Genomic DNA, 56,573 nt, shown 5'->3' on the forward strand with positions numbered 1-56,573 from the left:
TAAATGGCGGTCATGCACAAAGCTCAGGATTCCGATTTTGCCGAACGTGTCCGCGCCAGCTTCGATCGCCAGCAGGCGATGGCGCTGATTGGCGCCCGCATGGCGGTGGTCGAGCCCGGGTACACCGAGATCCATTTGCCGCATAAAGCCGAAATCACGCAGCAGCATGGCTACATCCATGGCGGAGTGGTGGGCATGATCGCCGACTCGGCGGCCGGTTACGCCGCCAGTACGCTGACCGCGCCGGAGACGGGCGTGCTGACCGTCGAGTACAAGCTCAACCTGCTCGCGCCGGCCGAGGGCGATCTGCTGATTGCCGAGGGGTCGGTACTCCGCTACGGGCGGACGCTGATCGTCACCCGCGCCGAAGTGTTTGCCGTTCAGCATGGCCGCAAGAGCATGTGTGCCTTGATGCAGCAGACGATCATGACCGTGCACGGCAAGAAAGAGCATCCGCGCTAGTACCTGCCCCAGCCCACCCAAGGAGCGAGAGACATGGAATATCCGAGCCTCAACTTTGCCCACGGCGAAACGATCGACATGCTGCGGGAAAGCATTCGCGGCTTTGCTGCTGCCGAAATCGCACCGCGTGCCGAGGCCATCGATCGCGACAACCTGTTTCCCGCCGATCTGTGGCGCAAGTTCGGCGACATGGGGTTGCTCGGGATGACCGCCGACGAGGAGTACGGCGGAACCGGGCTCGGCTACCTGGCGCAACATCATCGCCATGGAAGAGGTTTCGCGGGCGTCGGCGAGCGTCGGACTCTCGTATGGCGCGCACTCCAACCTTTGCGTCAACCAGATCGGGCGCAACGGCAACGCAGCGCAGAAGGCCAGGTATTTGCCGAAGCTGATTTCCGGCGAGCACGTCGGCGCGCTGGCGATGTCCGAAGCGAATGCCGGTTCCGATGTGGTGAGCATGAAGCTGCGCGCCGAAGCCAGGGTGTGACCACCTTGTGCTCAACGGCGGCAAGATGTGGATCACCAACGGCGGTGACGCCGACACCCTGGTGGTTTACGCGAAGACCGACATCAACGCCGGGGCGAAGGGAATCACCGCGCTGATCGTCGAGAAGGGAATGAAGGGCTTCTCCTGCGGCTCGAAGCTCGACAAGCTCGGCATGCGCGGCTCGAACACCTACCCGCTGTTCTTCGACGACTGCGAAGTGCCGCTGGACAACGTCCTTGGCCAGGTCAACGGCGGCGTGCGCGTGCTCATGAGCGGCCTCGATTACGAGCGCGCGGTGCTCGCCGGCGGGCCGCTGGGGATCATGGCCGCGGCGATGGACCTGGTGCTGCCCTACCTGCACGACCGCCAGCAGTTCGGGCAGGCGATCGGCGAGTTCCAGTTGATGCAGGGCAAGGTCGCCGACATGTACACCACCTTCAACGTCTGCCGGGCCTACGTCTATGCCGTGGGCCAGGCTTGCGATCGCGGCGAAACGACGCGCAAGGACGCCGCAGGCGCGATTCTCTACGCCGCCGAAAAGGCAACCTGGATGGCCGGCGAGACCATCCAGACGCTCGGCGGCAACGGCTACATCAACGAGTATCCGGCCGGCAGGCTGTGGCGCGACGCGAAGCTTTACGAAATCGGCGCCGGTACTTCGGAAATCCGCCGTATGCTGATTGGTCGCGAACTGTTCGCCGACACGCTCTGAGGCGCCATGCGCCCTACACTGAGCGTTACGCCGCTGCGCGGGAACATGCCTGCCGCCACGGCGTAGCGCGTTTCCAGCAGCTATTCTGCAGCCCTTGTCCGCAGCTTTCGGGAAGATCATGACCACCATCCTGCGCAACCTTACCGCCGACGACAGCGCTGCTGTCGAACACGTTCGCCAGTTCTTCCGCAACTATGCCGCCTGGCTGGGCGTCGATCTGTCATTCCAGGGTTTCGAGGAGGAAATGGCGTCGCTGCCGGGCGCCTATGCGGCCCCATCGGGTCGCTTGTTCTACGCCGAGCGCGACGGCCAGCCGGCGGGCTGCGTCGGCATCCGGCCGCTGTCCGCGGGTCTCTGCGAAATGAAGCGCCTGTACGTCGAGCCGGGCAGCGCGGTGGTGGCGTCGGTCTCGAGCTGGCGCTGGCGGCGATCAAGGCGGCCAAGGATATCGGTTACAAGCGGCTGCTGCTCGACACCCTGCCGTCGATGCGCGTCGCCGTCCGCCTGTATCGTGAATTGGGTTTTCACGAAGCGCCCGCGTACTACCAGACGCCGATCGAGGGGACCATGTTTCTCGCCCCTCGATCTGCAGAACTGGACCGAGGAGGAAGTGGCCAACGAAAACCTCTTTCACCTCTTCGACTTCAACCGCGCCTGGTCGAATCGCATGCAGGAAAGCGACGCCGAGTATTTCATGCGCCTGTCGCGGCTGCAGACGCCAGAGTATCTGTTGGATCGGCTGTTCCGATTCGCGGGTGCCGGCGAACGAGATCGTCGGCCTGCTGCCGGGCGAGATTCTTCGTGCATCGCAACGTCGCCAACGTCGTCGTGCATACCGATCTCAACTGCCTGTCGGTGATACAGTTCGCGGTCGATGCGCTCAAGGTGCGGCACGTAATGGTCGTCGGCCATTACGGTTGCGGGGGGGTGAAGGCGGCGCTCAATCGTGACCAGCGTCGGCCTGGTCGACATCTGGCTGCGGCACGTGCGAGACGTGCACGACAAGCATCTGGCGCGCGTCGACAGCTGCCGCCCGAGCAGCGACATGACCCGCCTGTGCGAGCTCAACGTCCTCGAACAGGTGGCCAACGTCTGCCAGACCTTCGTCGTCCAGGATGCCTGGCAGCGTGGCCAGCCGCTGGACCGTGCACGGCTGGATCTACGGCCTCAAGGACCGGTCTGATGCGCGACCTCGGTGTTTACCGTGCACCGCCAGGAAGACCTGCTGCCCACCTATCTGACGGCACTCGAAGCCTTGCAGGGCTGACGTGACGGCTCACTTGTCACTTACCCGGAGCGGATTTCTGCGTCGCCGGCGAACCTATTTCAAGCTGATTTCCACGGCGGCGCTGTGGGGGCGGACGTGGGTCGGCCGCGCGCATCGCGGTCAGCGAAGCGGCGCCGCTGGCCGTGGCCAGCTGGCGCTTCCTGCTCGCGGCGCTGGTTCTCGGCGCCTTGCTGGTCGTTCGCGAAGGCTGGCCGCGGTGGTCGCCTCGGCGAGTGGCTGACGCTCACCCGCGCTCGGCGCCACCGGTATCTTCCTTTACAACGTCTGCTTTCTCTACGGCATGACGATGATTCAGGCCGGCCGTGGTGCGCTGGGTCGTGGCGCTGACGCCGGCGCTGATCGCCGCCAGCGACTGGCTGCTGTTCGGCGCGCCGATGTCGCCGACAAGGCGCTCGGCATCGGCCTGGCTGCCTTCGGCTGCCTGCTGGTGGTCACCAATGGCCATCCCTCTCTGCTGCTCGCCGGCGAGGTGGGGCTCGGCGAATGGCTGACATCGGCTGCGCCGTGATGTGGACGATCTACACCTTCCTCGGGCGGCGCGGTACCCGCTCGCTCTCGCCGCTGGCGATGACTTTCGGCGCCAGTGTCACCGGCTGGTTGATGCTGACCGGCGCGGCCCTGCTGCAGGGTTCGCTCTTTTCGCTGTCAGAAACGACCTGGCGTGGCTGGAGCGCAATCGTTTTCCTCGGACTTTTCGGCACCGCCCTGGCTTTCACCTGGTACGCCGAGGCCGTACAGCGCATCGGCGCCACGCGTTCGGCGGCGTTCATCAATCTGGTGCCGGTCAGCGCCGTCATCCTTGGTGCCGTGCTGCTCGGAGAGCGGCTCGGGCTGGCCGTTGCTGAGGCGGCGGCGCCCTGGTGATTGCCGGCGTCTACATTACCAATCGCGCCGGCGTGAAACTTGCGTCCGGTGCGAACCTCAAGGAGAAAGCTGCATGATTCTGACTCAGGAACAGGAAATGATTCGTGACTCGCTGCGTGAATTCGCGCGCGAGCGTCTGGCCCCCTTCGCCGGCGAATGGGACCGCAATCACACAGTTTCCGGCTGAGGCCTTTACGCGAACTCGGCGAACTTGGCGCGCTCGGGAATGGTGGTTCCCGAGGAGTGGGGCGGTGCCGGCATGGACCTACATGTCGCTGGTGCTGGTGATCGAGGAAATCGCTTGCCGGTGATGGCGCCACCTCGACCATCGTCAGCGTCTCAGAACTCGCTGGCCTGCGGGATCACCATGAAGTACGGCTTCCGACGAGCAGAAGGAAACCTGGGCTCAAACCGCTGGCCAGCGGCGAGAAAACTCGGCTGCTCTGCCTGACCGAACCGCACACCGGGTCCGACGCCGCAGCGATCACTACCCGTGCCGACCGCGACGGGCGACCATTTCGTCCTCAATGGCGTCAAGCAGTTCATCACCACCGGCAAAATACGGGCCAGGGTGGCGATCGTCTTCGCGGTGACCGACAAGGCTGCGGGCAAGAAAGGCATCTCGTGTTTCCTGGTGCCCACCGACACCCCCGGCTATATCGTTGCGCGCATCGAGGAAAAGATGGGACAGCGTGCTTCGGATACTGCCCAAGATCCTGTTCGAAGACTGCCGTGTTCCGGCGTCCTGCCTGCTCGGCCAGGAAGGCGACGGCTACCGTATTGCCCTGTCGAACCTCGAAGCCGGCCGCATCGGCATCGCCGCGCAGTCGGTCGGCATGGCGCGCGCCGCCTTCGAATGCGCGGTGCAGTACGCCAAGGACCGCGAAACCTTCGGCAAGCCGATCATCGAACACCAGGCGGTCAGCTTCCGCCTTGCCGACATGGCCACCCAGATCGACGCCGCGCGGCTGATGGTCTGGCGCGCCGCAACTTTCAAGGATGCCGGCAAGCCCTGCCTCAAGGAGGCGTCGATGGCCAAGATGTTCGCCTCCGAAATGGCCGAGAAGGTCTGTTCGGACGCCATCCAGATTCTCGGCGGTTATGGCTACGTCAGCGATTTCCCGGTCGAGCGGATCTACCGCGACGTCCGCGTCTGCCAGATTTACGAGGGCGCCAACGACATCCAGCGGCTGGTCATCGGCCGCGCCGTTGCCGACGCCTGACATGAGCCGCCACGCGCTGCGGCCGGAGGCGGACCCCGCCTGGCTCAAGGTCCGCTCGCCATACCGCTTGCGGGCGGTTTCCTTTGCATCTGGATAGGTACCCATGCCGACCACGACAAACTGCTTGGCTGATATCGGTCCGTAGCGAAGTCGCTTCCCCCGGGCTTTGCGCCTGAATCGTCAACACATCCACTCATCGGGAAGACCAAGCCATGCCGGAACCCATCGATTTCTACTTCGACTTCTCGTCGCCGTATGGCTACCTGGCCTCCGAGAAGATCGACGAACTCGCCAGGAGCCACGGGCGCCAGGTCAGATGGCGGCCGATTCTGCTCGGCGTGGTGTTCAAGCACACCGGCGCCGCGCCCTTGACGCTGGTGCCGCTCAAGGGCGAGTACTCGGTGCACGACTTCTCGCGCTCGGCGCGCTTCCTCTCTGTGCATTACCGCCATCCGGCGAAGTTTCCGCTCGCTACCCAGCACGCGGCGCGCGCCTATTACTGGCTGGACGATCAGGACTGTGCAACGGCGCGGGCCTTCGCGCACTCGCTTTTCCGCGCGTTCTACGCCGAGGGGCGCGACATCTCCGACCTGGACGTGGTCCTCGAACTGGCGGCGCGGCACGGAGCCGATCGCGACTCCCTGTCTGTCGCGCTGAACGGCCCCGAACTCAAGCAGCGGCTGAAAGACGAAGGCGACGCGGCGCTCGCCAGGGGTGTTTTTGGTTCGCCGTACATGATCGTCGACGGCGAGCCGTTTTTTCGGTGTTGACCGGCTGCCACAGCTCGATCGCTGGCTGACCTCTGGAGGTTTCTGATGCCCGTACTGCAAACCCAGCTCAACGCGCGGAGTGCCGAATTCAAGGCCAACGGCGAGGCCATGCGTGCGGTCGTTGCCGATCTGCGTGCCACCGTCGCGCGCATCGCCCTCGGGGGGCCTGAAAGCGCGCGCCAGAAACATCTGGCGCGCGGCAAGCTGCTGCCACGCGAGCGCGTCAACGCCCTGATCGACCCCGGCTCGCCCTTTGTCGAACTATCGCAGCTGGCCGCCTACGGCATGTATGGCGGCAGCGCGGAGAATCCCTTCGAGGTGCCGGCGGCGTCGCTGATCACCGGTATCGGGCGGGTGAACGGCATCGAGTGCATGATCGTTGCCAACGACGCGACGGTGAAAGGGGGTACCTACTACCCGCTGACCGTCAAGAAACACCTGCGCGCGCAGGAGATCGCCGGCGAGAACCGCTTGCCATGCATCTACCTGGTCGACTCGGGCGGCGCTTTCCTGCCCATGCAGGAGGACGTCTTTCCGGACAAGGAGCATTTCGGCCGCATCTTCTACAACCAGGCCAATCTTTCGGCGGCGGGTATCCCGCAGATCGCAGCGGTGATGGGCTCATGCACCGCGGGCGGGGCCTATGTGCCGGCAATGTCCGACGAATCGATCATCGTCAAGGATCAGGGAACGATCTTTCTCGGCGGGCCGCCGCTGGTCAAGGCGGCGACCGGAGAAGTGGTGAGCGCCGAGGATCTGGGTGGCGCCGACGTGCATACGCGCGTCTCGGGTGTCGCCGACCACTACGCCGAAAACGACGCGCACGCGCTGGCGATTGCTCGCCGCATCGTCGGCAATCTCAACTGGCGCAAGCGCCCGCCGCTTGCTCTGAGCGAGCCGCGTGCGCCGCTGTACGCGGCCGACGAGTTGTACGGAGTGATCCCGAGCGATAGCAAGAAGCCTTTCGACGTGCGCGAGATCATCGCGCGCATCGTCGATGGCTCGGACTTCGACGAGTTCAAGGCGCGTTACGGAACGACCATCGTCTGCGGCTTTGCGCGCGTCTGGGGCTATCCGGTCGGAATTGTCGCCAACAATGGCATCTTGTTTTCGGAATCGTCGCTGAAAGCCGCCCATTTCGTCGAACTCTGCGCGCAGCGCGGCATTCCGCTGCTTTTCCTGCAGAACATCACCGGCTTCATGGTCGGTCGCAAGTACGAGAACGGCGGCATTGCTCGCGACGGTGCGAAGATGGTCACCGCCGTCGCCTGTGCCAAGGTGCCGAAATTCACGGTGGTCATCGGCGGTTCTTTCGGTGCCGGCAATTACGGCATGTGCGGTCGTGCCTACTCGCCGCGTTTCATGTGGATGTGGCCGAATGCGCGCATTTCGGTGATGGGTGGCGAGCAGGCGGCGGCTGTTCTGGCAACGGTCAGGCGCGACGGCATCGAAGCCGCCGGCAAGTCGTGGAGCGCTGCGGACGAAGAAGCATTCAAGGCGCCGATCCGCGCCCAGTACGAGGTCCAGGGTCATCCCTATTACGCCAGCGCCCGCCTCTGGGACGATGGCGTGATCGACCCCGCCGACACCCGGCGGGTTCTCGGACTCGGCCTCTCGGCAGCGATGAACGCCGCAGCCGAAGCGACGAAGTTCGGCATTTTTCGGATGTGAGCGAGGTTTTGATGAGCGACTACCAAGCAATAGTGACCGAGGTCGACGCCGGTGTCGGCATCCTGACGCTGAACAAGGCACAGCGCCACAACGCTTTCGACGCGCAACTGATCGCCGAGATCACTGCCGGTTTGCGAGAACTCGACGCCGACGCCGATGTCCGCGTCGTCGTCCTCTCGTCTACCGGCAAGAGCTTCTGCGCCGGCGCCGACCTGAACTGGATGCGCGCCGCTGCCGGCTACTCGGAGGAGGAAAACCTGCGCGACGCGAATCGCCTGGCCGAGCTCCTGTCGACGCTCAACGAACTCTCGAAGCCGACGATTGCACGCGTCCAGGGACCTGCCTACGGCGGTGGCGTCGGCCTGATCGCCGCTTGCGATATCGCCGTGGGTACCTACGACGCCATCTTCTCGCTCAGCGAAGTGAAACTGGGGATCATTCCGGCGCTGATCAGTCCCTACGTCCTGGCGGCCATCGGCGAGCGCTACAGTCGGCGCTACATGCTGACCGCCGAGCGCTTCTCGGCTGCAGAAGCTTACCGGATCGGCTTGCTGCACGAGATCGTTCCTGGCGAGGAACAACTCGACGAGGCGATTGGCGAAATCGTCGACAGCCTGCTGGCCAACGGCCCGAGCGCGCAGGCCGAGTGCAAGGCGCTGCTCCGCGTCGTCGTCGGGCAGCCGATCGACGAGCAGACGATCGCCGAAACGGCACAACGCATTACCCGCGTGCGCAGCAGTCCGGAAGGCCAGGAAGGTCTGGCCGCTTTCCTCGAAAAGCGGCGGCCGAACTGGCTGCTGGAGTGATGCGCGGAGTGGCCAGCCGGAGAACGACGCACCGCCATCAAAATGCATTGCCCTGCGGCTTGCCGCTGTTGAACCATTGACTCGACATTCACGGCGCACTGGCGGCGTGGAGGCGAAAGGTGCTCCGATGTTTACAAAGATTCTGATAGCCAATCGCGGCGAGATCGCCTGCCGTGTGATCAAGACCGCGCGGCGCATGGGCGTGCGTACGGTGGCCGTCTATTCGGAGGCCGACGCCAACGCCCGCCACGTGCGCCTGGCTGACGAGGCGGTGTGCATCGGTCCCGCTGCCGTCCGCGAGTCGTACCTGGTCGGCGAGCGAATTCTTGCTGCCGCCCGCCGAACCGGTGCGCAGGCGATCCATCCCGGCTACGGCTTTCTGTCCGAGAACGACGTCTTTGCCGACGCCTGCGCTGCCGCGGGGATCGTCTTCATTGGGCCGCCAGCAGCAGCGATCCGCGCCATGGGTTCGAAGTCGGCGGCCAAGGCGATCATGAGCGCTGCCGGCGTCCCGGTGACGCCCGGCTACCACGGCGACGACCAGGAGGCGGAGCTGCTGCGGGTAAAAGCCGACGCGATCGGCTATCCGGTGCTGATCAAGGCAGCGGCCGGGGGCGGCGGCAAGGGAATGCGCCTGGTCGAGCGTGGCGAGGATTTTGCCGCCGCGCTGGCGTCGTGCCAGCGCGAGGCGCTCTCGTCGTTCGGCGACGACAAGGTGCTGATCGAGAAGTATCTTAGCCGTTCGCGGCATATCGAATTCCAGATCTTCGCCGATACGCGCGGCAATTGCGTTCATCTTTTCGAACGTGACTGCTCGGTGCAGCGCCGTCATCAGAAAGTTCTCGAGGAAGCACCGGCTCCGGGAATGACGAGCGCACGGCGCACGGCGATGGGCAAGGCGGCCGTCGACGCCGCGCGCGCGGTCGGTTATGTCGGCGCGGGCACGGTGGAGTTCATCGCCAGCGACACTTTCGTGGCTGATGGAAGCTTCTATTTCATGGAAATGAACACCCGCCTGCAGGTCGAGCACCCGGTCACCGAAATGATTTCCGGGCAGGATCTCGTCGAGTGGCAGCTGCGCGTGGCCAGCGGCGAAGCCCTGCCGCTACGCCAGGAGCAACTGGAAATCCGTGGGCACGCGCTCGAGGCGCGGATCTATGCCGAGAACCCCGAGCAGGATTTCCTGCCGTCGACCGGGCGGCTGGTACATCTCTCGCCGCCGGCCGAAAGCCTCAACGTGCGCGTTGACACGGGCATCGAACAGGGCGACGAAATCACGCCGTTCTACGACCCGATGATCGCCAAACTCGTCGTTTGGGACGTGGACCGTGACGCGGCCTTGGCGCGCATGTGGCAGGCGCTGGCCGACTACCGCATCGTCGGCGTCAGCACCAACGTCGCCTTCCTGTCACGCTTGGTGGTCTGTCCGGCTTTTGCCGACGCCGATCTCGATACCGGCCTCATCGAGCGCAGCCGCGAGTTCCTCTTTCCGGCCCACAGCGAACCGCCGCGCAATGTCTTTTTCGTCGCCGCGGTCGCCGGTTTGCTGCGCGAGCAGGCGGCGGCGCTCAGCAGGGCCAGCCATTCGGGCGACCCCTGGTCGCCGTGGAGTTCGCACGACGGCTGGCGCCTGAACATTCAGTCGCGACGCACGCTCACCTATCGCAGTGGCGAAGCAGTGTTCGAAGTGGCGGTTGACTACGAGGTCGATGGCTGGCGCCTGACGCTGGCTGGCGAGTCGGTGCTTGCCCGCGGTCGGGTTCTCGAGAGCGGACGTTTTGCCGGCCAGCTTGCCGTCGAACTCGACGATCGTCGCCTGGTGGCCAGCGTCGTCGCTGTCAATGAGAAGCAGGAGCAGAAGCGGTATGTCTTCCTGCATGGCAGCAACTACCTGATCCTGCGCGACGATCCGCTGCACCTGGTCGAGGCTGGCGGTACGCACGGCGGGGGCCTGACGGCGCCGATGCCGGGCAAAGTTGTCGCCTTGCTGGCAGCGGTCGGCCAGCAGGTGGAAAAAGGTGCGCCGCTGCTGATTCTCGAAGCGATGAAGATGGAACATACGATCACCGCGCCGAAGAATGGCATCGTCAAGGCCTTCTGCTACGCTGCCGGCGATCAGGTTGCCGATGGTGCCGAACTGGTCGACTTTGCCGCGGAGAAATGAAATGGCGTTGCCGAAACAGGTCAAACTGGTCGAAGTCGGTCCCCGCGATGGCTTGCAGAACGAGGCGCAGATTGTTCCGGCGGCGATCAAGATCGAATTGATCGAACGTCTCGCCGATGCCGGGCTGTCGACCATCGAGGCGACCTCGTTCGTGTCGCCGAAGTGGGTGCCGCAAATGGCCGACAGCGCCGAAGTCCTGCGCGCGGTGTTGTCCAGTCCGCGTCGCCGGCCGCAGGTAGCGTACCCGGTACTGACGCCCAATCTCAAGGGCTTCGACGCGGCCATCGAGGCTGGCGCGCAGGAGGTGGCGATTTTTGGCGCCGCTTCGGAAGCGTTCTCGGAGAAGAACATCAACTGCAGTATCGCCGAAAGCCTGAAGCGCTTCGCCGCCGTCGTCGACGCCGCCAGCGCCCTCGAGATCCGCGTGCGGGGCTATGTTTCCTGTGTCGTCGCCTGCCCTTACGAAGGCCCGGTTGATCCGCGACGTGCCGCCTGGGTCGCCCGGCAGCTTTTCGAGATGGGTTGCTACGAGGTCTCGCTCGGCGACACCATCGGCGCCGGAACGCCGGCGTCGATCACCAAGATGCTCGAAGCCTGTGCGACGGTGGTGCCGATCAAGCGCCTGGCGGGTCATTATCACGATACCTACGGGATGGCGATTGCCAATATCTACGCTTCGCTGCAGATGGGCATGGCGGTTTTCGACAGCTCGATCGCCGGTCTCGGTGGCTGCCCCTATGCCACCGGGGCGAGTGGCAACGTAGCGACGGAAGACGTCGTTTATCTGCTCCAGGGGCTGGCCGTCGAAAGCGGTGTCGACATGGGCAAGTTGCTCGCTGCCGGCCAGTTCATAGCCAGTCACCTGGGCCGCGAACCGGCGTCAAAGGCCGCGCGCGCGCTGCGTGCGCGCCAGCGCACGGGCTAAAGGCAGGGGCAAGGCTTTTGATGTGGAGGAAATGGCCGTGAGTCAAGTGCAGGCGCAAAGCGTCGCGTCGCCGTGCATCAACGTCTGCAAGATGGACGACGACGGCGGCTTCTGTCTCGGCTGCTTCCGGACGATCGAAGAGATTGCCGTCTGGAGCCGCGCCCCGGACGAGCAGCGCCTGAGAATCCTGGTCGCTGTAGAGCGTCGCCGCGTTGAGCACGACCCCGCCGGCTGTGCGTCGGGAGGGGAGTTTCGTGGCGACTGTGAGCGCTGACCGGCGGCGAGACAAGCGAGGAGTGGGCAAATGAAACACGGACCGGTTCGCTGCGAATTCATTGCTCATGGCCAGCGCCCATGAGCGAGACTGAAGACGACTATCTCTGTGTCGGGGTCTGCATGTTCGACCCGGATTCGGGTTACTGCCTTGGCTGCGGGCGCCCGCCCGAGCCGGTGTCAGACGCCGCGCAGGGGATCGTCGTCGAAGAGGTGCAGCCGCTGCGGGTCGTCGATGAGGGACTGAACGGCGATTCCCCCGACAAGTCCTGATGTTGCCCGACAACCTCCTGGTTCTTGAACGCGGCTGGCTGTCGTCGAACAACATCGTTTTCCTCGAAGGCGAGCGGGCGGCACTGATCGATAGCGGTTACGTCACGCAGGCCGGCCAGACGCTTGCCTTGCTCGAACACGCGCTGGCTGGTCGTCGCCTGACGCGCTTGCTGAACACCCATTCGCATTCTGACCATATCGGAGGCAACGCCGCGCTGGTCGAGGCTTTTGGCTGCCAGGTCGTCGTTCCGCACGGAATCGACGCGACGATCGCCGAGTGGGACGAAGAGGCGCTGCTGCTTTCACCGCTTGGTCAGTCCGCCGCCCGCTTTCGCCACGATGCGACGCTTGCCGCTGGCGATGAAATCGAGCTCGGCGGTCTCAACTGGCGGGCGATCGCGGTTCCCGGTCACGACATGGACGCCCTCGCCTATCACAACCCCGAACGGCGTATCCTGATCTCCGGTGATGCGCTGTGGCGCAATGGCTTCGGGGTCATTTTTTCGGAACTTCTTGGCCATCCGGAAGGTGCTGGTGGCCTCAAGGCGGCGCGTGAAACGCTCGATGTGCTTGCTCGCCTGCCGGTCGAAGTGGTGATCCCCGGTCATGGCGCGCCTTTCGTCGACGTCGAAGATGCTTTCGAGCGGGCGTATCGGCGGCTGGCTGCGTTCGAACACGACATCGATCTGCTCGTCTGGCACGCGCTCAAGGTGATTCTTGCTTTTGCCTTGCTGGAAAGACGGCAGCTGCCGCGCGCCGATCTGCCCGTTTTTCTTGCGCGCCTGAGTTTTTGCCAGAGCGTCAACGCGCGCTACCTGAACCTCAGCAACGAGGTGCTGGCGCACCGCCTGGCTCGCGACCTGATCCGCGTGGGCACGCTACGCGACGAGCAGGGAGTGCTGGTCGCCATGTAGCTGCGCTATCGCGCTGCTGCACCCGCTCAGTCCTGGGGACAGAGTCTTCCCAGGCAAGCGGCATCGAGGTGGCGCAGGTCCGGGTCGTCCTGCCAGCCGTGACGGTCGACGCTGGAGAATGCGTATTCCTCACTTTCTTCGCTGCTTTGTTCCAGGAAAGCCTCGAGCGTGCGTTTCAGGTGACTCGGTGTCGGCAGCATGATGCCGTAGAAGAGGACCAGGTTGCGACGCTTGATGAGTAGCGTTGGGAAGTTTTCCACGTCGATGTCGCCCAGGTTGTCGGCGTGTTCCTCGATATCCAGCCAGTGAAATCCGGCCTCCGGGAACTGGCGGGCGAGCGCCGCGAAGCCTTCCCGGTACTCGCGGCAAACGCCGCACCATTCGGCGCACAGGCAAACGATCACGAACTCGGCAAGCGTGGGGTTTCGTTGCCCATGCTTTTCCGGGTGATCGGTGCGAGGCGCGCTCTCCATGACGCCGGCGTTCGCTGAACGCGGGCTCAAGCGCTGCCCTGGCTGTTGGCCAGGCGCTGGATGTGGGCGATCAGCTGCTCCTCGGGGTAGGGTTTGCCGAGCAGTACGTCTACGCCCGCGGCGTCGGCTTCACCACGCAACTGCTCACTGTCCGAAGTGACCATGATGATCGGCAGGCGCGCGGTGGCGGCATTGGCACGCAGCTGTCGTGTCAGCTGCAAGCCGCTCATGCCGGGCATATCAACGTCGGTAATCAGTACGTCCGGCAAGGCGGCCTTGATTTGCTGGGCCGCGTCCAGTCCGTCTTCAGCCATGACGACCTGGTAGCGCTGGGTGCCGAGCAGGCGGCCGGTCTTGACGCGCACTACCTTGGAATCGTCAGCGATCATCACCACCGTTTCTTCTGGCGTCCTGGCTTTTGCTGGCGCCACCGGCGGGGCGCTGGCCGCGGCCAGCCGCTGCGCTTCCTCGGCTGCCTGGCGCTCGGTTTCGCGAGCAATGGCTTCGGCAACGGCCAGGCACTCTTCTTCTTCCGCACGCAGGGCTTCCTCAACGGCCTTGCGGTCCGCTTCGACTTGCGCAGCTTCCTCGGCGGCGGCGCGCTTGGCTTCCTCGGCGGCCTTGCGCTCGGCGGCGGCACGCTCGGCTTCCTCGGCGGCCTTGCGCTCGGCGGCGGCGCGCTTGGCTTCCTCGGCGGCCTTGCGCTCGGCGGCGGCGCGCTCGGCTTCCTCGGCGGCCATGCGCTCGGCGGCGGCACGCTCGGCTTCCTCGGCGGCCTTGCGCTCGGCGGCGGCACGCTCGGCTTCCTCGGCGGCCTTGCGCTCGGCGGCGGCACGCTCGGCTTCCTCGGCGGCCTGGCGTTGGGCTGCGGCGTGCGCGGCTTCCTCGGCGGCCTGGCGTTGGGCTGCGGCGTGCGCGGCTTCCTCGGCGGCCTTGCGCTCGGCGGCGGCGCGGGCAGCCTCTTCAGTGGCTTCCCGCTCTTCTTGATCGTCTGCTGAACGACGAGTCCTGAAGGCGCGCAACGCGAAAAACGACACGATCACTATCGCGGCGACCAACAGCAAGCTCTCATTGATGGACATTGAACTGATCCTTCGCCTTCTTGGCATTCACCCTCGTCGGAATGTGCCGACGCACACCCAGTCACGATTCAATTGATCAGCCGATGGCGTTGTGCCCTCGCTGGCGACCATGATAAAACGAATAATTGACTGATTGGGTGATCGCTTGGCCGCGCGCTTGCGGCCAGGGTGCTCGGCGAATGGCGTTGATCGCCGCCCTGGCCCACCTGGCCGCCTTGGCCACGAAGCGATTGCCGGGCGGCGAGTGGCGGGCGGCGAGTGGCGGCGAAAGCGCCAGGGGCTTTATCTCCGCATGGCGGTGGAGCCGGGAAACTGAGAGAATGCCGGGTTCGGGAACGATGCGGCTTGACCAGTCAAGGCGTGGCTTGTCGCCAGTGGGCGCGGGCTCAATTGCGCGCATGCCCGCCGCGGAGGATGTAGAGAATGTCACCACAGAGCACTTCGACCGATGTTTCACCGATCGAAGAAGTCATTGTCGAAATGCGTGCCGGACGGATGGTCGTCCTGGTTGACGAAGAAGACCGTGAGAACGAGGGCGATCTGATTCTCGCCGCCGAACATGTGACTCCGGAGGCGATCAACTTCATGGCCCGCTTTGGGCGCGGGTTGATCTGCCTGACGCTGACCGAGGCGCGTTGTCGGCAACTGGGCCTGACGCAGATGGCGCGTGACAACAAGAGCCCCTACAGCACGGCCTTCACGGTTTCGATCGAAGCCGCCGAAGGGGTGACCACGGGCATCTCGGCGCAGGACCGCGCGCTGACCATCAAGGCGGCGGTGGCACGCAACGCGGGGCCTGCCGACATCGTCCAGCCCGGACATGTCTTTCCGATCATGGCGCGCGCGGGGGGGGTCCTGGTGCGCGCTGGCCATACCGAAGCCGGCTGTGATCTGGCGCTGCTCGCCGGGCTTGAGCCGGCGGCGGTGATTTGCGAAATCCTCAACGAGGATGGCAGCATGGCCCGTCTGCACGACCTGGTTGACTTCGCTCGCCAGCATGGCCTCAAGATTGGCACCATCGCCGATCTCATTCACTACCGCAGCCAGCACGAGACGCTGGTCGAGCGTACGCTGTCGAAGCCGGTGCAGTCCGCGCACGGCGAGTTCATGCTGCACGCGTACACGGATTGCACCTCGAACGAGGTGCACCTGGTGCTCACCAAGGGCGAGATCTGCCCCGACCAGGAAACGGTGGTGCGCGTGCACGAGCCGCTCTCGGTGGTCGATTTCCTCGATCCGGGCGGGGATCGGCATACTTTTTCACTCGACGTGGCACAGGCGGCGCTGGCGCGGGCAAGGGCGGGTGTAATCGTCTTGCTGCATCGGCCGGAGAGCGGTCAGGACATTCTCGCCATGCTCCGTGAGCCTGTGGCCAGCAAACGTCCGGCCGCCCGTTGGGACCCGCGCATCTACGGTATCGGGGCGCAGATTCTGCGCGATCTCGGGGTGGGAAAAATGAAACTACTTGCCAGTCCACGGCGCATGCCGAGCATGACCGGCTTCGATCTCGAAGTGACCGGCCACATCGCAAACCTGACCGACCTTGAGAGGCTCTGATGAGCACCCAGACAACGCGTAACAAGACCGTTCCCGTGCGTCGCGACGAGAATATCCACGAATACGATGCTTCACTTGATGGCGACGGGCTGGCGATCGGCATCGTCATGAGTCGCTTCAGCCAGGACATCGGGGAAGGCCTGCTCAGCGCCAGCCTCAGCGAGCTGCAGCGCCTCGGCGTCGACGAAGCCCGCATTACGCTAGCGACCGTCCCGGGTGCTCTGGAGATACCTCTAGCGCTGCAGACGATGGCCCAAAGCGGGCATTTCGACGCGCTGATCGCGCTCGGCGCGGTCATTCGCGGCGAAACCTATCACTTCGAGATCGTCGCCAACGACTCGTGCCGGGGCGTGATGGAGGTGCAGCTCGATAGCGGCGTGCCCATCGCCAATGGAATCCTGACCTGCGAAGACGACGATCAGGCGCTCGCCCGCATGCAGCAGAAGGGTGCCGACTGCGCGCAGGTGGCGGTCGAGATGGCCAATCTGCTGGCAGTACTCGGGGAGCGCTCGTGATGGCCGGGCCGTCGCCGAACAAGACGAACGGCAAGGCCACTGCCGCTCGATCGCCGCGTCGCCGGGCCCGCGAATTCGCGCTGCAGGGGCTCTACCAGTGGCAGCTGAGCGGCAACGACGAAGCGGCAATCGAGGCGCACCTGGGCGACGTCGAAGGCTTCGACAAGGCCGACAGCGAGTTTTTCGTCAAGCTGTTGCGCGGGGTGCTCGTTCAGCGCCTGGCGCTGCAGGAGCAGCTACAGGCGTATCTCGACCGTCCCTTCGCTGAGTTGTCGCCGATCGAAGCCAGCGTCCTGCTGGCCGGCGCTTTCGAGTTGAGCAACTATCCGCAGACCCCGTACCGGGTGATCATCAACGAGTCGATCGAGTTGGCCAAGGCCTACGGTGGCACCGACGGCCACAAATACGTCAACGGCGTCCTCGACAAGCTGGCTGCCCGCTTGCGTCCGGCCGAGGTCGAAGCCAAGCGCGCGGCTCGCGCCAAGGCACGCTGAGCAGCGTCGCCGAGCAAGTCCGGCAAGTCGTGCAGGTGCAAGGAAATGGAGATGCCCAGCGAGTTTGAACTGATCCGGACGTACTTTTCCAGGCCGACGCCGCAAGCGGTCCTCGGCCCCGGTGATGATTGCGCGCTGCTGGCGCCGTCCGCGGGCTGCGAACTGGCGATAACCACCGACATGCTGGTCGAAGGAAGCCATTTCCTGCCCGGCACGGATCCCAGGCAGCTCGGCTGGAAAGCGCTGGCGGTCAACCTCTCCGACCTCGCTGCGATGGGCGCCAAGCCACGCTGGGCCTTGCTTGCCGGAAGCCTGCCCGAGGCGCGCGCCGAGTGGCTGGTGGCGTTTTCGGAAGGCGTCTTTGCCTGCGCCAGTCGCTATGGCGTCGACCTGGTCGGCGGCGATACGACGCGCGGTCCGCTCAACCTGTGTTTCACGGTGCTTGGTGAACTTCCCGCCGGCGAGGCGCTGCGTCGCGATCGGGCTTTGCCGGGTGACGATCTCTGGGTTTCCGGCTGGCCTGGCCTGGCGGCGATGGGGCTGGCCTGTCTGCAGGGGCGCGTACAGCTCAAGGAAGCGCTCGCCAAACGCTGTCTGGCCGCACTGCAGCAGCCCATGCCACGCGTCGAACTGGGACTCGAGTTGCGCTTGCGTCGTCTGGCGCACGCGGCCATCGACGTTTCGGATGGCTTGCTCGCCGACCTCGGCCACATCCTGGATCGATCGGCGGTCGCCGCCGAAGTCGGCGCGGCGCAGCTTCCGTCAAGGCCGGCTGGAGTCGACCCGGCGTTCGCGCGCCAGTGTCAGCTGGCTGGTGGCGACGACTATGAACTGGTGTTCTCGGCCCTGCCGGAAAGGCGACTCGAGATTGCCGCACTCGCCGCCGAGCTCGATCTGCCGCTCTGGCGCTTTGGCCGGATAGTCGCCGCGGCGAACACTCGCCTGACGCTGCTCGACGAAGACGGGCAGGCAATGGCCATCGACGGCAAAGGATTCGACCACTTTGGCTAGCCCCGCTCCTCCTTCCGTGCAATTTCTCATGGCGCATCCCGCGCACCTGGTCGCCTGTGGCTTTGGCAGTGGCTTGTCGCCGCGGGCGCCGGGGACTGTCGGCACACTCTTCGGCTGGCTGTCGTTCCCGCTGTTGCGTCCGTACATGAGCGACTTCGAGCTGCTCGGTTTCATTGTCGTCTGCTTCGTTGGCGGCGCGGTGGCGGTGCACAAGACGGGGATCGACCTGGGGGTCGTCGATCACGGCAGCATTGTCTGGGACGAGATCGTTCCCTTCTGGCTGGTGTTGCTGTTCTGTCCGGGCCACTGGTTGTGGCAGACCACGGCTTTCTGCCTGTTCCGCTTTTTCGACATCAGCAAACCGCAGCCGGCGCGCTACTTCGACGAACAGGTGAAGAATGGCTTCGGGGTAATGACTGACGACCTGATCGCTGCCGGCTATACCGTGCTGGTGCTGGCGATCCTGCGTTTCGTGCTGGCATGAGGGCTTGCGATCAGCCTTCGCTGGAAGCGCTTGCCGCAGCAGTCGGCGAGTTGTTGCTGGCCAACGGGGAGTGCCTGGCGACCGCCGAATCCTGCACCGGTGGCTGGGTGGGACAGTGCGCGACGGCGATTGCCGGCAGCTCGCGCTGGTTCGAGCGCGGTTTCGTCACCTATTCGAACGAGGCCAAGATCGAAATGCTCGGTGTCGGCGCCGAACTACTTGTCGCACAGGGGGCGGTGAGCGAGGCGACTGCAGCGGCCATGGCCCTGGGGGCCCTGCGCTGCAGTCGCGCCGATTGGGCGCTGGCGATCACTGGCGTCGCTGGTCCGGGTGGCGGCTCTCCGAGCCGGCCAGTGGGGACAGTCTGCTTTGCCTGGGCAGGACCGCAAGGGCGACTCGATACGGAAAGGCGTTGTTTTGCCGGAGAGCGGGCAGCGGTACGCGCACAATCGGTGGCGCATGCTCTCCACGGTGTGTTGCAGCGGGCCGCGCGGCAACTGGGCTGACGGCGGTCGAGAGCGTTTCGCGAGAGGAGCCCTAGCGCGTTGGTAAAACAACGAATTTGGGCAGATATTCGCGGCAGGAACGGGCGCCTTGGAATAGAATGAGTAACCAGAATCTGCCCTGTCTTCCTTCCCGAACATGCGCGCGATAATCACGATTCCTGCGGCTTTATGGGGTATTTCTTCGCTGCTGTCGATTATCGTCTTGGCAGTGGGGGACCGCGGCGCTCTCCGTTCTGGCCAGGCGACCGCCCCGGCAGCACTTGCGTCGCCGACGGCGCCTCTGGCCAACGCGGCTTTCGTCGGCAACGGTTACGCGGCCATCCCAGATCGACATCCCGTCTCGCGCGGCGAGAATCCGCGCCTCCGGAAAGTGTCGCTTGAACTCGGCCCGGCAGATCGCCTGCTCATCTTCGCCGACGCGGACGGTGATTACCGCTCAGCAGGGGCCGAACAACCTCCCTTGCGTTTGAGTTCGCGCCTGTCGACTTCCTTGCTCGGCAAGACGAGCGACGGTCAGCGTTCAATGTTGCGTACGGAATACCGGCTTCTGTCGGCGCTTTACGCGCAGGCCGAGCAGCAGTTGGCCGTTGCCGAGCAACTGAGTCATCTGGAGGCTGTGCTTGCCGATCTGCAGAAGGGAACCGGGACGCCTTCTCCATTACCGTCGCCAACCCTTGCGCCGCTGGCTGCGCCAGCAGCAGCTCCCTGGCCGCTGACACCGCACCTAGGCGCAGCAGCAGGGTTGGAAAAGGGCGGTTGGTGGCTCGAACTGGCGGTCCTACTCGGTTTGGTTGGCGGCTTGAGCTGGCTGTTTGGCCGTCGCGCGGGCTGGCGCGCCGAGCCGCTGCTGATCCCCGCTGTCGCCGACCTGCCGCTCGACACCAGCGACGATTCCGGCTGGGAACTCCAGGCGAGCAGCAGTCCGGATGCTCCACTCGGCGAGAGCGACAGCGGCGTGCTTGCCTATGTCGTTCCGGTTGCCGACAGCGTGTCGGGTAGGCCCGCCCAGCCGTGCCCGCAGGGTGATGACGCGGAGCTTGCTGCGGCCCTCGAACTTGCCGAGATCATGGCTTCCTTCGGACGGACGCGAGGTGCCGAGCAGGCACTGGAGGAGTTCGTCAGTGCCCATCCGCGCGTGGCGCTGACCCCTTGGCTGAAACTTATCGAACTCTATCGCGAGAATGGGCAGCGTCAGGCTTTCGATGCGCTGGGCCTGCGACTGCGACGCCATTTCAACGTTGCTGCGCCAGAATGGGAGTTGGTCGGCGAAACTCTTGGACCCGTGGCTACCGTTGGTGCTGAGCAATCAGCCTCCATTGACCAACTCCTGCCGCGCTTGCCAACATTAGGGCGGGAGGTACGCATTACAACGGAGATTTCGCGGACCTGGGGCTCGCCAGAATGCCTGACTTACCTGAACAGGCTGCTGCGCGACAACCGCGATGGCGAGCGAAAGGGCTTTGCTTCGGGTGCGGTGCGCGAGCTCTTGTTGCTGATAGAACTGCTGGAAAATCGCCTCGTTCGCGCCGTCTGAACAGGCGGATACCCGACCACTCGCTTCGCCTTGTCGTCCGCAAGGGCTGACCATTCGCCAGTCACTGTATATAATGACAGTCCGTGTTGCTGCGGAGCTTGGCATCTTCGCTGCCTTCGAACATGGGATAATTCCGCTCACTCAAGCAAGGGGACTGGCAATGGACGACAACAAGGCAAAGGCGCTGGCTGCAGCGCTGGCCCAGATCGAAAAGCAGTTTGGCAAGGGCTCGATCATGAAAATGGGCGAGGGCAGCGTGGTGACCGATGTCCCGGTCGTCTCCACCGGCTCGCTCGGGCTCGACATCGCTCTCGGAATCGGCGGCCTTCCGCGTGGCCGGGTGGTCGAGGTCTATGGTCCTGAATCCTCGGGCAAGACGACCTTGACGCTGCAGGTCATCGCTGAGATGCAGAAACTCGGTGGTACAGCCGCTTTCATCGACGCCGAGCACGCGCTCGACCCGGGTTATGCGCAGAAGCTTGGTGTAAACCTTGACGAACTGCTGATCTCTCAGCCCGATACCGGCGAACAGGCGCTGGAAATTGCCGACATGCTGGTGCGTTCCGCCAGTGTCGATGTGGTCGTCATAGACTCGGTGGCCGCGCTGGTGCCCAAGGCCGAGATCGAAGGCGAGATGGGCGATTCCCTGCCCGGCCTGCAAGCACGTCTGATGAGTCAGGCACTGCGCAAGCTGACCGCCAACATCAACCGTACCAATACCCTGGTGATCTTCATCAACCAGATTCGCATGAAAATCGGCGTCATGTTCGGCAGTCCGGAGACGACCACCGGTGGCAATGCACTCAAATTCTACGCGTCGGTACGTCTCGACATTCGCCGTATCGGCAGCATCAAGAAGGGCGACGAGGTCATCGGTAACGAGACGCGCGTCAAGGTTGTCAAGAACAAGGTCGCGCCACCCTTCCGGGAAGCCATCTTCGATATCCTCTATGGCGAGGGAATCTCGCGTGAAGGCGAGATCATCGAACTTGGGGTGCTGCACAAGCTGGTCGAGAAATCAGGCTCCTGGTATGCCTACAACGGCGAGAAAATAGGCCAGGGCAAGGACAATGCGCGCGAGTATCTGAAGAGCAAGCCGCAGATCGCCGAGGAGATAGAAGGAAAGATTCGCGCTGCCGTGAACGTCCCCTCTCCGCCGGTGAGGACGGCCGCCGCGGCCGCCTAGTGCCCCGCGGTGGGTGACGTTTTGCGTGAGCGGGCTCTGCGCATGCTCGGGCGGCGCGATTACGCGCGCCTTGAGCTTGCCCAGAAGCTGGCGCCGCATGCGCCATCAACGGAGCACTTGCAGGCCTTGCTCGACGACCTGACTGCAAGCGGCCTGCTGTCCGACGAACGTTATGCGCTGGCGCGGGTAAACGCCCGCGCTGGGCGCGTAGGTGATGCGCAGCTGGTTCACGAATTGCGCTCGAAAGGCGTTGCCGCCGAGCTGGTGAGCGCTGCGCTGGCGACGGGTGAAGACGAACTGGCCCGGGCGTGTCGCGTCTGGCAGCGGAGGTTTGCTCGTCAGCCAGGGGCGGTCGCCGACGATGCCGTGGCGCGCAGCCGCCAGATGCGCTTTCTGGCTGGCCGAGGATTTTCCGCTGAAACAATCCGACGCGTACTGCGCGGCGACTTTGAAAACGATTGAGAAATGTCCGATACGCAGAGCACACTTTCCACCCAAAGCCTAAAGAAGCGCTACAAGTCGCGTACCGTGGTGCATGATGTTTCGTTCGAAGTGGTCAGCGGGGAAGTCGTTGGTCTGCTCGGCCCGAATGGCGCCGGTAAAACGACCTGTTTCTACATGGTCGTCGGCCTAGTTGCCTGTGATGGCGGTGACGTTAGTCTCGATGGGCAGAAGCTCACGCACTTGCCGATGCACAAGCGTGCCCGACTGGGCCTCTCCTACCTGCCACAGGAAGCATCGGTTTTTCGCAAGCTCACCGTCAGTGAAAACATCATGGCGGTCCTCGAGCTACAGAAGCTGTCGGCCGCCGAAGTCGAGGCGCGTACCGCGGAGTTGCTCGAAGAGCTGCATATCAGCCACCTTCGTCTGAGCCCGGCAACTTCACTTTCGGGTGGCGAGCGTCGGCGCGTCGAGATCGCGCGCGCCTTGGCCACCGCGCCACGTTTCATTCTCCTTGATGAGCCCTTTGCCGGCGTCGACCCGATCGCCGTGCTTGATATCCAGAAGATCATCCGTTTCCTCAAGGGGCGCGGCATCGGTGTGCTGATCACCGACCACAACGTGCGGGAAACCCTTGGTATCTGTGATCACGCCTACATCATCAACGAAGGGAGCGTCCTGGCTGCTGGTCGGTCTGAGGAAATCATTTATAATGAAAACGTCCGGAAGGTGTATCTGGGTGAGAACTTCCGCCTCTGAGCGCGCCGGTTTTTCAGCCACAATTCGAGAACCATATGGGCAGTTTCCCCACGACAATGCGGCGACTTCCCCGGTTCTGTAAATGAAACCGTCCCTCCAGCTCAAGCTTACTCAGCATCTCGCACTGACCCCACAGCTCCAGCAATCGATCCGGCTGCTGCAACTGTCGACGATCGAACTCGAACAAGAGCTCGAAAAGTACTTGCTGGAGAACCCGCTGCTTGAGCGCGAAGACGAGTACGCTCGCTCGGACGCGCCAACAAGCGGCAGCGGAAACGAGGAAGAGGCTGCCGACCCGGTAGCGACGGACGAGCACTCCGAACTCTCCGAGCACAGCGAACAGTCGTTTTCCGACGACGAAATCTGGCCCGGTGACGACAACGGGCAGCACGGTTCATCGGCTTCCTTCGACGACGAGGACAGCGACTATCAGGACGTCCAGGCGGCGACCGTCTCCCTCCGCGAACACCTGCTGTGGCAGCTCGGACTGATGACCCTTCCCGACCGTGACCGCGTGTTGGTGCGCTGTTTGATCGATGCGCTTGACGATGACGGCTATCTGACCCAGTCGCTGGCGGAGCTTGCGGAAACCATGCCGGCGGAGTTGGAGATCGAGCCTGAAGAATTGCAAATCGCGCTCAATCACCTGCAGCATTTCGACCCCACCGGCGTTGGTGCGCGCAGCGCGCAGGAATGCCTCGGGCTGCAGCTCGAAGCCTTGCCTGCCGGCCAGACGCGTACGCTGGCGCTCGATATCGTTGGTCACTGTCTGGAGCTGCTGGCCAGCCATGACTTTGTCAAGCTCAAGAAGCAGACAGGCTGCGATGACGACGCGCTACGCGCAGCACACCTGTTGATCTGCAGCCTGAATCCGCGGCCAGGCGCACAGTACGCTTCGGAGGACACACGCTACATCTCGCCCGACGTGGTGGTACGTAAAGTGCGGGGGCAGTGGTCGGTAAGCGTCAACGCCGACGCCTTTCCACGTCTGCGGATCAACAGTCTCTACGCTCAGATTCTCTCCCGACAGCGGGGCTCCGGGCTGGCTGGTCAGCTCCAGGAAGCGCGCTGGTTGATCCGCAATGTGCAACAACGGTTTGACACCATCCTGCGTGTGGCGCAGGCTATCGTCGAACGGCAGCGCCAGTTTCTTGATCACGGTGAAGTCGCGATGCGGCCGCTGGTCTTGCGCGAAATCGCCGATGTGCTGGGGTTGCACGAGTCCACCATCTCACGGGTAACCACGCAGAAGTACATGGCAACGCCGCGCGGGATTTTTGAACTGAAGTATTTTTTTGGCAGTCACGTCGGCACGGAGGCTGGCGGGGCGTGTTCAGCAACGGCCATTCGTGCGTTGATCAAGCAGATGATCAGCACCGAAGAACCGAAGAAGCCTCTTTCGGATAGCCAGATATCCGAAGTCCTTGGCCAGCAGGGCATTGTCGTTGCGCGGCGTACGATAGCAAAATACCGCGAGGCGCTCAGTATTCCGCCGGTCAACCTACGCAAGTCCATTTAGAAGAAGGAGCCACATCATGAACCTGCAAGTCAGTGGACACCACCTCGAGATCACCCCGGCGCTGCGCGACTACGTCACTGGCAAACTCGAGCGAATCACCCGTCATTTCGATAACGTGATAGACGTGAACGTGATTCTGTCGGTGGAAAAACTGAAGCAGAAAGCAGAAGTGACCGTTCACCTGGCTGGCAAGGACGTCTATGTCGAGACGGTCGACGAGGACCTCTATGCCGCAGTGGATGGCTTGGTCGACAAGCTTGAGCGCCAGGTCCAGAAGTACAAGCAGAAGTTGCAGGATCATCACCGCGGGAGCAAGATCATCGACCACATCGTCGTCGAGTGAAAGATGTATAGTCTGCGCACGGCAGCGTCGGCAGCAATCGCCGGCCAGCCCGTGCGCTTCCACGTTTGAACCAATCCACGTCAGCCTTTTTCGGGTTTTTGTCGCATGAGCCAGATTACCCAGTTACTTCCCCTCGAAAATATCATTCTTGATCTCGACGCCAGCAGTAAGAAACGCGTCTTTGAACACGTGGGGCTTCTTTTTGAAAACTACCTCGGCATCGCGCGCAGCACGGTGTTCGACAGTTTGTTCGCTCGCGAGAAGCTCGGCTCGACTGGGCTTGGGCAGGGTGTGGCCATCCCGCATGGTCGGATAAAAGGTCTGAAGGATGCCACCGGCGCTTTCCTGCGGCTGGCTGCACCGGTGCCGTTCGATTCTCCGGATGGCAAGCCGGTTTCACTGTTGTTTGTCCTGCTGGTTCCCGAAGTGGCGACCGAGCAGCACCTGCAAATCCTCTCTGAGCTGGCACAGCACTTCTCCGACCGCACGTGCCGCGAAGCTCTTTCCAGCGCCATCGACTCGAAAACCGTTCACCAGATCTTTGCCGACGGAACATGAACGCCGTGCGTCAGTTCAGCGTGATCCAGCTCTATGAGGATCACCGGGAGAAACTGAAGCTGTCCTGGGTTGTGGCAGTAGGCGTCGATCGCCAGATCGAGCTCAAAGAGCAGAGTAATTATGGCGCCGATGTCGTCGGCCATCTCAACCTGATTCACCCTGAGCGTTTACAGGTTATCGGCCGAGCTGAGCATGCCTGGGCGCAACGAGTTACCGTTGAACGCCTGCGTCAGCAGGTGCGGGAGTTGATGGCGGCCAAGCCGCCGGCGCTGATCATCGCCGACAATCTTGATATCCTGCCGGCGATTCGTGACGGTTGCGAGTCGACGCAAACACCCCTGTTCGTCAGCTCGAAGCCGTGTTCCGCGGTGATCGACTTGCTGCGCATCTATCTCTCACGCCGCCTGGCAGGTTCGACATCGATGCATGGCGTGCTGATGGACGTTTTCGGGATGGGCGTCCTGATTACCGGAGATTCTGGTGTCGGTAAGAGCGAACTGGCGTTGGAGCTGATTTCGCGCGGCCATGGACTGGTCGCTGACGACGTCGTCGAGCTGGCATGCATCGCCCCAACGACGATCGAAGGTCGCTGCCCCAGTATGTTACGCGACTATCTGGAAGTGCGCGGCCTTGGCTTGCTCAACATCCGTACCATTTTCGGCGAGACGGCGTCGCGCCGGAAAATGAAACTCAAGCTGATCGCCCATCTGCAAAGGCCGCTGACCGGGACCGACGGTCCGCGCTTGCCGCTCGACGCCCAGGCGCAGGATATCCTTGGTCTGCCCATTCGAAAGGTCGTCATCCCGGTTGCTGCCGGCCGGAACATTGCGGTCCTGCTTGAGGCGGCGGTTCGCAACAGCATTCTGCAGCTACGAGGGATCGATAGCATGGGAGACTTCATCGACCGTCAACAGCAGGCCTTGCTTGACGAAGACCTGTAGCAGTGGCCTAATTACGGGGTTTCCTCAACCAAGGAGAACCCCCGATGAAAGCCTGGATCGCTATTGCCGCTCTCGTTTTCACCACCGGCGGTGCCTTTGCTGCCGAAGGGAAGAAAGAACCCTCGGAAGCCCAGAAGGCCCAGCAGGAAAAGATGAAGTCCTGCAACGCGGAGGCCAAAGAAAAGGCCTTGGCTGGCGACGGCCGCAAGCAGTTCATGAGCAATTGTCTAAAGAAGGCTCCGGCGGCGGCAAGTCCTGCAGCCGCTCCAGCCGCCGCCGTACCGGCGAAGGCTAGCCAGCAGGACAAGATGAAGGACTGCAACGCCACGGCTGGCAGCAAGGCGCTCAAAGGTGACGAGCGGAAGGCCTTCATGAGCGAGTGCCTCAAGGGCTAGGCCGGAATCCTTCAAGCATCGCTCACCGGCGGCGGCTCTCGGGCCGGCGCCGGCGTTGCCTTGCGCCTTGTCGCTGCGGGCCCGTGTTTAGGAGTGTTGCCTCGCGCTAATGCCGATGGCTCTTCGCCGCCTTGGGCCGGATCGGAAAGAAGGTTTTCCGGCATGGGCCTGTGAATTCGCCCCTTCTGGACGCTGACGACGTAGACTTGGCGTTGGGGGTAGCGACCTTTTCTCAGCTGCCGATCAGCTTCCTGCCACGTCGCATGGAGACTGCCGAGAAAGGCATTGCACGCTGCCCAACGCCCCGCCTGCGTACGCAACACGACAACCGGGCGGCCGCCGTCAAGCACTGCCAGCAGGCAGGTCGGGTCGCTGTCGGCCCAGGACGCAGCGACCAGGTTCATTGCCTCGGGTCGCGGGACACACGCGGCGACCAACGCGTCAAGTGGAGAATCATGCTCCGAACGAACAATCGCCGGGAAGTAAAGGTGAGCAGCTTGTCTGGCGAGCGTGTTCATTACTGTCAGCTTCTCACACTCTTGGCCGCACTTGTAAAATCTGGCTCGTTTGACGAGCGCATTTCTTCCGAGCCCCATCTGCATGCAAGCTAGCGAGTTCGACGTTCTTATTGTAGGTGGCGGCCTGGCCGGTCTTTCACTGGCTTGTGCGCTGCGCGACACACGGCTCAGGATCGGCCTTGTAGAGCAGCGCCCGCCGCTGCGGCCGGCAGCCTGGGATGCCCGCGTCTATGCGGTGTCGCCGGCCAACGCCGTTTTCCTGCGTGAGATTGGCGTCTGGAAGCATCTGGCGGGCGAGCGGATTGCTCCCATCCATGCCATGAAGATTTTTGGCGATGATGGCGCCGAGCTTGAGTTTTCAGCGTATGAGACTGGCCTCCCGGAACTGGGCTGGATTCTGGAGTCGTCGCTGATGGCCTGCGAACTCTGGGAAAACGCCAAGCGGCAGGGCAATCTCACCCTCTGCTGCCCCGCCGTCCCGCATTCATTGACGATGGGTCCGGCGGCCGCCGCGCTGACCCTTGCCAACGGCGACACGCTTTCGGCAAAGCTGCTGGTTGGCGCCGATGGGCGCGACTCCTGGATACGTGAAGCGCTTGCCCTGCCGGCGATCAACACCCCTTATGGGGAGATGGGCCTGGTGGCCAATTTCGAATGTGCACGCCCGCACGGCGGCATTGCGCGGCAGTGGTTTCGTGCGGACGGGGTCCTTGCCTGGTTGCCGCTGGCGGGAGATCGCATCTCAATCGTCTGGTCGACGCCCGATGAGCATGCGAAAACGCTGCTGGATATGCCCGCAGAGGCTTTGGCAGCCCGTGTCGCCGCTGCCGGCCACCACCAGTTGGGTGCCTTGCAGTTGCTCACCCCACCGGCGGCGTTCCCACTTCGCCTGATGCAGGTGCCGCGAATCGTCGCCCCCAGGCTGGCGCTGGTTGGCGATGCCGCGCACGGCATCCATCCGCTTTCCGGCCACGGCATCAACCTCGGCTACCAGGATGCCAAAGTGCTCGCCGCCCTGCTCGCCAGCACGCCCGACTGGCAGGACATTGGCAACGAGCGCCTGCTGCTTCGCTATCAACGCGAACGGCGCGAGGAAACCCTGCTCATGCAGACCACGACCCACGCCTTGCACAAGCTTTTCCGTGACGACTTGCCGGGGCTGAAGCCCTTGCGCAACCTGGGAATGAACCTGACGAATGTTTTGCCAGTCCTAAAGAACGCTCTTGTGCGCTACGCAATCGGCACCCTTTGAAACGCCAGTATCCCAACCCCGGAGAAACCAGATGTATATGAAACTCGTGTCATTTGCCGTCGCTGCCGCACTCAGCCTGCCCACCCTGGCAGACGAGGCAAGCGTCAAGAAGGCGCTCGAAGGCAAGCTTGGCGCGCCGGTGACCAGCGTCACCAAGACCCCCTATCTCGGGCTCTATGAAGTCTACGCGGACGGCCAGATTGTCTACACCGACGAGAAGGTTTCGGCCTTGCTTGTCGGCTCGTTGATCGACGGCAAGACGATGAAGAATGTGACTACCGAGCGGATGCAGAAACTCACCGCGATCAAGTTCTCGGATCTTCCCCTGTCCCAGGCGATCAAACAGGTGCGTGGCGACGGAAAACGTGTCTTCGCGAGCTTTGAGGATCCGAACTGTGGCTACTGCAAGAAATTGGCAAGAGAAATCGCCAAGCTGGAAAACGTGACCATCTATACTTTCCTCTACCCGATCCTTTCGCCGGATTCGCTGGAAAAATCCAATCAGATCTGGTGCTCTGCTGACAAGGTTAAGGCCTGGAACGACTGGATGATCGATGGCAAGGCACCGGGTGGAAAGGGCGATTGCGATACCACGGCGGTGAAGAAAAGCGTCGAAACGGGCCGTAAGCTAGCCATCAATGGCACGCCGACCGTCTTCTTTGCTGATGGTGAGCGTATCCCCGGCGCGATCCCGCTGGCCAGAATCGAGCAGAAGCTTGCCGAGGTCGCCAGCTCCGCAAAGTAGCCAGCCGCCGAGACCGCCATGGCCCGTGTGTCGGCGAGGTGCGGAGGCGGGTGGCGCTGGCATTGGCGAAACCCGCACTCAGCGTTCGGTCAAGGTCAGCAGGATGTCGGCGTACCAGGCACAGTTGAGCCCAAGTGCCTCGTCCTGGTTCGGGTCGCGGAAGCCGACGTCGAGGCGAGCGGAGTGGACGCCGAGCAGCATCCACGGGAGGTCGCCAGATACGAACTCCCGTGCCGTGCCGCGCATGACCACCGGTGCACCACTGGTCCCGCGGTGCGTGCGTGCGTCGGTGAGGAAGTACCCTTCCCCCTGAAAACGCAGCCCGAAGGAAGAAGCGACGATCGCCTGGCGGACCACCGGCATGTGATGCAGGCTGTCCTGGAAACCCAGCGGGAAGCCGACGACCAGCAATGAGCTGCCTACTTCGACCTGATCGAAGCGCCCCGGCAGGTGCTGCGGCGTGAAGGCACGGTATAGCAGCTTCTCCGGCAGCGCACGGCGCTCAATTTCGACAACAGCGACGTCGATCTCTCCCGCCGTATCCTGGCCCTGTCGCCAGACTCGCTCGCCGTGCGCGTACAGGGGGATCGAGAATGTGGTCGCTGCGGCGATATTCTCCGGGCTGGTATGCAGGTCGATATCGATGCGATCCGGGAAGTGCTGGCTCGGTTCATCGAACAGCACATGCCGACTGGTGACCAGGAACAGCCGCTCCTCACGTATGAAGAAGAAACCGCTGGCGTTGGTCAGCGGCCGCTGCTGATGGAATGTGGCGACTCGCGTGGCGGTAAGGAGGATCGATTCGATCATCGGCGACTTGCCGGCTGGGCGCGCGAACGGGACGCTATCGGTTCGAGCGGCAAGGCTCTATTGACGACCACGCTGGCCATCGTCGCGACGCCGCTCGTACCCGTGATCACCGCGATAGCTTTCGCGGTAGGCGTTCCGCTGGCCGCCATAGCGAGGGTAGTGCTCGATCCGCTGCACGTGCTGCGGCAGGTAATCGCGCTGGTACCAGTCATTCTGCACTAAGTAGACTTGCTCTCCGCAGGCGTTGTAACTGCGACAGTGCTTGTGCCATTGCCTGGCGTGGTGCGCGGGCACGTGTAGATAGAGCGGCTGGCCGGCCAAGCGTCTTCGCTCGACGATGATCGGTTGCCGATAGACCACTTGTGGTTGCGGGACGGCGCCGACATCGACGCGGCCGTAGAAGCCTGGCTGGCCGATGCTTACCGACACCCCAAGGTTGGAAGAGAAAGCAGGGGCGGCGGTGGCCGCGAGAAGTGCTGCGCAAGCGAAGCGTGTCAGTTTCATTCGAGACCTTTGATTATCGTTACCCTCAAGCAACGCACGGGGCCTCGAAACGCTGACCGTCGCCGGCGGTTCACGCCAAGAAGGCGCTCCCCGTCGGCAGACGGGCAGGCCGCAAACGCACGAAGGGGGCCGAAGCCCCCTTCATCGCTCGCGCCGAGTGTCCTAGCTGTTGCCGTTATCGAGGAAGCTGCGCAACTTGTCGGAACGTGACGGGTGGCGGAGTTTGCGCAGTGCCTTGGCCTCGATCTGACGAATCCTCTCGCGGGTGACGTCGAACTGCTTGCCGACTTCCTCCAGGGTGTGGTCGGTATTCATTTCGATACCGAAGCGCATACGCAGCACCTTCGCTTCACGGGGCGTCAGCGTGTCCAGCACATCCTTGGTGATGAAGCGCAGGCTGGAGTAGAGGGCTGCCTCGGTCGGTGCGAGCGTTGCCTGATCCTCAATGAAATCGCCCAGATGCGAGTCGTCGTCGTCGCCGATAGGCGTCTCCATCGAGATCGGTTCCTTGCTGATCTTGAGGATCTTGCGAATTTTCTCTTCCGGCATCTCCATCTTCTTGGCCAGCGTCGCCGGATCGGCTTCAAGACCGGTCTCCTGGAGAATCTGCCGGGAGATGCGGTTCATCTTGTTGATCGTCTCGATCATGTGCACCGGGATGCGGATGGTTCGCGCCTGATCAGCGATCGAGCGGGTGATTGCCTGGCGAATCCACCAGGTGGCGTAGGTCGAAAACTTGTAGCCGCGACGGTATTCGAACTTGTCAACAGCCTTCATCAGGCCGATGTTGCCCTCCTGGATCAGATCGAGGAACTGCAGGCCACGGTTCGTGTATTTCTTGGCGATCGAGATCACTAGGCGGAGATTGGCTTCAGTCATCTCGCGCTTGGCGCGACGAGCCTTCGCTTCTCCGGTCGACATCTGCTTGTTGATGTCTTTGAGCTCTTTCAGCGGGATGCCGATGCGATCCTGCAGGGCGAGCAGCTTGCGCTGTTCTTCGGTGATGTTCGGTGCATTGCGGGTGAGGATCGCGGCGTAGGTCTTTCCCGCTGCCGCGATTTCGATGTCCACCCAGTCGAGGTTGAGCTCATTGCCCGGGAAGACCTTGATGAAATGCGGGCGTGGCATGCGTACGGTGTCCACGCAGATTCTCTGGATCTTCCGTTCACAGGTTCGCGCTTCCTCAACCATCGCGCGCACGGTGTCGCAGAGGCGCTCGATGGTTTTCGAGGTGAAGCGAATGCCCATCATCTCGTCCGAGATCTGTTCCTGGAGCTTCAGATAGGCCTTGTCCTGCGAGCCCTTCCTGGACAGCAGGGCCTGCGCCTTGCTGTCGTGCTCACGAATCAGCTCAAGGCGCGCCAGCCCTTCCGTTCTGAGCTTGAGCAACGAGGCCGCGGCCGCCGCACCCTCGGCGGCCTCGCTGTTGTCGTCCTCATCGTCGTCTTCGTCGTCTTCACTGTCGTCGTCATCGCTCTCGTCGTCATCGTCGGCGGGACCGTCGGGAGCGCTTTCGCCCTCGGGGTAAATCAGCCCGTCGATCAACTCCTCGATGCGCATTTCCTCACGCGTGATCCTGTCTGCGCAAGAGAGGATTTCGGCAATCGTTGTCGGGCAGGCCGAGATCGCCTGGACCATGTGTTTAAGGCCGTCTTCGATGCGCTTGGCGATCTCGATCTCGCCTTCGCGGGTGAGAAGTTCCACAGAACCCATCTCGCGCATGTACATGCGCACCGGGTCGGTCGTCCTGCCGAACTCGGAGTCGACGGTCGACAGCGCCTGTTCCGCCTGTTCTTCGACGTCAGCATCGTCCGCGCCGGCAGCCGGCGCAGAGTCCGACATCAGCAGAGTTTCAGCGTCGGGGGCCTCGTCGTAGACCTGGATCCCCATATCGTTGAAGGTGCTGATGATGCTTTCAATCTGCTCAGCATCCACGACATCATCGGGCAGATGGTCGTTGATTTCGGCGTAGGTCAGAAAACCCCTCTCCTTGCCGAGTTTGATCAGCGTCTTCAGCCGCGTCTTGCGCGTTTCGTCGTCTATCGGAGCCGGTTGGTTGCCAACCTGTGCCAATAGATCCGCCGCTGCCTTCGCTTTTGCCGCCTTCGTAGTTGCCGCCTTTTCCCTTGCCATGACCAATTCCCGGATAGCGTTATACTGGAAAAACTCTAAATTCTATCATACCTTAGACAGCCTCGCTGCCTCTGCTGCGCGCGCTGAGCGCTTGCAGGTACTGCTGCTTTTCCTCGTTCGACAGCCCTGCGACGCCAAGCTTCTGGATCTTGTCCTGCAGTCGCGCGAAGGCCCGTTTGTGCTCACCTTCCAGCAGCTGGGCGACCGCACCGTCAAATTCGCTGTCGATCTCGTCTTCGGCAAAAGGCTCCTGCATTAGTTCAGCCGCCGCTTCGTGCAGCACCGTTTCGTCCTCGCTGCCGCGCAGCTTTTCGAGCAGGGCCGGATAGGCGAGTGGCTGCGTGCCGACGGCGGTAATCGTTGCGCAGAGCAGGTGAATGGCGTGCGCTTCCGGCGAGCGCTCGGGGAGCAGTTCGAGTGGCAAGCGCGCAGCCAGAGCCGGCTTCTGGAGCAGGAGGCGCAGCAAGGGTCGCAACAGTGAGGGCGCCTGGCGTGGCGCGCGGGTCGGTGCTGGCCTGGCGAGTGCTCGCAGGGAACACAGGCGTTCTATCTCGGCTTGCGAGAAGCCGCTGATCTGAGCGAGGCGTTTGACGAGTTGCAGCCTCAATAGGGGTGACAGCATCCGGCCAAGCAGTGGCTTGGCGTCGGCGACCAGTCGGGCTCGCCCTTCGGCGCTGCTCAGGTCGCAGTGCCTGCTCAGCTCGCGCAACAGGAAGTCGGAAAGCGGTGTGGCCTCGACGATCATTCGCTGAAACGCTTGCTCACCGCGCTCGCGTACCAGGCTGTCGGGATCGTCGCCTTCCGGCAGAAGGACGAAGCCGATACTTTTTTGCTCGCTGAGCACTTCCAGGCTGTTCTCCAGCGCGCGCCACGCCGCTTTGCGGCCGGCCGCATCGCCGTCAAAGCAAAACACCACGCGGTCAGCCTGGCGCAGCAGCTTCTGCACGTGGATGACCGTAGTCGCTGTGCCCAGCGTGGCGACGGTGTTGCCAATCCCGTGCTGGGCGAGGGCAATGACATCCATGTAGCCTTCGACGACAATCACCGTGTCGCTCTCGCGTATGGCCGTGCGTGCCTGCGGCAGGCCGAACAGCTCACGGCCTTTCTCGAACAGCGGAGTCTCGGGAGAGTTCAGGTATTTTGGCTCGCCGGCGCCAAGAACGCGGCCGCCAAAGGCGATCACCTCGCCCTTCTGGTTGGCAATCGGAAACATGATCCGGTCGCGAAAACGGTCGTAGAGGCGGCCCTCGTCGTTTTTTATTACCAGCCCCGCGAGTTGCAACTCGGCGCTGTCGTAATCATCGAAGGCGGTGGCCAGGCTCTTTCCCCCCGCAGGCGCATAGCCAATGCCGAAGCGGCGGGCGAGTTCGCCGCTAACGCCGCGTTCCTTGAGGTAACGGACTGCGTTCTCGGAGCGCTTGAGCTGCCCGTAGTAAAACTTTGCCGCTTGCGCCATGCGCTCGGCGAGCGCCTGCGGGCGTGGACCGCTCTGCCCTGCGTGCGCCTTATCGTCAGGAATCTGCAATCCACAGCTGCTGGCGAGTTCCTTGATCGTTTCGACGAAGCCGGCGCCGGTGTAGGCCATGAGAAATCCGATGGCATTGCCATGTGCGCCACAGCCGAAACAATGGTAGAACTGCTTGCTCGGACTGACCGTGAACGATGGGGATTTCTCGCCGTGGAACGGGCAGCACGCCGCGAAGTTGGCGCCTGTTTTCTTGAGCGGCACGTAGTTGTCGATCAGGTCGACGAGGTCGACACGGTGCAGCAGATCCTGAATGAACGAGTCCGGGATCATCCGGGGTTCACAGCGGCTGGCCGTTGGCAGTCGTGGCGCAGGCGCTCAGGTGCCAGCCAGGCGCGTTTTCACGAGCCGCGAAACCTCGCCCATGTCGGCGCGCCCGCTCAGCCTGGGCCGCAGCTCGGCCATCACCTTGCCCATGTCGGCAGGGCTGCCGGCGCCGGTGCTTGCAATGGCCTCGGAAATGGCGGCGACAAGCGCCTCCGTCGGCAAACCGGCGGGGAGGTAGGCGCTGAGGAGTTCGGACTCGAATTGCTCCGCGTCGGCGAGGTCGTTTCGGCCGGCAGCGGCATACTGGGAAATCGAATCCCGGCGTTGCTTGAGCATCTTGCCGATGACTGTGACGACCGCTGCATCGTCAAGCACAACGCGCTCGTCGACCTCCTTCTGCTTGATTGCTGCCAGCAGCAGACGCAGGGTGCCGAGTGTCTTCGCGTTGCGGGCACGCATGGCTGCCTTGACGTCTTCATTGATGCGCGCTTTGAGCGTCATCGCCGGGAACCTCCGGGTTTACGTTTTTGGTGCATGACGGCAGCTTCTCAGCCCGCGGATACTGGCGTTTCGGAAGCGCCAAAAGCCGCCCATCTATAGACGGGCGGCCGTGCTGGCAACGCTTACGATCTCTAGAACAGCTTGGGAGGCAGGGTCTGGCTGCGCATGCGCTTGTGATGGCGCTTGACCGCGGCGGCCAGCTTGCGCTTGCGCTCGGCGGTGGGCTTCTCGTAGAACTCGCGAGCCCTGAGTTCGGTCAGCAGGCCGGTTTTCTCTACGGTGCGCTTGAAGCGCCGGATGGCAACTTCGAACGGTTCATTTTCTTTTACGCGAATGGCAGGCATAGACTCATCCAAGGTTCAGGTGGGCATGGTACAGCTTAGCCGCACATTATAAACACGGTTGCCATGCGCCGCCAAGAGTCAATTTCGCAATCAGGGAGTGGGTGCTACGCTCGTCGGCTGATCAGAGAGAGGTGTTGCAGCATTACGCGTTCTCGTTTGAGTCGCTTTCTTTCGCCGCTGGCTCTTTTCCCTCTGCTCTGGAGGCGACAGTTGGTCGACGGCAGATACGCACCTCGTGGATGCGTCGCCGCGATGCCCGCTCGATCTTGACCTCAAGGCCTTCGAGGGCGATGCACTCGCCGGCTGCCGGAATGCGTTCGAGATGAGTGATGATCCACAGATTTGCCGAGTCGTAGGGCTTGCCGCTGAGCTCCTGTCCGAAGTAGCCCTCGAGGACGCGCAGTTCGGTCGTGCCATCGACGACCAGCTCGTTCCCGCCTGGCTTCATGAGCAGCGCCTGGTCTCCTCTTGGCGCCTCCTGGTCGTCATAGATGTCGCCGACCAGCTCTTCGAGAACGTCTTCCAGCGTAAAGATACCGAGCAGGGCGCCGAACTCGTTGACCACCACCATCAGTCGCTCCTTGTCCGCCTTGAGCACGTCCAGAAGGCTGTCGATCGGCTGGTTGGGCGGGACGAACAGGGGGTCGCTGCCTATGTCCTTGAGGGGTTTGTCCAGGTTGCCTTGCGCGACTTCACGGAGCACCGTTTGCAGGGTGATCACGTGGTTGATTTCTTCCGGATTTCCGGAGTGCAGCGGAATCCGGTAGTGCGAGCTGGCGATGATCTCGTCCAGCGCGCTGCGGATGCTGCGATTGCCGTCGAGGGAGAAGATCTGGTGGCGGTGCACCATGATGTCGCTGGCGCGCAGCGTACTGAAATCGAAAATTCGCCGAATCATCAGGTGTTCACCGGCCTCGATCGATCCTTCCTCGGTGCCGTGCGCGGCCAGCGCGATGAGTTCCGACTCGGTGATGCTGGGATCCTTGGGCGGGCTGGTGAGGCTGTGCATCCAGTGGATGAGCTTCTCCAGCGCCCAAACCAGGGGAAAGAGCAGTTTGCCGAGAACTTCCAGCGGTTTTGCCGCAAGTAGCGCGACGACGATTGCGTAGCGCGAGGCGTAGGTCTTCGGGGTGATCTCGCCAAACACCAGCAGCAGCAAGGTGATGCCGCCGACGGCAAGACCTGGACCAAGGTGGCCAAAATGTTCGGTGGCCACCACGGTGGCCAGGGTCGCGGTGGCGGTGTTGACCAGGTTGTTGCCGATAAGGATGATCACCAGCGTTCGGTTGAGATTGCTCTTCATCCGGTGCAGGGCCTTGGCTCCGAGGCGTCGTTCAGCGAGCAGCGATTCGGTACGTGCCCGGGAGAGTGACGTGAGGGCAGTCTCCGAGCCAGAGAAGAAGGCCGAGACGGCGAGCATGATCAGCAGCAAGAACGCTTCAGACACAGTGAAATGGCTCCCGGTGTGGGTCAGGCAGAGGTTGCGATGAACGAAGATGTGGCAAACGGCAACTCTTGCGTTGATACACGAGTTGGCTAACTGGCGCAATGTTCGCGCCCGCCGGGAGGCGATCACCCGGCGCCTCGCTGCCTCTGCTGGCTAGCGTCGTCAGAATTCTGACGTCATGACTTGTCGTGAATTGGAAAAAATCCAGGGCGCGCAGCAATCGGCGCGTCGAATATTGTCCGGCCGACGGTTTGACTTCGCCCCCACGCTCACTGATAATCAGCGGCCGTGCGCGCGCACGGGCAGGATTTCTGTCCACAACGCATGTTCATGGCGATTGCATTTCTGCCGAATTACCCGTGTGGCTCGCTTTCTGGGGATTTCGCGCTTCCGGCGGTTTGTTCTAGAGCTGCGTGCACTTTGTTTCTGGGGGGTAAAGAATGGATCCAGCACTCTGGATGGAGCTGGGGGTTTTTGTCGTCCTGCTGGCGTTTTCGGGCTTTTTCTCGAGTACCGAAACGGCGCTCTTTTCGCTGAGTTCATTCCACCTCGATCAGATGCGCAGGGCCAAGAACCCGCGCGTTGATCTGATCGAGCGCTTGCGCAGTGAGCCACGCCGCCTGATCGTGACCATCCTCATTGGCAACGAATTCGTCAATGTCGCTGCTTCGGTGATCTCCGCTGCGGTGATCATCAAACTGTTCGGAGCGGAGAACGACATGCTCAATCTCCTGGTGATGGTGCCGATCCTGCTCTTGTTCGGCGAGATTACCCCGAAGGTCCTGGCGATTCGCAACAACGTCGCCTTTGCCAGTTTCCAGGCCCGCCCAATCCATCTCTTTGCCCGTCTGATCACCCCGCTGCGCGAAGTGATCCGCCATGTCGCCGAGTTCTTCATCACCCTGGTTGTCGGAAAGCAGCGCTCGCAGGGCAATCTGGTTACCGAGGACATGATCCGTACCCTGGTCACCGACGCCGTCGGTGAAGGCGCGCTGGACAGCCAGGAAGCGCACTACATCGAAAAGATCTTCGACTTTGGCAACAAGTCGCTGAGCGATATCATGCGGCCGCGCTCGGACATCGAATTTCTGTCCGCGGATCTATCGGTGCCCGAGCTGATTGCGCAGATCAAGGCTACCCGTCAGTCACGCTACCCGATCTTTCGCGAGCGTCGCGATACCATCCTCGGCATCCTGCACACGCGTGACCTGCTGGGTGTCGACCTGGGCAGGTTGGAACGTGATCCGCACGCATTTCGTAAACTCCTGCGGCAGCCGAATTTCTTCCCTGAATCAAAGCCGGCGGTGGAGTTGTTTCATACCTTTCGGCAGCGCAAGCTCTCCTTCGCGCTGATCGTGGACGAGTATGGCGGCGTCACCGGTCTGGTCACCATGGAAGACCTTCTGGAGTGCGTCTTCGGTGAGATTGGCAGTCCCTCCGACAGTGAGGACCCTGACCGGCACCTGGTGAGTGAATTCGACGATGGCCGCCGGTTGATCGATGCCGGAATGTCTCTGGACGAATTCAACCAGGCCTTCGCGGTGACCATCGACTGTGAAGACGCCGAGACCATCGCCGGTGCCTTGCTCGACGCCTTCGGCGAGCTGCCGGCAACCGGCGCGTCGATTGTCCTTTGTGGCATGAAGCTGACCGTCGAGAGCGTCGAGTTCAACCGCATCAGCCGTGTTCTGGTCGAGCCACCCGCCAAAGCGAGCGACGGCGAAGAAGTAAGCGCCAGCGTCGAGAGCCCGGGCATGAGCGAGGAGTCTGGCAGCCCGATGGCGGTGATTGCCGAGCCTGAAAACGTTCCAGTCGAGCCGGCAAAGAAAGCGGAGGGCGTCTAAATGGCGGATATCTGGCTCACCATTCTGTTCATGTTCATCTGCCTGATCGCGGAAGCCTTCTTTTCCGGATCCGAGCTTGGCATCGTCAGCGCCGACCGCATGAAGCTGCGCCACGACGCGGCCAAGGGTTCGCGGGGCGCTCGCCTGGCTCTCGATATGCTGGAGAAGAGGCCGGAATGGCTGCTGTCGACAACGCTGGTCGGGACCAATATTGCTGTGGTCGCCAACTCGACGATCACTACCGCGATGATGATCTCCATCTTTGGCGACGCCGGTGGCTGGATGGCGGTGCTCGTCGTCGCGCCCCTGATCTGGGTGTTCGGTGAGATCGTTCCCAAGAGCATCTTCCAGCAGCGCGCCGACGTCATGGCGCCCTACCTGATCTACGCGCTGCGCTTCTTCTCGATCCTCTTTTCTCCGCTCCTGATCGTTTTCGTGACGCTGTCGAAGGTTCTTTCGCGGCTCGCCGGTGGTGCGGAGGAGCACAACCCCTTCACCTTGCGCGAGCAGATTCAGAGCATGGTGCAGATGCCACCGCACGAGGGCGGTGATATCCAGTTGATCGAAAAGAACATGATCCGGCGCATGTTCAATTTCTCAGAGGCGACGGTTTCAAAGGTCATGGTGCCGCTGATCGACGTCGATGCCGTTGAGAAGACCTGCACGGTGGGTGAGGCGATTCGTTTGGCAGTCGCTGGCTCGCACATCCGTCTGCCCGTCTTCGATGGGCGGATCGATCGCGTCATCGGGGTCCTCAACACGATGGACCTGCTGGGCGTGGACGAGTCTGCTTCGATCGAGTCCTACATTAGCCCGACGCACTATGTTCCTGGCAGCAAGAGCGCCGAGTCGATGCTCGTCGAGTTGCGCAAGGATGGCGATGCCATGGCCGTGGTGATGGACGAGTTCGGCGGTGCGGAAGGAATCATCACCATCGAGGACATCATCGAGGAGGTCATGGAGGACATGCAGGACGAGTATGACCGCCAGGAGAAGCCGGCCGAGTGGCTGAAGAAGCTTGGCCATCATGACTACCTGGTCAGCGCCCGCGCCGACCCGTCGATGCTCAACGAGAAACTGGGACTGAAGCTGCCCGAGGGCGACTACGATACCTTGTCGGGCTTTCTCCTCGAGAATGCCCGCGAAATCCCGAAAGTCGGAACGGTAATCGAGGTGGCGGGCATCAAGTTCACCATTCAGCGTGCGACCCCGCAGGTGATTCAGGAAGTACAGATCGTCTGGTAGCGTCTCGTAGCCCTTGCGCGTTGCTCGCCCCAACGCCCGGTGGTGCGTTTCTCCCTGGGCGCTCGCTGCGCCTTTGGCGCAGACGCACCTCTCCGCGCCGACGCCCTACTCGTCCGCTCCTTCGGCCAGCGGCGTCACGGTCACCGCAACGTCGAGTTCGTGTGCGTCACCGCCGAGAATGACACCACGCAGTGGTGATACGTCGGCGAAGTCGCGTCCCCAGGTCAGCGTGATGTGCTGGGTGTCGGGCAACAGGTTGTTGGTCGGATCGAAGTCGACCCAGTAGCCTCCTTCCGGTCCCGGGCAGTACAAGGAGATCCAGGCGTGTGACGCGTCGGCGCCGACCATTCTGGCTTGTCCCGCTGGCGGGTGGGTGAGCAGGTAACCGCTCACATAGCGTGCAGCCAGACCCTGCGAGCGCAGACAGGAGAGCATCAGGTGTGCAAAATCCTGACAGACGCCGCGTTTGTCGGCCAGCACCTGCAGCACGGGGGTGGCCACCGTCGTCGCTTCGGGGTCGAACTCCAGGTCTTGGTAGATGCGGCTCATCAGCGCCAGAACCGCCTCCAGAAGCGGCCTCTGCGGCGAGAAGCAGCTGCTGGCGTAGCTGGCGAACTCGTGTTTCACGCGCACGTGCGGAGATTCGAACTGGAAGCGACTGGCGTCGACCAGGACCGGCCGCGATCCATAGTCCAGCGCATCGCGCACCTTTTCCCATGCCGGTGAGGCGTGCAAGCTGCCTGCCGCCCTCTGCCGGCCGCGGGCGTCGACTGCTTCCGGTGAGCAGGCAAGGCGGGCCAGCTGTGCGTCAACCGGCAAGTGCGGCAATACCTCGATGGTGCTCTCGGCCCTGACCTGGAGGCTGTCGTGGGGAAACTCGATGCTCAGTTCCCTGACCGGATTACCGAAGCTGTCGTGTCGCTCGCGGTTGCTGGTGGGGTCGGGCGACACGGTGATCTGGTGTGCCAGGCAACGTTGCCACGGGCAATCGCGCGGCGTCAGGTGCAGCAGTTGGCGCGACAGCGAAACCGGGCTGTCGTAACGGTAGGTCGTTTCATGAACCACATGGTAGCGGGCGGCGGGCAAGGTCACGGTGATCAAGAGGTGAAAGTGTAGCGACTGACGTCGCCGACGTGACTGAAATAGCGCATCGCCAAGCGGTCCGAAAGGGCGGCTGCGGCGGCTGCTGACTGGTCGAGAATGCTGGCCAGTTGCAGACAGGGGTCGCAAGCACGGCAGTCGCCGAAGCTCTGGCCCTCGAAATTGGCAAGATCGAAGGCCTGCAGTCGCTCCAGCACCGACGGCAGTGCATCTTCACGCGGGCCGCCGAGCAAGCGCGCCAACTGGTCAAGGTAACGGAGCAGAATGTGCAACTGAAAACTGACCGAGTGCGGGTTGGCATCGTCAAAGACGATCAGGTCGAGCGTTGGCAGGAGCTCTGGCTGCGTCATGTAGCGCGAACGGTAGGTGATGATGCTGTCGGTCAGTTCGAGCAACCACTCGAGCCCCCCCGGTGCGCGGGTCGACTGCAGGCGCAGGAAGTGGGCGACCGTTTTGGCGAGAAAGATCAGCCGTTCGATACGTCGGCCGATGATCAGCAGACGCCAGCCGTCATCGCGCGTCATGTTGTCCATCGCGAAGCCGGCCAGGGACGACGACGCCAGCAAGACCTGGTCGAGAAAGGCGAGTGCTTCGCCCAGTTCGGGACGTGATTCGTCGTTGCCCAGCCGGCTGTAGGCTTGCAAGCGGTGCTGCAGGCGATTGAGAGCATGCCAGTTGTCGAGCGAGAAGCGTTCGCGAACCTGTGCTGCCACCCACAGCAGGCGGCGGAGATCGCCAGCGAGCCCGCTGCCCCATTCCTCGCCGCAGATGGCCGCGAGCATCAGACTTTCGCGCTCTGCCTGCGAGGTCGGCACTTTCGCCTCGCTGGCGCCGGCGGGTTTGGGCTCGGCGACGGGCAGAAGCTTGAGCGCCAGGCACAGGTCCAGTGCTGAAGTCAGTGCTGGCAGCGCATCGTCACCGGCGTCCACCAGGCGCGACAGGGCAACGCGCAACAGGCGCGCGGTCTTGTCGCAGCGCTCGCTGTAACGCCCGAACCAGTACAGATTCTCGACCACCCGCGAGGACAGCCTGTCGCCGCCGCGGACCAGATCGGCCTTGCCGACCGAGTGCTTGAGCAGGCTGAACGTGCTCACCACGGCATCGGTCGACACCCAGGTATCCTTGCTCGAGCCGCCCCGCTGCATCGAGATGATGCGCGCGTTCGATGCCGCCGAGACGCGCGTCAGGCCACCCGGCATCACCACATGCCCGTTCGGCGTGGCGGTGACATAGACGCGCAGGCCGACGCCGCGCGGTAGCAGGCGCCGCTTGTGCTGCGGGCCCCAGGCCGGAGCCTGTGAGTAATTGACCAGTTCCTGCGCGACATAGGCTTGCGGCCGGGCGCGCAAGCGGGCGATCATCTCGTCCCTGCCGCTGCCGGACAGTTCGTTGCCGAACAAGGGGTCGAAATGCTGCGAGGGGTAGGAACCCTTGATCACCAGGTGGTCCAGGTTGGCGATGGTATAGTCCAGCGCCGCCCGTTCACCGCACCACCATGTCGCCACCGACGGCATTGCCAATGGCTCTCCGAGCAGCTTCGCGCAGGCGCCGGGCAGGAATCCCGGTAGCGCCGCCGACTCCAGCAGGCCGCTGCCAAGCGCGTTGGCAACCAGGACCGTGCCTGCGCGTACCGCCTGCAGGAGGCCGGGGACGCCGAGCGCCGAGTCGCCGCGCAGTTCGAGCGGATCGCAGTAGTCGTCGTCGAGGCGGCGCAGGATCGCATGTACACGGCGCAAGCCGTTGAGCGTCTTCAGGTAGACGGACTCGCCGCGAACGGTCAGATCCTGCCCTTCGACGAGAGGAAAACCGAGGTAGCGTGCCAGATAGGCGTGCTCGAAGTAGGTTTCGTTGTAGGGGCCGGGTGTCAGCAGGACGATCAGTGGCGCCTCGCCGGCGTGGGGAGCCCAATGCGCCAGCGCGTCCTGAAGTTCACGGAAGAAGGACGCGAGGTGCTGGACGTTCAGGTCGCGGAACTGCTCGGGGAAGACACGCCCGACAATGGTTCGGTTTTCGAGCGCGTAACCGGCGCCGGAGGGCGCCTGGGTGCGGTCGGCGATCACCCACCATCGACCGTCAGGCGAGCGTGCCAGATCGGCCGCGTACAGGTGCAGGTAAGTGTCGCCGGCGGGCTTGACGCCCTGGCAGGGCCAGAGAAAGTTGTTGTGGCCGTAGACCAGCGCTGGCGGCAGAGTGCCGTCCTTGAGCAGCGTTTGCTCGCCGTAGAGGTCGCGCAGGACTGCGTTGAGCAGACGGGCACGTTGCTTTACGGCGCTGGCCAGCTGTTGCCACTCGTCAGCGCCGAGAATCAGCGGCAGCGGATCGAGTTCCCAGGGCCGGTCGGCGCCTTCGGGATCCGCATAGACGTTGTAGGTGACGCCGTTTTCGAGGATGCGTCGGCGAACGTAATCGAGCCGGTGGCGCATCTGCTCGGGTGTAGCCGCTTCCAGGTGAGCAAAGAAAGGCTGCCACGCGGGGCGAATGCCGCCGCCTTCGGCGAGCATCTCGTCGAAGCGATCGGGTGTTTGCGGGTAGCTTGACAGCAAGGATCGCGGCATCAAATGAACAGGCCCGGGAGTACCCCGGGCCAGCTGGTTTCAGGAGCGCCGCAAGTCTAGCGTAAACGGGAAGCCAGTATTGTGCGGTGCTGCTTGCCCCTCGATCGCGCCGGGCGTATGACCGAAAGCCGTGAAGCGTGCCAGACGGCGCCCCTCGGCCTCGTTGGCGTTGACCGGGTAACGATCGGGGTTGCGACCGCCGGGATGCTCGACATGGTATTGGCAGCCGGCGAGCGAGCGCTTCATCCAGGTGTCGACCAGGTCGAAAACCAGAGGCACGTGCACGCCGATCGTCGGATGCAGTGCCGAGGGCGGGTTCCAGGCACGGTAGCGAACGCCGGCGACATACTCGCCGACCTTGCCGGTCGACCGCAGCGGCACCGTGTGGCCGTTGCAGGCGAGGACATAGCGGTCACTGGCCATGCCGGTCAGCTTCACCTGCAGGCGTTCGAGCGAGGAGTCTACGTAGCGCGCCGTGCCGCCGATCGCGCCCTGTTCGCCCATTACGTGCCAGGGTTCGAGCGCATGGCGCAATTCCAGCTCCATGCCCAATGCCGAAATACGGCCATGCGCCGGGAAGCGGAATTCGAAATGCGGCGCGAACCACGCACTGTCGAGCGCATAGCCGGCGCCGCCGAGGTCGGCGATGACGTCGTCGAAGTCCTGCTTCACGAAGTGCGGCAGCATGAAGCGATCGTGCAGTTCGGTACCCCAGCGGACCAGTCGCCCGGGTGCGTAGGGCGTGCGCCAGAAGTGGGCGATCAGCGCCCGCAACAGCAGTTGCTGGGCCAGCGACATGCGCGCGTGCGGGGGCATTTCAAAGGCCCGCATTTCGAGCAAGCCGAGCCGGCCGGTGGCGCCGTCAGGCGAGTACAGCTTGTCGATGCAGAACTCGGCGCGATGGGTATTGCCGGTCGAGTCGATGAGCAGATTGCGCAGCGCCCTGTCGATGACCCAGGGGGCGACGCATTCGCTGGCGTCGGCGGTCGCCCTGGGCAACTGACTGAAGGCGATCTCCAATTCGTATACCGAATCGTTGCGCGCCTCGTCGACGCGCGGCGACTGGCTGGTCGGGCCGATGAACAGGCCCGAGAACAGATAGGAGAGCGATGGATGGTTGTGCCAGTAGCTGATCAGGCTGCGCAACAGATCAGGCCGGCGCAGGAAAGGTGAGTCGAGCGTCGTTGCGCCACCAAAGACGAAGTGGTTGCCGCCGCCCGTACCGGTGTGGCGGCCGTCGAGCATGAATTTCTCGGTACACAGGCGCGACAGGTGGGCGGCGTCGTAGAGATGCGTCGTGCGGGCGACGAGTTCATCCCAGGTGGCTGACGGCTGGATGTTGACCTCGATCACGCCGGGATCCGGGGTGACCCGGAAGTTGGTCAGGCGCGGATCGCTGGGCGGCTCGTAGCCTTCGACGATGACCGGCGAGGCGAGCGCTTCGGCGGTCGCTTCGACGGCGCCAATCAGTTCGAGATAGTCGTCGAGCGTCTCGGTTGGCGGCATGAAAATGTAAAGCACACCATCGCGGGCCTGCGCCGAAACCGAGGTCCGGGTGACCAGAGTCGCCGACTCGCCGTCTCCCGGTGAGGTTTCATCAGCGCAGTCGGGAGCCTCGGCGGTGCGGGCAAGCGCCTCCGCGACGCCTTCCCGTGCCTTCTCGGCAAAGGCTGCACCGCTCACCGCGGCGTTGACGGCCGGTAGTCCGAGGCTGCGGCTGATGGCGAACTGCGCGCGAATGTCGCTGGCCGGGCGCAGCGCCGGGAAAGTCTGCGTTGGGTCGGGAGCGTGCACGTAGGGATAGTCCGCTTTCGCCACCCAGGGCTGCGAATCGAGCGGCAGTCGATAGCCGACCGGCGAGTCGCCGGGGACCAGGTAGCAGCGCCCGCCGCGCAGGTACCACGGGCCGCTTTGCCAGCCCCCCTGCGGACGGGCCTTCAGCGGCAGCACGTGACCGACGACCTGATCGAGCCCCTGGCGGAAAACCTGGGCCAGGCGCTTGCGTTCCAGCGCATCGTCGAGGCGGGCGTCGAAGGGGTCTACGTTGACCGGCAGCCGGTCTTCTCGCCACAGGTGATAGTAGACGTCCTCGTAGGCGGCAAAGACATACTTCGGGTCGATTGCCAGGTGCTCGGCGAGTCGGTGCAGGAAGCGCCCGGCAAGTTCTTCGTCGGCACCGTAGTCCTGGTTTTCGTTGGCGTAGAGGGCCGGATTGCTCCAAAGTGGCTGCCCGTCGCGTCGCCAGAAACAGTTCAGAGACCAGCGCGGCAATTGCTCTCCCGGGTACCACTTGCCCTGGCCGAAGTGCTGCAGTCCGTGCACGGCATACTTTTCCTGCAAACGGCGAAAGATCTCCGCGGCGCGAACCCTTTTCGTCGGGCCGAGCGCTTCGGTGTTCCATTCCGGGCCGTCGTGGTCGTCGATCGAGACGAAAGTTGGTTCGCCACCCATGGTCAGGCGGACGTCATCACGGACGAGGTCGGCGTCAATCTGATGGCCGAGAGCCTCGATCTGCTGCCACTGCGCGTCGCTGTACGGGCGGGTCACCCGGGGTGCTTCCCAGACACGTTCGATCTGCATGTGGTGCTCGAACTGGCATTCGCATTTCTCGGTCAGGCCGGTGATCGGCGACGCAGAAGAGGGCTGCGGCGAACAGGCGAGTGGAATGTGCCCTTCGCCAGCGAACAGACCCGAGGTCGGGTCGAGGCCAATCCAGCCGGCTCCGGGCAGGTACACCTCGCACCAGGCGTGCAGATCGGTGAAGTCGTGATCGGTTCCCGAAGGCCCATCGAGCGACTTTACGTCGGGTACCAGCTGGATCAGGTAGCCGGAAACAAAGCGCGCCGCCAGGCCGAGATTGCGCAGCACCTGGACCAGCAACCAGGCCGAGTCGCGGCACGAGCCGAGCGCCAGTCCAAGCGTTTCCTCGGGCGTCTGCACGCCCGCCTCGAGGCGGATGACGTAACCGACCTTGCCCTGCACCTGCTGGTTGAGAGCGACCAGGAAATCGACGCTGGCGCGCGGCTCCCTGGGGACGGTGGCGAGAAAGTCAGCCAGCAATGGGGTCAGCGGCAAGGGCGCGAGATAAGGTTCGAGCTCTTCGCGCTGCCAGGCCTCGTACTTGAACGGAAATGTCGCGGCGTAGGGCTCGGGAAAGAAGTCGAAGGGGTTGATCACCGACATCTCGGCCACCAGATCGACTTCAATGCAAAACTCGCTGGTTTTCTTGGGGAATACCAGGCGCGCCAGATAGTTGGCCTGCGGGTCCTGCTGCCAGTTGATGAAGTGCTGCGCCGGCGTCACTTTCAGCGAGTAGCTCAGGATAGGGGTGCGCGAATGCGGAGCCGGCCGCAAGCGGACAACCTGCGGTGCCAGGCTGATCGGGCGGTCATAGCGATAATGTGTGACGTGGTTGAGGGCAACATGAATGGACACGATCAGCTCCAGGACAGAGGCGGGGAAAGTTCAAGAAAGGCGGCATGCACCGTGGCGCCGCGTTGGCGGCGGACACGGTTGAGGACGGGCAGCGGGGGCGTCAAATCTGCAACTCCTTGAGCAGATCAGCCTCCAGTTTGACACGCCCTGCGCTGTCCTCTAGATGGCTGCCGCTGATCAGGAAAGTGTCTTCGACACGTTCGCCGAGCGTGGCAATCTTGGCGGTATGCAGATTGGCGCCATGGGCTGCCAGTTGCGTTGCGATGATGAACAGCAAACCGGGGCGATCGGCAGCGACGACCGTGAGCACGAAGAGCTTTCCGGTCTCGTCGGGTTCGAGGCTGACCAGCGGCTGGATCGTTACCTGCGGCTGCAGCGGGAAGTGCCTGACCTGACGCGAGACGCGTCCACCGCCGGGTATGTCGGCCGGCGATGCCCCGGAAAGGCGTTCGAGCAGTTCGTGCTCGATGTAACTGATCATTTCGCGATTGCTGCCACGATCACCGACATCGAGCAGGACGAATGTGTCGAGGGCGTAGCCATCACGGGTGGTGTGGATCTTGGCATCGACGATGCTGTAGGCCGCGCGGCTGAAGAAGCCGACCAGGCGTACGAACAGGTCGCGCTGGTCGTGCGTGTAAACCATCACCTCGAGGCCGCCCCCGAGGGGGCTGAGGCGCGCCTTGACCAGCGGCTTGTCGGCGTGCCGGTGGTCGTAGAGGACGCGCGCGTGCCAGGCTATTTCCTCGGCCGACTGGCGGAGGAAATACACTGTGTCGACCTGTTCCCAGAGGCGTTCATGGATCGTTTCGGGAAGTGCGAAGAAGCGCATCAGGCGCCGCGCTTCCTGTTGTCGCTGAACAATGACTCCCTCGGCCATTGGCGGTGCCTCGCTCGACAGCAGGTGTCGCCGGCTGGCGCTGAACAGTTGTTCGAGCAACTGGCCCTTCCACGCATTCCAGACTTTGGGGCTGGTGCCGCGGATGTCGGCGACGGTCAACAGATAGAGGGCGACGAGATGCCGTTCGTCGCCGATGATGGCGGCGAATCGAGAAATCACGGCCGGGTCGGAGATGTCCTGCTTTTGCGCTGTTCGGGACATCAGCAGGTGCTGGCCGACCAGCCAGACGACCAGCTCGCCTTCCTCTTCGGCCAGACCGTGGAGCGAGCAGAACTGCCGCGCATCGGCCTCCCCGAGTTCCGAGTGATCGCCACCGCGCCCTTTGGCGATGTCATGAAAGAGCGCGGCGATGTACAGCACCCAGGGATTGCCGAAGTCGCTGATCAGGCGGCTGCAGAGCGGGTATTCGTGCGCGAATTCTTCCATCGTGAACCGCCTTAGTCGGCGTATCACCTGCAGAATGTGTTGATCAACGGTGTACACGTGAAACAGGTCGTGCTGCATCTGCCCGACAACGCGTCCGAAGTTCGGCAGGTAGCGACCGAGGACACCCAGCTGGTTCATCCGTCGCAAGGTCTGCGTCAGGCGATGACCGTAGGTGAATAGCTCGAGAAAATGAGTACGGTTGGCCGGCTGCTGCCGGAAATCATCATCGATCAGGGTGCGGGCTCGCCACAGGGCGCGCTGCGCACGGGCGGTCATGCCGTGCAGGCCCGCGTGTTGCTGGAGGAGCAGAAAAGCCTCGAGGATGGCCTGCGGGGCGTCGCTGAAGACGTCTTCGTGCACCACGTCGAGCAATTCGTGCGCATTCTGGAAACGTTCGTTGATCGGCTGCGGTGGTTCTTGCCGCGGGGGCACGAGCGCGGCGCCGATGTTCTGGAGCAGGATGGCGTTGATCTGCAGTACCGTTTTCGCTCGCCGGTAGTACAGCTGCATCAGTTGCTCGCTGGCTCGGCGGGCGTCCGTGGCCATGAAGCCGAGCTGCTCGGCCAGTGCTGTCTGGTACTCGAAGAGCAGGCGATCTTCACGGCGGCCGGCGAGCAGGTGCAGGCGCGTGCGCAGCCCGCGCAGGAAGGCCTCGCTGTCTTCCAGAAGCTTCTCCTCGTCTGGCGTGATGAAGCCACGTTGTGCGAGGTCCTTCCAGCACCGGCCATAGCCGGCCGCTTGCGTGATCCACAGAATCGCCTGTAGGTCGCGCAGGCCCCCCGGCCCTTCCTTGCAGTTCGCCTCCAGGCTGTACGGTGTGTCGGCGAATCGCTGGTGACGGTCCTCCTGTTCGATTCGTTTGTTCTGGAAAAAATCGGCAGCGTTCATGTCGCGGTTTATGCGCAGCGAGAAGTCGGCGAAAAGTGGCGCGCTGCCGATCAACAGGCGCGCTTCGATCATCGCCGTGCGCACGGTGATGTTTCCGGCGGCCTGCTCCAGGCACTGCTCGATGGTGCGCACGCTGTGGCCGGTGTCCAGGCCGATGTCCCAGAGCAGGCAGACCAGGTGTTCGAGCTTTGTGGACAGGGCGTCGTCGGCTTGCTCAGGGAGCAGAATCAAGAGGTCGATGTCGGAAGCCGGGTACAGTTCGCCTCTTCCGTAACCACCGACGGCAAGCAGCGCCAGCGTGGGCGGCAGGTTCAGCCCGTACCAGAGCTCGCGGAGGACCTCGTCGATCGAGTGGCAGCGCTCGTGGAGCAGGTGGAGAGCGTCTCCCGTGGCCAGGAACTGCTCACCGATCGCCCTTTGACCGTCCTGGAGGCGCTTCTTGAAGGCGCTGATAAGCGCGCCCGGCGTGCCGCTATCGGCGCTCATCGCTCTTGCCCGGTGGACCTGGGCGAGCGCGCAGGCCAGGGAAAAATCGTCGCTGTTCTCATCTCGTCTTTCGCTAATCAGGGTGGCCCGCCAGGGCCTGGCTTTAGCGCGATCAGTGCGATCAGCGCGGCTAGCGCAGCCCAACTGGCGCGGCACAAGCCCTGATGTACCTGTAAGCAAAATTCGTGCGAGGATTTCCGGCGCCCGCCGTTGGCGGGTCAGGAACGATCTTCATTGGGCGACGGCGCGGGCGACCTGAAGCGCGATCTCCGCGCGGCACCCTGCACAAAACGCCTGCCCGGTTGGCGACGAAGCTCGGCCGCATCGCTGCCGCGGTCTGAATGACGCCTTCCTTGGCTTACAGTGGCCGCGTCACAGACAAGGCGCCGCGTATCTCGCCAGCGACGTAGCCGGTGGCGCGATCATGCGGGTAGTCTTTGGCCAGGGCGGCCCTGAGTTCGGGTGGCAGTGAATCAGCGGGGCCGTGACAGGTCTGGCACACCTCGATGGCCGGCAGTGCTTTCATGTAGCGGAACTGGCGTTGTCCGTTGCCGGTAACCACGATCTCGCCGACTTCCAGGTGCTGCAGTTCGGCCCCGTTGGCCGCCTGGATGTTGAATTCAGCCAGCTGTCGCGCCTCCCAGGCGTCAGGGGTGCCCGTCGTCGCGTTGCGCGCCTTAAGGCTGACGCGGTGGATAGCCCAGCCGGTTTGCTGTCGCATTTCCTGCAGCAATTGCGGTGCTTTTTCCTTGCAGATGGAGATGGCAGCAACCGGGCCCTGTTCCTGAACTGCTGTCTGCATTGCCTGCACCACCTTTGGCAGGACCGGCGTTGCCGTCTTGCGCGTTTCGCTCATCAGTGCCGCAGTATCCTGCGCGTGGACGGCCTGCGTGGCAGTGGCGAGTGATAGGGCAAGAACTGCTGCGGTGGACACTTTCATGATCGCTCCCGGTTTACTATAAGAAAGCGCTAATATACTACAGCGGGTCTGCGTCAGCCACCCTGATGCTTGCCCGGCGGCGTGATCACCCTGTGTAATCCAGGCCTTCACCCATTCTGCGGCGGCGCCCGAGTGACCCCGTGTTGGCCCGCCATGCACCGTAACGGTGCGTTAAAGAGCGTTTCGCGCACCTTTCGCTGGCGTCTCCCGCGCCTCTTTGCGTGGCCTCGCCCCGCTTGAGGCTTATTTGTCGTTTGGCACGGTTTCTGCTTGTCAAATCTTAACCCACACTGGCGGTGAGCCTCATGAATGCAGATTTCTACAACGAGATGTACGATGCCGACGGAAACTTGCGCGCTCATTACGAGGGTTTCGCGGACTGGTTGTCAGCGACCTCGCCCGAGCGCCTGGCGAGCAAACGGGCCGAGGCCGACACGGCATTTCATCGCCTGGGCATCACCTTCGCCGTCTACGGTGAGAAGTCCGGTACCGAGCGCCTGATTCCCTTTGACATCATCCCGCGCATCATTCCGGCGACCGAGTGGACGGCCCTGCAGGCCGGCTTGTGGCAACGGGTCAAAGCCCTGAACGCCTTTCTGCACGACATTTACCATGATCAGGAAATTCTCGGCGCCGGCCACATTCCGGCCGAGCAGGTACTGAACAACGCCCAGTTCCGGCGCGAGATGATCGGCGTCGACCTGCCGGCTGGAATCTACGCCCACATCGCGGGTGTCGATATCGTGCGTGCCGGGGCGGGCGAGTCCTACGTTCTCGAAGACAACCTGCGCGTGCCGTCCGGCGTCTCGTACATGCTCGAAGACCGCAAGATGATGATGCGCCTTTTTCCCGAGCTCTTCTCGCGGCACATGATTGCGCCGGTGCAGCACTATCCCGACATGCTGCTGGAAAACCTGCGCACCGTGGCACCGAGAGGGGTCAGTGACCCGACGGTCGTGGTCTTGACCCCCGGCGCGTATAACAGCGCCTACTTCGAACACAGCTTCCTGGCTCAGCAGATGGGAGTCGAACTCGTCGAGGGGCGCGATCTCTTCGTCAAGGAGCAGACAGTTTTCATGCGCACGACGCAGGGCCCGCAGCGAGTCGACGTGATCTACCGCCGGATCGACGATGACTTCCTTGATCCGCTGGCGTTCAACAAGGAATCGATGCTTGGTGTCCCAGGCCTGCTCGGCGCCTATCAGGCGGGTAACGTCAATCTGGCCAACGCCATTGGCGCCGGTGTCGCCGACGACAAGTCGATCTACCCCTACGTCCCGGAGATGATCCGCTTCTATCTTGGCGAGGAGCCGACCCTGCACAATGTTCCCACGTGGATGCTGCGCAAGCCCGACGATCTCAAGTATGTACTGGCGCACTTGCCGGAACTGGTGGTCAAGGAAGTGCATGGTGCCGGCGGCTATGGGATGCTGGTCGGGCCGGCGTCGACCAAGGCCGAGATCGAGGACTTCCGCGCGCGCATTCTTGCCGCTCCGGAGAAATACATTGCCCAGCCGACACTGGCCCTGTCCAACTGCCCGACCTTTGTCGAGTCGGGCGTCGCTCCGCGGCACCTCGATCTGCGCCCCTTTGTGCTCTCCGGGAAGAGCGTCGGCATGGTACCTGGCGGCCTGACCCGGGTCGCGCTGCGCGAGGGTTCGCTGGTGGTGAACTCCTCGCAGGGTGGTGGTACCAAGGACACCTGGGTGTTGGAGAACTGAGATGGATGGAGAATCGAGATGTTGAGCCGCACCGCTGATCACCTTTACTGGCTGGCGCGTTGTACCGAGCGCGCCGAGAATATGGCTCGCCTGCTCGATGCCTCGTACCAGATGTCGATGGTGCCGCAGCCGCTCGCCGTGCAGAACGAGACCTGGCGGGCGATTCTTGCCCTGAACAGCCAGGAGGAGGCTTTTGCCCAGGCCTATGACGCAGTCAATGCGGAAAACGTCCTGCGCTTTACCGTCGTCGATGCGGCCAACCCGTCGTCGATATACAGTTGCCTGCGCGCTGCCCGCGAGAACGCGCATGCCGTACGCGGCACGCTGACCGCCGAAGTGTGGGAGACGGTCAATGCGACCTGGATCGAACTCCGTCAGCAGGACGTCGATCAGATTCTGGCGCGCGGCGTCAGCGAGTTCTTCGACTGGGTCAAGCTGCGTTCGGCGCTCACTCGCGGGGTGACCTTCGGCACCATGCTCAGGGACGACGCCGTGCATTTCATCCGCCTCGGAGGTCTGCTCGAGCGCGGCGACAACACCGCGCGCATTCTCGACATGCAATATCACATCCTGCGCAACGGCGACGAGGGGGCGAGTGACTTCTATCGCTGGGGGGCCCTGTTGCGCTCGCTGTCGGCGTTTCAGGTCTACCGCAAGGTGTATCGTGACGCGATCACGCCCGCCCGCGTCGCCGAACTCCTGATCCTGCGCAAGGACCTGCCGCGTTCGCTGCATTCGTGCGCCGATGGCATTGCTCGCATGCTGCCCCTGATTGCCAATAGCGCTTCGGCAGAGACCCAGCGCAAGGCTGGCTTGCTGCATGCCAAGTTGCACTTCGCGCGTATAGACGACGTGCTCGCCGGAGGGCTCCATGAGTACCTGACCGATTTCATGGATTGCATCTATGAAATCGGCGCTGGCATCAGCCACGACTTCCTGCTTCCCGCCTGAGGCGTCGATCGTCGGCTGCCACATCGCGTTTCATCGGCGCTCCGCGGTCGGTGATGGACATTTGATCGCCGCGCCGGATACGTGCAAGATTCGCCACGGGGGTGAGGGAGGCGTACGTCGTGCGCTCTCTTGCCGTGCCGACGCAACAGTGCAGCATCGACCAAGGAGGAGGCATGGGTTGGTTTTCGAAGGCGGACCGGAATTTCTTTCTCGCTACCGTGGTACCGGGCACGGACAGCGTGCGCATCGAGAAGTATCTGGGTGTCGTGAATGGCGAGGCTATCATCGGCGCCAACATTTTCCGGGATCTGTTCTCGTCGGTTCGCGACGTCGTGGGTGGTCGTGCCGGCGGCTACGAGCGCGCCCTTTCCGGCGCCCGCGATGCCGCGCTCGACGACATGATCGAGGCGGCGAAGGAAATGGGTGCCAACGGTATTGTCGGACTCGATTTTGACTACGAAGTGCTCGGAGAGTCCAACGGCATGCTGATGGTCGCGGTCAGTGGAACGGCGGTGCGCATGGCTTGACGGCGCATGCAATGGCGGCGCGTGGAAAGTCGTGCCCTTGTCGTCTGCCGGGCAGGGGCGGCAATTGCTGGCTTCGCCTGGTGCCGGCTCAGCTCTCTGCCCGCAACGCCTCCAGCGACCGGGCGCTCACGCCGAGGTCGCGCCAGTTGGCCGGATGACAGGTAAACAGCAGGATCTGGTGCCGCGTCGCGGCGTCGAAGAGCACCCGTTTCATTTGCGCCAGGCGCTCGTCGTCGCTATGCACCAACGCATCGTCAAGGATTATCAGCGTTGGACGCCCGGCTTCCCTTAGCAGGTCGGCGTAGGCCAGGCGGCTGATGACGCCCATCTGCTCGCGGGCGCCGAAGCTCAGGCTTGCGAAGGCGCCCGACTCGCTGCCGCTGCTGCCCACGCGCGTCAGCGGGCCGGGCCCGAGGTTCTCGTCGATTTCCAGGCTGGCCTGCGCGAAGAGCAACTGCAGGTAGCGGTTGAGGTGCTTTTGCAGGGGTGCCTGCAGCTTGCTGGTCAGCACGCGGCGCTTGTCGCGCAGCAGTTGCAGGAGATAGTCAAGGGCGCTGGCGCGCCGCCGCAGTTCTTCGCCGCGCCGCTGCGCCTGCGCCAGGTCGCGCGCCAGCTCGGCGCTGCGCTCTTCCAGCCCTTGTGCGCCCGCCGCCTGCAATTCGACGTCCAGGCGCAGTAGCGTGTCGCGGCGCTCGCCAAAGCGCTTCTCGTGTTGTTCGGCGCTCCTGCCGAAGCGCTCGACGTCCTGCTTGAGGATGTCGGGCCGCGCTTCGCTGACCTCTTGCTGCAGGGCTGCGATGCGCGCAGACAGCGTTGTCCGCTCGGCGAGCGCGTCCACCAGATCGTGATTTGCCGTCGCCTCGCGTGGCGCACGGTCGGGCGCATCGAGGACCGCCTGGGCACTTTCCAGCTCGCGCCTGGCCGCGGCGAAGCTTGTCTGGGCGTTGGCGGCTGCCAGCTGCGCCTGGTGCAGGTTGTCGTTGATCTGCGTCAGCGATCTCCCCGCGGCTTCTTCGCCGGCTTCCGCGGCGACCACCGGCGGCACGGCGGGCGCGCCGTCGACTGTCGTCGGCATTTGGCGCAACGCCGCTTCGATCTCGCCGCCCCGTGCCTGCTGGCTGGCCAGTTCGCTGCGCAGCGCGTCGACCCCCTTGGGGGCCAGCGCTTTCAGCGTCGCGGTCGCTGTCCTGACTTCGCCAAGTCGCTCGGCGTAGGTCCGCTGACGGGCTTCTGCTTCGTCCAGAGAGGCGAGTCCCAGGCGCTGCAGTGCGGCGGCATGGCGGTCGCCGAGTTCGCTTTCCTGGCGCCCGAGTTGCGCGAGGTCGCTGCCACCGGGGGCAATCTCGAGCTTGCCAAGTCCGGGAAGCGTGACTGCCGTCGCCGCGAGCAACAGTCGCTCGCCATTGCCGCTCACCGACTCGCCGCCGATCGCCAAGCTGCAACCGTCGTCCAGCGCGAAGTGCAGCCGGGTTGCCGCAGCCGCCTGGCGGATTTGCAGTTCCCTGATCTTTCGTTGCTGCTCGCGCAGCGTTTCGAGGTCGGTGAGCTCGATCTCCGCCGCGGCGGCCAGGCGTTGCCGTTCCAGCAACGTGGCCTGTTCACCCTCGGCCTTGGCCAGCGCGGCCGCGGCGCTGGCCGCTTTCTGCCCGATCTCGTCGCGCTGGCGTGTCAGGCTGCGGCGCGTATCTTCCTGGCGCGCCAGGCGCAGCACTTCGCGCGCCGCCTGGTAAGCGGCGCTCGCCTCGACGCGCTTCGCCAACCACTGCGCGACCAGCGAGGCGCTTGCCGACTGCTCCTGGCGGGCTTTGTCTAGCGCTGTCGCGCGCGTCTCGGCCGCCTGTCTCTGGCCAGCAAAGCTGTCGAGCTGGCCGCGGAGCAGCTTGATCCGTTCTTCGCACTGGCTCGCGCGCAGCTTCTCGGCGGCGTGTGTTTCTTCTATGCGCGCGATGGCAGCAAGTTTTTCGGTCGCCGTCTGCTGCTCCTGGCGGAAGTGCAGCCACGGCTTTTCCTTTTCGTCGAGGCGGTGTTCGCGGCGCAGCGAGCTGAGCGTATCGACCTTCTGACGGTAGCTGGCGATCTCGGCGGCGATCGACTCGAGATCGCTCGCCAGCGCCGCTTCGTGCTTGATGGCTGCGGCGTAGGCGCCGCGTGGCGCGCCGGTCGCCGGGGTAAGCAGCTCGTTGCGCGCGCTTTCGACGCTGGCGATCACTTCGTCGCCGCCGCTGCTGGCGACTTCGCCGAGCGACTCGTTCAAGGCGCTGCGCAGATGGTCGGTGGCGTGGGTCACCGACTCCCGCACCTCCTGTGCTTCGCCCTGCTGGATCCACAACAGGCCGGGGATACCCCAATGCTCGGCGGTGCTGGCGCCGCGCCCGGCGTAGCGAAAGCCGAGCAGGTCGGCGAGATGGTCTTCGGCGTCGGCGCCGTCCAGGCGCTGGCTGCCGACTTGCAGTGCACAGCGTTTCTTGCCGAGAAAGCTCTTGCTCAGGCGGTAGCCCTGGTTGCCGACGGTAAAGTCGACCTCGACGCTGGGCGTCGCCGACGAATCGCCCCAGGGGCGGAAGTCGTCGACGCTGCTCGAGCGATGGCGTTCGAAGAAGGCGGCGCGCAACGCCGCAACGACGGTGCTCTTGCCCGCTTCGTTGGCGCCGGTGAACAGGTTGATGCCGGCGTCGAGGGCGCGTATTTCCAGTGCCTGCCGGAACTGCCGGAACTGCTCGATGCGTATGCGGGTGAGCTTCACGAGGCACCGCCAGGAGTGGCGCCCGCGGCGCTTGCGCTGCTCTCCGTGCTGACCGCGTCGATTCCCGTTGCGGCCTTTCTTTGTCGCTGGTCAAGGATTCCGGCGAGCAGAGTCAGCGCTTCGCGGGCGACTTC

At 63.4% G+C, this 56,573-nt stretch carries 50 protein-coding genes and 3 pseudogenes (1 of these 53 running past the window's edge); 35 read left to right on the forward strand and 18 right to left on the reverse strand.

Annotation, left to right across the window (positions count from 1 at the left end; translation table 11 throughout):
- Positions 1 to 3 precede the first annotated feature (3 nt).
- The 3 genes and pseudogenes from QZ634_RS20890 to can all read left to right on the forward strand — a co-directional run bounded on the left by QZ634_RS20890 (position 4) and on the right by can (position 2,928).
- Complete coding sequence (locus QZ634_RS20890; RefSeq protein ID WP_291989306.1) at positions 4 to 462, forward strand: PaaI family thioesterase; 459 nt, start codon at positions 4 to 6, stop codon at positions 460 to 462.
- 33 nt (positions 463 to 495) lie between these two features.
- Positions 496 to 1,661, forward strand: a pseudogene (locus tag QZ634_RS20895) (isovaleryl-CoA dehydrogenase).
- Between the two features lie 118 nt (positions 1,662 to 1,779).
- A pseudogene (gene can, locus QZ634_RS21615) lies at positions 1,780 to 2,928 on the forward strand (carbonate dehydratase).
- Between the two features lie 244 nt (positions 2,929 to 3,172).
- Here the strand turns inward: can and QZ634_RS20905 are convergent.
- Positions 3,173 to 3,394 carry a hypothetical protein gene (locus QZ634_RS20905; protein WP_291991404.1) on the reverse strand — a complete coding sequence of 74 codons (222 nt, stop codon included), beginning with the start codon at positions 3,392 to 3,394 and terminating at the stop codon, positions 3,173 to 3,175.
- A 38-nt stretch (positions 3,395 to 3,432) separates the two neighbouring features.
- On the opposite strand from QZ634_RS20905, the gene QZ634_RS20910 reads away from it, so the two are divergent.
- From QZ634_RS20910 to QZ634_RS20955, 10 genes and pseudogenes are all read left to right on the forward strand, one after another.
- Complete coding sequence (locus QZ634_RS20910) at positions 3,433 to 3,813, forward strand: DMT family transporter (protein WP_291991405.1); 381 nt, start codon at positions 3,433 to 3,435, stop codon at positions 3,811 to 3,813.
- A 73-nt stretch (positions 3,814 to 3,886) separates the two neighbouring features.
- Positions 3,887 to 5,036, forward strand: a pseudogene (locus QZ634_RS20915) (acyl-CoA dehydrogenase family protein).
- A gap of 212 nt (positions 5,037 to 5,248) precedes the next feature.
- On the forward strand, positions 5,249 to 5,806 hold the full coding sequence (locus QZ634_RS20920) for a 2-hydroxychromene-2-carboxylate isomerase (protein ID WP_366145435.1): 558 nt from the start codon (positions 5,249 to 5,251) through the stop codon (positions 5,804 to 5,806).
- 45 nt (positions 5,807 to 5,851) lie between these two features.
- Entirely contained in the window at positions 5,852 to 7,477 is a 1,626-nt protein-coding gene (locus QZ634_RS20925) for a carboxyl transferase domain-containing protein (RefSeq protein WP_291989294.1), read from the forward strand.
- Between the two features lie 11 nt (positions 7,478 to 7,488).
- Positions 7,489 to 8,283 carry an enoyl-CoA hydratase/isomerase family protein gene (locus QZ634_RS20930; RefSeq protein WP_291989292.1) on the forward strand — a complete coding sequence of 265 codons (795 nt, stop codon included), beginning with the start codon at positions 7,489 to 7,491 and terminating at the stop codon, positions 8,281 to 8,283.
- A gap of 127 nt (positions 8,284 to 8,410) precedes the next feature.
- Positions 8,411 to 10,447 carry an acetyl/propionyl/methylcrotonyl-CoA carboxylase subunit alpha gene (locus QZ634_RS20935; protein WP_291989290.1) on the forward strand — a complete coding sequence of 679 codons (2,037 nt, stop codon included), beginning with the start codon at positions 8,411 to 8,413 and terminating at the stop codon, positions 10,445 to 10,447.
- A 1-nt stretch (position 10,448) separates the two neighbouring features.
- Positions 10,449 to 11,372 (forward strand): hydroxymethylglutaryl-CoA lyase, encoded by a 924-nt coding sequence (locus QZ634_RS20940; RefSeq protein ID WP_291989289.1) that lies wholly within the window; start codon positions 10,449 to 10,451, stop codon positions 11,370 to 11,372.
- Between the two features lie 31 nt (positions 11,373 to 11,403).
- Positions 11,404 to 11,646, forward strand: coding sequence for a DUF1289 domain-containing protein (locus QZ634_RS20945; protein WP_291989287.1), 243 nt, complete (start codon positions 11,404 to 11,406; stop codon positions 11,644 to 11,646).
- An 80-nt stretch (positions 11,647 to 11,726) separates the two neighbouring features.
- The gene (locus QZ634_RS20950; RefSeq protein WP_043570425.1) at positions 11,727 to 11,918 is read left to right on the forward strand and encodes a DUF1289 domain-containing protein; all 192 of its coding nucleotides are present in this window, start codon (positions 11,727 to 11,729) and stop codon (positions 11,916 to 11,918) included.
- On the forward strand, positions 11,918 to 12,832 hold the full coding sequence (locus tag QZ634_RS20955; protein WP_291989285.1) for an MBL fold metallo-hydrolase: 915 nt from the start codon (positions 11,918 to 11,920) through the stop codon (positions 12,830 to 12,832). Before QZ634_RS20950 ends, QZ634_RS20955 begins: the two co-directional genes overlap by 1 nt.
- A gap of 26 nt (positions 12,833 to 12,858) precedes the next feature.
- Here the strand turns inward: QZ634_RS20955 and QZ634_RS20960 are convergent, their stop codons facing one another.
- The 3 genes from QZ634_RS20960 to QZ634_RS20970 all read right to left on the reverse strand — a co-directional run bounded on the left by QZ634_RS20960 (position 12,859) and on the right by QZ634_RS20970 (position 14,787).
- Positions 12,859 to 13,305: a thioredoxin family protein gene (locus QZ634_RS20960; RefSeq protein WP_291989283.1), complete on the reverse strand. Its 447-nt coding sequence runs from the start codon at positions 13,303 to 13,305 to the stop codon at positions 12,859 to 12,861.
- 26 nt (positions 13,306 to 13,331) lie between these two features.
- On the reverse strand, positions 13,332 to 14,387 hold the full coding sequence (locus QZ634_RS20965; protein WP_291991406.1) for a response regulator: 1,056 nt from the start codon (positions 14,385 to 14,387) through the stop codon (positions 13,332 to 13,334).
- 76 nt (positions 14,388 to 14,463) lie between these two features.
- Positions 14,464 to 14,787 carry a hypothetical protein gene (locus QZ634_RS20970; protein WP_291989282.1) on the reverse strand — a complete coding sequence of 108 codons (324 nt, stop codon included), beginning with the start codon at positions 14,785 to 14,787 and terminating at the stop codon, positions 14,464 to 14,466.
- Between the two features lie 23 nt (positions 14,788 to 14,810).
- Here QZ634_RS20970 and ribBA point away from each other — a divergent pair, with 23 nt between their 5' ends.
- From ribBA to QZ634_RS21055, 17 genes are all read left to right on the forward strand, one after another.
- Complete coding sequence (gene ribBA / locus QZ634_RS20975; RefSeq protein WP_291991407.1) at positions 14,811 to 15,944, forward strand: bifunctional 3,4-dihydroxy-2-butanone-4-phosphate synthase/GTP cyclohydrolase II; 1,134 nt, start codon at positions 14,811 to 14,813, stop codon at positions 15,942 to 15,944.
- 35 nt (positions 15,945 to 15,979) lie between these two features.
- Positions 15,980 to 16,459 (forward strand): 6,7-dimethyl-8-ribityllumazine synthase, encoded by a 480-nt coding sequence (ribH, locus tag QZ634_RS20980; RefSeq protein WP_291991451.1) that lies wholly within the window; start codon positions 15,980 to 15,982, stop codon positions 16,457 to 16,459.
- On the forward strand, positions 16,459 to 16,953 hold the full coding sequence (gene nusB, locus QZ634_RS20985; RefSeq protein ID WP_291991408.1) for a transcription antitermination factor NusB: 495 nt from the start codon (positions 16,459 to 16,461) through the stop codon (positions 16,951 to 16,953). Before ribH ends, nusB begins: the two co-directional genes overlap by 1 nt.
- Positions 16,954 to 17,004: 51 nt before the next feature.
- Positions 17,005 to 17,964 carry a thiamine-phosphate kinase gene (gene thiL, locus QZ634_RS20990; protein ID WP_291989281.1) on the forward strand — a complete coding sequence of 320 codons (960 nt, stop codon included), beginning with the start codon at positions 17,005 to 17,007 and terminating at the stop codon, positions 17,962 to 17,964.
- A gap of 28 nt (positions 17,965 to 17,992) precedes the next feature.
- Positions 17,993 to 18,448, forward strand: a complete 456-nt coding sequence (locus QZ634_RS20995) for a phosphatidylglycerophosphatase A (RefSeq protein WP_291991409.1) — start codon at positions 17,993 to 17,995, stop codon at positions 18,446 to 18,448.
- Complete coding sequence (locus QZ634_RS21000; RefSeq protein ID WP_291991410.1) at positions 18,445 to 18,954, forward strand: nicotinamide-nucleotide amidohydrolase family protein; 510 nt, start codon at positions 18,445 to 18,447, stop codon at positions 18,952 to 18,954. The genes QZ634_RS20995 and QZ634_RS21000 overlap by 4 nt, the downstream gene beginning before the upstream one ends.
- Positions 18,955 to 19,156: 202 nt before the next feature.
- Entirely contained in the window at positions 19,157 to 20,488 is a 1,332-nt protein-coding gene (locus QZ634_RS21005) for a hypothetical protein (RefSeq protein ID WP_291991411.1), read from the forward strand.
- 160 nt (positions 20,489 to 20,648) lie between these two features.
- Complete coding sequence (gene recA, locus QZ634_RS21010) at positions 20,649 to 21,674, forward strand: recombinase RecA (RefSeq protein WP_291991412.1); 1,026 nt, start codon at positions 20,649 to 20,651, stop codon at positions 21,672 to 21,674.
- 9 nt (positions 21,675 to 21,683) lie between these two features.
- Complete coding sequence (gene recX / locus QZ634_RS21015; RefSeq protein WP_291991413.1) at positions 21,684 to 22,136, forward strand: recombination regulator RecX; 453 nt, start codon at positions 21,684 to 21,686, stop codon at positions 22,134 to 22,136.
- Positions 22,137 to 22,139: 3 nt separating this feature from the next.
- Positions 22,140 to 22,874, forward strand: coding sequence for an LPS export ABC transporter ATP-binding protein (lptB, locus tag QZ634_RS21020; protein WP_291991414.1), 735 nt, complete (start codon positions 22,140 to 22,142; stop codon positions 22,872 to 22,874).
- 82 nt (positions 22,875 to 22,956) lie between these two features.
- Positions 22,957 to 24,393 (forward strand): RNA polymerase factor sigma-54, encoded by a 1,437-nt coding sequence (locus tag QZ634_RS21025; RefSeq protein WP_291991415.1) that lies wholly within the window; start codon positions 22,957 to 22,959, stop codon positions 24,391 to 24,393.
- 16 nt (positions 24,394 to 24,409) lie between these two features.
- The gene (raiA, locus tag QZ634_RS21030; protein ID WP_043569840.1) at positions 24,410 to 24,736 is read left to right on the forward strand and encodes a ribosome-associated translation inhibitor RaiA; all 327 of its coding nucleotides are present in this window, start codon (positions 24,410 to 24,412) and stop codon (positions 24,734 to 24,736) included.
- 105 nt (positions 24,737 to 24,841) lie between these two features.
- Positions 24,842 to 25,294 carry a PTS IIA-like nitrogen regulatory protein PtsN gene (gene ptsN, locus QZ634_RS21035; RefSeq protein ID WP_291991416.1) on the forward strand — a complete coding sequence of 151 codons (453 nt, stop codon included), beginning with the start codon at positions 24,842 to 24,844 and terminating at the stop codon, positions 25,292 to 25,294.
- A 5-nt stretch (positions 25,295 to 25,299) separates the two neighbouring features.
- Positions 25,300 to 26,235: an HPr(Ser) kinase/phosphatase gene (gene hprK / locus QZ634_RS21040; protein WP_291991452.1), complete on the forward strand. Its 936-nt coding sequence runs from the start codon at positions 25,300 to 25,302 to the stop codon at positions 26,233 to 26,235.
- A gap of 44 nt (positions 26,236 to 26,279) precedes the next feature.
- Positions 26,280 to 26,630 carry a PsiF family protein gene (locus QZ634_RS21045; RefSeq protein WP_291991417.1) on the forward strand — a complete coding sequence of 117 codons (351 nt, stop codon included), beginning with the start codon at positions 26,280 to 26,282 and terminating at the stop codon, positions 26,628 to 26,630.
- A gap of 600 nt (positions 26,631 to 27,230) precedes the next feature.
- On the forward strand, positions 27,231 to 28,400 hold the full coding sequence (locus QZ634_RS21050; RefSeq protein ID WP_291991418.1) for a UbiH/UbiF family hydroxylase: 1,170 nt from the start codon (positions 27,231 to 27,233) through the stop codon (positions 28,398 to 28,400).
- Between the two features lie 31 nt (positions 28,401 to 28,431).
- Positions 28,432 to 29,145, forward strand: a complete 714-nt coding sequence (locus QZ634_RS21055) for a DsbC family protein (protein ID WP_291991419.1) — start codon at positions 28,432 to 28,434, stop codon at positions 29,143 to 29,145.
- Positions 29,146 to 29,223: 78 nt separating this feature from the next.
- Here QZ634_RS21055 and QZ634_RS21060 read toward each other — a convergent pair whose 3' ends face one another.
- The 7 genes from QZ634_RS21060 to QZ634_RS21090 form a co-directional block, all read right to left on the reverse strand.
- A complete protein-coding gene (locus QZ634_RS21060) occupies positions 29,224 to 29,955 on the reverse strand; it encodes a serine protease (RefSeq protein ID WP_291991420.1) in 732 nt (243 codons plus the stop codon).
- A 57-nt stretch (positions 29,956 to 30,012) separates the two neighbouring features.
- Positions 30,013 to 30,459, reverse strand: a complete 447-nt coding sequence (locus QZ634_RS21065) for a hypothetical protein (RefSeq protein ID WP_291991421.1) — start codon at positions 30,457 to 30,459, stop codon at positions 30,013 to 30,015.
- A gap of 162 nt (positions 30,460 to 30,621) precedes the next feature.
- Complete coding sequence (gene rpoD / locus QZ634_RS21070; RefSeq protein ID WP_291991422.1) at positions 30,622 to 32,592, reverse strand: RNA polymerase sigma factor RpoD; 1,971 nt, start codon at positions 32,590 to 32,592, stop codon at positions 30,622 to 30,624.
- A 52-nt stretch (positions 32,593 to 32,644) separates the two neighbouring features.
- Positions 32,645 to 34,390, reverse strand: a complete 1,746-nt coding sequence (dnaG, locus tag QZ634_RS21075) for a DNA primase (RefSeq protein WP_291991423.1) — start codon at positions 34,388 to 34,390, stop codon at positions 32,645 to 32,647.
- Between the two features lie 45 nt (positions 34,391 to 34,435).
- A complete protein-coding gene (locus QZ634_RS21080; protein ID WP_291991424.1) occupies positions 34,436 to 34,885 on the reverse strand; it encodes a GatB/YqeY domain-containing protein in 450 nt (149 codons plus the stop codon).
- Positions 34,886 to 35,016: 131 nt separating this feature from the next.
- Positions 35,017 to 35,229 carry a 30S ribosomal protein S21 gene (gene rpsU / locus QZ634_RS21085; RefSeq protein WP_042334924.1) on the reverse strand — a complete coding sequence of 71 codons (213 nt, stop codon included), beginning with the start codon at positions 35,227 to 35,229 and terminating at the stop codon, positions 35,017 to 35,019.
- Positions 35,230 to 35,371: 142 nt separating this feature from the next.
- Positions 35,372 to 36,676 carry a hemolysin family protein gene (locus QZ634_RS21090; protein ID WP_291991425.1) on the reverse strand — a complete coding sequence of 435 codons (1,305 nt, stop codon included), beginning with the start codon at positions 36,674 to 36,676 and terminating at the stop codon, positions 35,372 to 35,374.
- Between the two features lie 440 nt (positions 36,677 to 37,116).
- Between QZ634_RS21090 and QZ634_RS21095 the strand changes: the two genes are divergently transcribed.
- Together QZ634_RS21095 and QZ634_RS21100 are read left to right on the forward strand one after the other, a co-directional pair.
- Positions 37,117 to 38,520: a hemolysin family protein gene (locus QZ634_RS21095; protein WP_291991426.1), complete on the forward strand. Its 1,404-nt coding sequence runs from the start codon at positions 37,117 to 37,119 to the stop codon at positions 38,518 to 38,520.
- Positions 38,521 to 39,765, forward strand: coding sequence for a hemolysin family protein (locus tag QZ634_RS21100; protein ID WP_291991427.1), 1,245 nt, complete (start codon positions 38,521 to 38,523; stop codon positions 39,763 to 39,765).
- A gap of 105 nt (positions 39,766 to 39,870) precedes the next feature.
- On the opposite strand, the gene QZ634_RS21105 is transcribed toward QZ634_RS21100, so the two are convergent.
- The 5 genes from QZ634_RS21105 to QZ634_RS21125 all read right to left on the reverse strand — a co-directional run bounded on the left by QZ634_RS21105 (position 39,871) and on the right by QZ634_RS21125 (position 50,497).
- Entirely contained in the window at positions 39,871 to 40,857 is a 987-nt protein-coding gene (locus QZ634_RS21105) for a transglutaminase family protein (protein WP_291991428.1), read from the reverse strand.
- A gap of 5 nt (positions 40,858 to 40,862) precedes the next feature.
- A complete protein-coding gene (locus QZ634_RS21110; protein WP_291991429.1) occupies positions 40,863 to 43,421 on the reverse strand; it encodes a circularly permuted type 2 ATP-grasp protein in 2,559 nt (852 codons plus the stop codon).
- Between the two features lie 39 nt (positions 43,422 to 43,460).
- A complete protein-coding gene (locus QZ634_RS21115; protein WP_291991430.1) occupies positions 43,461 to 46,856 on the reverse strand; it encodes a transglutaminase family protein in 3,396 nt (1,131 codons plus the stop codon).
- A gap of 100 nt (positions 46,857 to 46,956) precedes the next feature.
- On the reverse strand, positions 46,957 to 49,557 hold the full coding sequence (locus QZ634_RS21120; RefSeq protein WP_291991431.1) for a [protein-PII] uridylyltransferase: 2,601 nt from the start codon (positions 49,555 to 49,557) through the stop codon (positions 46,957 to 46,959).
- Between the two features lie 358 nt (positions 49,558 to 49,915).
- Positions 49,916 to 50,497 carry a DUF3365 domain-containing protein gene (locus tag QZ634_RS21125; RefSeq protein WP_291991432.1) on the reverse strand — a complete coding sequence of 194 codons (582 nt, stop codon included), beginning with the start codon at positions 50,495 to 50,497 and terminating at the stop codon, positions 49,916 to 49,918.
- Between the two features lie 305 nt (positions 50,498 to 50,802).
- On the opposite strand from QZ634_RS21125, the gene QZ634_RS21130 reads away from it, so the two are divergent.
- The 3 genes from QZ634_RS21130 to QZ634_RS21140 all read left to right on the forward strand — a co-directional run bounded on the left by QZ634_RS21130 (position 50,803) and on the right by QZ634_RS21140 (position 53,696).
- Positions 50,803 to 52,218 (forward strand): circularly permuted type 2 ATP-grasp protein, encoded by a 1,416-nt coding sequence (locus QZ634_RS21130; protein ID WP_291991433.1) that lies wholly within the window; start codon positions 50,803 to 50,805, stop codon positions 52,216 to 52,218.
- 18 nt (positions 52,219 to 52,236) lie between these two features.
- Positions 52,237 to 53,169: an alpha-E domain-containing protein gene (locus QZ634_RS21135; RefSeq protein ID WP_291991434.1), complete on the forward strand. Its 933-nt coding sequence runs from the start codon at positions 52,237 to 52,239 to the stop codon at positions 53,167 to 53,169.
- A 173-nt stretch (positions 53,170 to 53,342) separates the two neighbouring features.
- Positions 53,343 to 53,696 (forward strand): heavy metal-binding domain-containing protein, encoded by a 354-nt coding sequence (locus tag QZ634_RS21140; protein ID WP_291864566.1) that lies wholly within the window; start codon positions 53,343 to 53,345, stop codon positions 53,694 to 53,696.
- Between the two features lie 88 nt (positions 53,697 to 53,784).
- Here the strand turns inward: QZ634_RS21140 and QZ634_RS21145 are convergent, their stop codons facing one another.
- Positions 53,785 to 56,439 (reverse strand): AAA family ATPase, encoded by a 2,655-nt coding sequence (locus QZ634_RS21145; protein WP_291991435.1) that lies wholly within the window; start codon positions 56,437 to 56,439, stop codon positions 53,785 to 53,787.
- Positions 56,436 to 56,573, reverse strand: partial view of a DNA repair exonuclease gene (locus QZ634_RS21150; protein WP_291991436.1) — the 3' end only. 1,050 nt of this gene lie beyond the right edge of the window; 138 of the gene's 1,188 nt are visible here — the last part of the coding sequence; the start codon falls outside the window, past its right edge; its stop codon occupies positions 56,436 to 56,438. The genes QZ634_RS21145 and QZ634_RS21150 overlap by 4 nt, the downstream gene beginning before the upstream one ends.

It is taken from the genome of Candidatus Accumulibacter sp. ACC007, assembly GCF_907163205.1.
GTDB lineage: Bacteria > Pseudomonadota > Gammaproteobacteria > Burkholderiales > Rhodocyclaceae > Accumulibacter > Accumulibacter regalis.

What these genes read in the sequence shown, in the direction of transcription:
- QZ634_RS20890 (WP_291989306.1), top strand. Translation starts at nt 4, where the DNA reads ATGGCGGTCATGCACAAAGCTCAGGATTCCGATTTTGCCGAACGTGTC.
- QZ634_RS20905 (WP_291991404.1), bottom strand. Translation starts at nt 3,394, where the DNA reads ATGGCCATTGGTGACCACCAGCAGGCAGCCGAAGGCAGCCAGGCCGAT.
- QZ634_RS20910 (WP_291991405.1), top strand. Translation starts at nt 3,433, where the DNA reads ATGGCTGACATCGGCTGCGCCGTGATGTGGACGATCTACACCTTCCTC.
- QZ634_RS20920 (WP_366145435.1), top strand. Translation starts at nt 5,249, where the DNA reads ATGCCGGAACCCATCGATTTCTACTTCGACTTCTCGTCGCCGTATGGC.
- QZ634_RS20925 (WP_291989294.1), top strand. Translation starts at nt 5,852, where the DNA reads ATGCCCGTACTGCAAACCCAGCTCAACGCGCGGAGTGCCGAATTCAAG.
- QZ634_RS20930 (WP_291989292.1), top strand. Translation starts at nt 7,489, where the DNA reads ATGAGCGACTACCAAGCAATAGTGACCGAGGTCGACGCCGGTGTCGGC.
- QZ634_RS20935 (WP_291989290.1), top strand. Translation starts at nt 8,411, where the DNA reads ATGTTTACAAAGATTCTGATAGCCAATCGCGGCGAGATCGCCTGCCGT.
- QZ634_RS20940 (WP_291989289.1), top strand. Translation starts at nt 10,449, where the DNA reads ATGGCGTTGCCGAAACAGGTCAAACTGGTCGAAGTCGGTCCCCGCGAT.
- QZ634_RS20945 (WP_291989287.1), top strand. Translation starts at nt 11,404, where the DNA reads ATGGCCGTGAGTCAAGTGCAGGCGCAAAGCGTCGCGTCGCCGTGCATC.
- QZ634_RS20950 (WP_043570425.1), top strand. Translation starts at nt 11,727, where the DNA reads ATGAGCGAGACTGAAGACGACTATCTCTGTGTCGGGGTCTGCATGTTC.
- QZ634_RS20955 (WP_291989285.1), top strand. Translation starts at nt 11,918, where the DNA reads ATGTTGCCCGACAACCTCCTGGTTCTTGAACGCGGCTGGCTGTCGTCG.
- QZ634_RS20960 (WP_291989283.1), bottom strand. Translation starts at nt 13,305, where the DNA reads ATGGAGAGCGCGCCTCGCACCGATCACCCGGAAAAGCATGGGCAACGA.
- QZ634_RS20965 (WP_291991406.1), bottom strand. Translation starts at nt 14,387, where the DNA reads ATGTCCATCAATGAGAGCTTGCTGTTGGTCGCCGCGATAGTGATCGTG.
- QZ634_RS20970 (WP_291989282.1), bottom strand. Translation starts at nt 14,787, where the DNA reads ATGCGCGCAATTGAGCCCGCGCCCACTGGCGACAAGCCACGCCTTGAC.
- ribBA (WP_291991407.1), top strand. Translation starts at nt 14,811, where the DNA reads ATGTCACCACAGAGCACTTCGACCGATGTTTCACCGATCGAAGAAGTC.
- nusB (WP_291991408.1), top strand. Translation starts at nt 16,459, where the DNA reads ATGGCCGGGCCGTCGCCGAACAAGACGAACGGCAAGGCCACTGCCGCT.
- thiL (WP_291989281.1), top strand. Translation starts at nt 17,005, where the DNA reads ATGCCCAGCGAGTTTGAACTGATCCGGACGTACTTTTCCAGGCCGACG.
- QZ634_RS20995 (WP_291991409.1), top strand. Translation starts at nt 17,993, where the DNA reads ATGGCGCATCCCGCGCACCTGGTCGCCTGTGGCTTTGGCAGTGGCTTG.
- QZ634_RS21000 (WP_291991410.1), top strand. Translation starts at nt 18,445, where the DNA reads ATGAGGGCTTGCGATCAGCCTTCGCTGGAAGCGCTTGCCGCAGCAGTC.
- recA (WP_291991412.1), top strand. Translation starts at nt 20,649, where the DNA reads ATGGACGACAACAAGGCAAAGGCGCTGGCTGCAGCGCTGGCCCAGATC.
- lptB (WP_291991414.1), top strand. Translation starts at nt 22,140, where the DNA reads ATGTCCGATACGCAGAGCACACTTTCCACCCAAAGCCTAAAGAAGCGC.
- QZ634_RS21025 (WP_291991415.1), top strand. Translation starts at nt 22,957, where the DNA reads ATGAAACCGTCCCTCCAGCTCAAGCTTACTCAGCATCTCGCACTGACC.
- raiA (WP_043569840.1), top strand. Translation starts at nt 24,410, where the DNA reads ATGAACCTGCAAGTCAGTGGACACCACCTCGAGATCACCCCGGCGCTG.
- ptsN (WP_291991416.1), top strand. Translation starts at nt 24,842, where the DNA reads ATGAGCCAGATTACCCAGTTACTTCCCCTCGAAAATATCATTCTTGAT.
- QZ634_RS21045 (WP_291991417.1), top strand. Translation starts at nt 26,280, where the DNA reads ATGAAAGCCTGGATCGCTATTGCCGCTCTCGTTTTCACCACCGGCGGT.
- QZ634_RS21050 (WP_291991418.1), top strand. Translation starts at nt 27,231, where the DNA reads ATGCAAGCTAGCGAGTTCGACGTTCTTATTGTAGGTGGCGGCCTGGCC.
- QZ634_RS21055 (WP_291991419.1), top strand. Translation starts at nt 28,432, where the DNA reads ATGTATATGAAACTCGTGTCATTTGCCGTCGCTGCCGCACTCAGCCTG.
- QZ634_RS21060 (WP_291991420.1), bottom strand. Translation starts at nt 29,955, where the DNA reads ATGATCGAATCGATCCTCCTTACCGCCACGCGAGTCGCCACATTCCAT.
- QZ634_RS21065 (WP_291991421.1), bottom strand. Translation starts at nt 30,459, where the DNA reads ATGAAACTGACACGCTTCGCTTGCGCAGCACTTCTCGCGGCCACCGCC.
- rpoD (WP_291991422.1), bottom strand. Translation starts at nt 32,592, where the DNA reads ATGGCAAGGGAAAAGGCGGCAACTACGAAGGCGGCAAAAGCGAAGGCA.
- dnaG (WP_291991423.1), bottom strand. Translation starts at nt 34,390, where the DNA reads ATGATCCCGGACTCGTTCATTCAGGATCTGCTGCACCGTGTCGACCTC.
- QZ634_RS21080 (WP_291991424.1), bottom strand. Translation starts at nt 34,885, where the DNA reads ATGACGCTCAAAGCGCGCATCAATGAAGACGTCAAGGCAGCCATGCGT.
- rpsU (WP_042334924.1), bottom strand. Translation starts at nt 35,229, where the DNA reads ATGCCTGCCATTCGCGTAAAAGAAAATGAACCGTTCGAAGTTGCCATC.
- QZ634_RS21095 (WP_291991426.1), top strand. Translation starts at nt 37,117, where the DNA reads ATGGATCCAGCACTCTGGATGGAGCTGGGGGTTTTTGTCGTCCTGCTG.
- QZ634_RS21100 (WP_291991427.1), top strand. Translation starts at nt 38,521, where the DNA reads ATGGCGGATATCTGGCTCACCATTCTGTTCATGTTCATCTGCCTGATC.
- QZ634_RS21110 (WP_291991429.1), bottom strand. Translation starts at nt 43,421, where the DNA reads ATGCCGCGATCCTTGCTGTCAAGCTACCCGCAAACACCCGATCGCTTC.
- QZ634_RS21120 (WP_291991431.1), bottom strand. Translation starts at nt 49,557, where the DNA reads ATGAGCGCCGATAGCGGCACGCCGGGCGCGCTTATCAGCGCCTTCAAG.
- QZ634_RS21125 (WP_291991432.1), bottom strand. Translation starts at nt 50,497, where the DNA reads ATGAAAGTGTCCACCGCAGCAGTTCTTGCCCTATCACTCGCCACTGCC.
- QZ634_RS21130 (WP_291991433.1), top strand. Translation starts at nt 50,803, where the DNA reads ATGAATGCAGATTTCTACAACGAGATGTACGATGCCGACGGAAACTTG.
- QZ634_RS21135 (WP_291991434.1), top strand. Translation starts at nt 52,237, where the DNA reads ATGTTGAGCCGCACCGCTGATCACCTTTACTGGCTGGCGCGTTGTACC.
- QZ634_RS21140 (WP_291864566.1), top strand. Translation starts at nt 53,343, where the DNA reads ATGGGTTGGTTTTCGAAGGCGGACCGGAATTTCTTTCTCGCTACCGTG.